Genomic DNA, 51305 nt, shown 5'->3' with positions numbered 1-51305 from the left:
CTATGTTCAAAGCAGCTAGACAATGTAGGCGAGTCCATACATAGGAGCGGCCTTGTGCCGCGAATGGGCTGCAAAGCAGCCCCGAGATCTTGAATTCACTCGAGATGTTCAGGCTTGATCGGGTCTCCCGATTTCACATCGAGCTTTTCGCGAATGTCCGCAAACATATAGTCGTAGAGTTTGTGCGGCGAGCTCAGGGTCTCGAATTTCTTCGGCGGCGCCAGATACGACTGCGCCTTGCGAGTCAGCAGCATGAGAAAGCTTGGCAGCACCTGGTCCTTGGCGAGGAAGAACTTTTCTTCCACAGGCTTGCCTTCGATACTGCCATGCATGCGGAACTGAATGCCTCTGCCTTCCTTGGGGTCCGACACTGCCTCGTACTCGATGTTCAGGTCATAGCTGTGGTCGGCACTGTTCAGCGCAGAGCGCTCGATGTGTACATGACCAGGGTGGTACTGGGCCATGGCTAGCTCCTTTGGAAGATCGAAAACGGCGGGCGCCAGGCACCCGCCAACTGCATTCAACGGTAGCTGATCCCAGGCTTCTCGGTGGAAACCCGTGTGCCGGCAGTACCTTTGACAATGTCTTCAATGTTTTCCAGCGAACTGATCACCGCCACCTTGCCGGTGTTGCGGGCAAAGTCACTGGCTGCTTGCACCTTCGGCCCCATGGAGCCGGCGGCGAAGCCGAGGCGTTCGAGTTCGTCCGGGTGGGCCTGGGCAATGGCTTTTTGCGTCGGCTTGCCCCAGTCAATGTAGGCTGCATCGACGTCAGTGGCGATAATCAGAAGGTCGGCTTCCAATTGCTCGGCCAGCAGTGCCGAGCACAGGTCCTTGTCGATGACCGCTTCGATACCTTTGAGCTTGCGGTTTTCATCGTACATGGTGGGGATGCCGCCACCGCCTGCGCAAATCACGATGCTGTTCTTTTCCAGCAGCCACTTGATCGGGCGGATTTCGAAGATGCGCTTGGGTTTCGGGCTGGCCACCACACGGCGGTACTTGTCGCCATCGGCCTTGACCACCCAGCCTTTCTCTTTGGCCAGGCGCTCGGCCTCGTCCTTGCTGTAGACCGGGCCGATGAACTTGGTCGGGTCCTTGAAGGCGGGGTCGTTGGCGTCCACTTCCACTTGGGTCAGCAGGGTGGCGAACGGCACCTCGAAGGCCAGCAGGTTGCCCAGTTCCTGTTCGATCATGTAGCCGATCATGCCTTCGGTTTCGGCACCCAGCACGTCCAGTGGGTAAGCCTCGTCAGGCTTGTAGGACAGTGCCTGAAGCGACAGCAGCCCGACTTGCGGACCGTTGCCGTGGGCGATGACCAGTTCGTTGCCAGGGTGAATCTTGGCGATCTGTTCGGTGGCGGTGCGGATATTGGCGCGCTGGTTGTCAGCGGTCATGGGCTCGCCGCGACGCAGCAGGGCGTTGCCGCCCAATGCAACAACGATACGCATGGGGAATGTCCTTTACGCAGATGGGGTGAGCACCTCGATCCTTTGTGGGAGCTTGCTTGCCGGCGATCACCGGCGAAGCCGGTGCCATGCACCGGGTTGCCTGCATCGCCGGCAAGCCAGCTCCCACAGGAGCGGGGTGGGTGTCAGAGGTCAGCCAGGGTCGACACCAGGATCGCTTTGATGGTGTGCATGCGGTTTTCCGCCTGCTCGAAGGCGATGCAGGCCGGCGACTCGAACACGTCGTCAGTCACTTCGATGCCGTTGGCCAGGTCCGGGTACTGTTCGGCGATCTGCTTGCCTACCTTGGTGTCGGAGTTATGGAACGCCGGCAGGCAGTGCATGAACTTGGTCCGTGGGTTGCCAGTGGACTTCATCAGCTCGGCATTCACCTGGTAAGGCTTGAGCTGCTTGATGCGCTCACCCCAGGCTTCGATCGGCTCGCCCATCGAAACCCACACGTCGGTATGAACAAAGTCCACACCCTTGACCGCCGCTTTCGGGTCTTCGGTGAGGGTGATGCGGGCGCCGCTTTCCTCAGCGTACTTCTTGCAGCGCTCGACCAGGTCGTCATGCGGCCACAGTGCCTTTGGCGCGGCGATGCGCACATCCATGCCGAGCTTGGCGCCAATCAGCAGCAGCGAGTTGCCCATGTTGTTGCGGGCGTCGCCCAGGTAGGCGTAGCTGATGTCGTGCAGCGGCTTGTCGCTGTTCTCGCGCATGGTCAGCACGTCAGCGATCATCTGGGTGGGGTGGTACTCATCGGTCAGGCCGTTGAACACCGGTACGCCGGCAAACTTGGCCAGCTCTTCGACGATTTCCTGCTTGAAGCCACGGTACTCGATGGCGTCGTACATGCGCCCGAGCACGCGGGCGGTGTCCTTCATGCTCTCTTTGTGGCCGATCTGCGAAGAGTTGGGGTCGATGTAGGTAACGTTCGCGCCCTGGTCGTAAGCCGCCACTTCGAAGGCGCATCGGGTACGGGTGGAGGTTTTTTCGAAGATCAGCGCGATGTTGTTGCCCTTCAGGTGCTGCTGCTCGGTGCCAGTGTACTTGGCACGCTTGAGGTCGCGGGACAGGTCCAGCAGGTAGCGCAGTTCGCGGTTGGTGTGGTGTTCCAGGCTGAGCAGGTTGCGGTTGTGAATGTTGAACGCCATGATTGCTTCTCCTTGAGTCCGGTAGTGTCCCGGCCGGCACTTTGTGGGCGCGGCCGGGTGCAATGGTCGTTAGTAGTCGATCGGGTCACGCACAATCGGGCAGGTCATGCAGTGGCCGCCGCCCCGGCCCCGGCCCAGTTCGCCGGCGCTGATGGTGATGACCTCGATGCCGGCCTTGCGCAGCAGGGTGTTGGTGTAGGTGTTGCGGTCATAGCCGATGACCACGCCCGGCTCGATGGCCACCACGTTGTTGCCGTCATCCCACTGTTCGCGCTCGGCGGCAAAGCTGTTGCCGCCGGTCTCGACCACGCGCAGCTTGTCTTTCTTGCCCAGCAACTGCTCGGATACCACTTCGAGGAACGAGGCATCCTGGGGCGCGATGTTCATGCCATAGGGCTTGCTGGAGTCTGGGGTGATGATGAATGGCTTGATCTCTTTCACCACCTCCGGGAATACCGTCACCAGGTCGCGGTCGCAGAAGCTGAACACGGTGTCCAGGTGCATCGCCGCGCGGGACTTCGGCAGCCCGGCGACGATGATTTTCTCGGCCGCGCCTTTCTCGAACAGGTTCTGAGCGAGTTGGCCGATGGCATGGCGCGAGGTGCGCTCACCCATGCCGATCAGCACGATGCCCTTGCCGACCGGCATCACGTCGCCGCCCTCGAGGGTGGCGTTGCCGTGATCCTTGTCCGGGTCGCCATACCAGACCTGGAAGTCAGCACCGGTGAATTCCTTGTGGAACTTGTAAATGGCTGTGGTCAGCAGGGTTTCCTGGCGTCGCGCAGGCCAGTACATCGGGTTGAGCGTCACGCCACCGTAGATCCAGCAGGTGGTGTCGCGGGTGAACTGGGTGTTAGGCAGTGGTGGCAGAATGAAGCTGGAGTGGCCGAGGTACTTGTTGTACATCTTGATCACTTCGGCGCCTTCGCTGACTGGAAGGTCCTGGCCTGCCACGCCGCCAATCAGGAACTCTGCCAGGTGGCGCGGTTCCAGCCCTTCGAGCCAGCTACGCACCTCGTTGGTCAGGCCGACACCCACGGTGTCAGAGGTAATCTTGCGATCAAGGATCCACTTGAGGGCTTCGGGTTGCTGCACGATGTCGGTCAGCAGGTTGTGCATTTCCAGCACTTCCACGCCGCGCTCGCGCATTTTGGTGACGAAGTCGAAATGGTCACGCTTGGCCTGGTCGACCCAGATCACATCGTCGAACAGCAGCTCGTCACAGTTGCTCGGCGTCAGGCGCTTGTGCGCCAGGCCCGGCGAGCAAACCATCACTTTGCGCAGTTTGCCGGCTTCGGAGTGGACACCGTACTTCTGTTTTTCAGCGGACATGGTTTCATTCCTCCAATTGAACGAAGACGTGGGTCAAAGGGTCAGGAAGCCGTCGTACAGGCCATAAGCTGCCACCAGGGCGCCAATGACCACGGCTGCGAAGATCAGTTTTTCCACGTTGGTGAAGATAGGTTGGCCAACTTCACGCTTGGCTTTGGCGAACAAAATCGCCCCAGGTGCGTAGAGCAGGGCCGAGAGCAGCAGGTATTTCACGCCGCCGGCGTACAGCAGCCAGATGGCGTACAGCAGGGCGATGCCGCCGATGATCAGGTCTTTCTTGCGTTCGGCCAGGGCCTGCTCGTAGGTTTCGCTGCGCAGTGCCAGCAGGAACGCATAGGCTGCCGACCACAGGTAGGGCACCAGGATCATCGAGGTGGCGAGGTAGATCAGCGACAGGTAGGTGCTGTTGGAGAACAGCGTGATCACCAGGAAGATCTGCACCATGGCGTTGGTAAGCCACAGGGCGTTGGCCGGTACCTGGTTGGCATTTTCGCGGCGCAGGAACTCCGGCATGGTGTGGTCTTTGGCGGCAGCGAACATGATCTCGGCGCACAGCAGTACCCACGAAAGCAAGGCCCCCAACAGCGAGATGATCAAGCCGACGCTGATCAGCACCGCGCCCCAGTGGCCGACCACATGCTCCAGTACGGCTGCCATCGACGGGTTCTGCAGCTTGGCCAGTTCCGGTTGGGTCATGATGCCCAGCGACAGCACGTTGACCAGCACCAGGAACAGCAGCACGGTGACAAAACCGATGACCGTGGCCTTGCCCACGTCGGAGCGCTTTTCCGCCCGGGACGAGAAGATGCTCGCGCCCTCGATGCCGATGAACACCCACACGGTGACCAGCATCATGTTGCGCACCTGGTTCATCACGCTGCCCAGCTCCGGTGTACCCAGGGCCCAGATGTCGGCGGTGAAGATGTCGAGCCTGAAGGCAAACAGGCAGATCAGCGCGAACAGCACCAGCGGCACCACTTTGGCCACGGTGGTGACCAGGTTGATGAACGCGGCTTCCTTGATGCCACGCAGCACCAGGAAGTGCACTGCCCACAACAGGATCGACGCGCCAATGATGGCGGCCGGCGTGTTGCCTTCACCGAAGATCGGGAAGAAGTAGCCCAAGGTGCTGAACAACAGCACGAAGTAGCCGACGTTACCCAGCCAGGCGCTGATCCAGTAGCCCCAGGCCGAAGAGAAGCCCATGTAGTCGCCGAAACCGGCCTTGGCGTAGGCATACACCCCGCCATCCAGGTCAGGCTTGCGGTTGGCCAGGGTCTGGAACACGAACGCCAGGGTCAGCATGCCGACCGCGGTGATGCCCCAGCCGATCAGCACAGCGCCAACCCCTGCACTGGCGGCCATGTTTTGCGGCAGCGAGAAGATCCCGCCGCCAATCATCGAACCGACGACAAGTGCAACTAACGCGCCGAGCTTTAGTTTTCCGGATGAATCAGACATTTAACAACTCCTGCCAGGAGAAAGTTGACGTCAGCATAAATCCGACGCCGTTGCCGTTAGCTGACTTGTGTCAGTTTAAGGCGACGTGAAGGTAGGAAATTTCCTTCACGGGTGCTCCTGGAGAGTGCCGACAGCTTAAGCTGCAAGCCTTGCGCGCTGGCACCTCCATGTCTTTCTAGAGCAAACGCTCTGTTCAGCCTGCGATGCTTGAAGCTAGCCGTTTTTGACGCTTTCGCAAATTTTTCACAATAATTTTGAGTTTTATCGGGAACTGTTCTAGTTGCTGTCCAGCTGCTAGCTTTTAAGGAAGGTTGCATAGACAAAGCAGTTATGAGTGCTATAGCTTGAGTGGCGGGTTCTCTTATAAGTAACCACATGTATATGGCCCGCAGGGCTGTTTCAAAGGCATGACAGCGCGTAAAAAAATGGGGGATGCATGAGCGAACCGGGACAGAAGTTGCGCCTGGGCGCGCTGATCGCACTGGTGGTCGGCTCGATGATTGGCGGCGGGATCTTCTCGCTGCCGCAGAACATGGCGGCGCGTGCCGATGTCGGGGCGGTGCTGATCGGCTGGGGCATCACCGCCGTCGGCATGCTGGCCCTGGCCTTCGTGTTCCAGACCCTGGCCAACCGCAAGCCAGAACTGGACTCGGGGGTGTACGCCTACGCCAAGGCGGGTTTCGGCGACTATATGGGCTTCTCTTCAGCCTGGGGCTACTGGATCAGCGCCTGGCTGGGCAACGTCGGTTATTTCGTACTGCTGTTCAGCACCTTGGGCTTCTACTTTCCGGTTTTCGGCGAAGGCAACACGCCGATCGCCATCGGCTGCGCCTCACTGCTGCTGTGGTCGGTGCATTTTCTGGTGCTGCGCGGCATCAAGGAAGCCGCGTTCATCAACCAGGTGACCACCGTGGCCAAGGTGGTGCCGTTGCTGATGTTCGTGGTGATTGCGGCGTTCGCCTTTCGTGCCGATATCTTCACCCGTGACATCTGGGGCTTGAGCAACCCGCAATTCGGCAGCGTGCTGGAGCAGGTGCGCAACATGATGCTGGTGACCGTGTTCGTGTTCATCGGCATCGAGGGCGCCAGCGTGTACTCCGGGCGCGCCGAGCGTCGTTCGGATGTGGGCAAGGCCACCGTCATCGGTTTTCTGGGTGTGCTGGCGCTGCTGGTGCTGGTCAACGTGCTTTCGCTGGGGGTGATGACCCAGCCTGAACTGGCCGGTTTGCAAAACCCGTCGCTGGCCTCGGTGCTGGAGCATATCGTCGGCCCTTGGGGGGCGTTGCTGATCAGCCTCGGCTTGGCGGTTTCGCTGCTGGGTGCGTTGCTGTCGTGGGCGCTGCTGTGTGCCGAGATCCTGTTCGCCACGGCGCGGGACAAGACCATGCCGCGCTTCCTGGCCAAGGAAAACGCCAACCATGTGCCCTCCAACGCCCTGTGGCTGACCAACTGCATGATCCAGGGCTTCCTGCTGATTACGCTGTTCTCGGCCGGTACCTACACCAGCCTCATCTACCTGGCTTCGTCGATGATCCTGGTGCCTTACCTGTGGTCGGCGGCGTATGCCGTGCTGCTGGCTGTGCGTGCAGAAACCTACGCCGGGCAACCGGGGCTGCGCCGCAAGGACTTGCTGGTGGCGCTGGTTGCCTTGCTGTACGCCGTATGGCTGTTGTATGCCGGCGGGCTCAAGTACCTGCTGTTGTCGGCGCTGCTGTATGCCCCCGGCGTGATCCTGTTTGCCAGGGCCAAGCATGAGCAGGGCCAGGCATTGTTCACCACATGGGAAAAGCTGATTTTCGCCGCCGTGCTGGCGGGCGCTGCACTGGCGGCCTACGCCCTGTACTCAGGGCTGTTGAGCTTGTGACGGGGCAGGGCAGGCGTGTTCCGGGCGTGACCAGATCCACAGGTTGCCCAAGGTCATGCCGGCGATTGCCAGGAACACGGGCCAGTGGTGCTCCAGAAACGTCAGCATCAGGCCCGCGCACAGCAGCATGCTGATGGTAGCGCTTACCTTGGCCCGGCGCTGGATCACCTTGCCGTTGCGCCAGTTGTAGAGAATCGGCCCGAACAGCCGGTGGTTCTCCAGCCAGGCAGACAGGCGCGGCGAGCTGCGGGTCGCCGCCCAGGCGGCCAGCAGGATGAATTCGGTGGTCGGCAAACCGGGTATGACGATCGCGACCAAGCCCACCCCAAGGCTCACGTAAGCCAGGATTCCATACAACAGGCGGGCGATCTTCGAGCGGGCAGGTCGGGTCATGGTCTCACTGCAAAAAGCGGTTCGGCCACCGGTAGGGTGGCCGGTTACGGCGTATCAGACCAGCGCGGCATCCGCAGCATAGGCATGTTTGAGCAGTTCGGTGAAACGCTCGAAGGCGGCAACTGCACCGCGTTCGGCAGCGGCTTCCTCTTCAGCCGACAGCTCAAGGCCATCGAGGATGCGGGTGAACTGCTTCCAGCCTTCGGCACGGCCACCGGCTGGCTCGCCCAGGTGGCGGGCACCGAAGGTGTCGGACAGCTCCAGGGCCACGGCACGCTTGATCAGAAACGCAGCGCCCAGTTTGGAGCCTTCAGAGACGAAGATCCAGCCCATTGCCTCGCCCAGGCTCGGCTTGCCCACGGCGCCTGGCACGGCGGCTGGCACTTCGGTGTCGAGGTCGGCGAGGTCCAGGCGGGCCTGGTCGGCACGGCAGCGCTCGGCCAGGTCGGGGACTATGGCGTTCAGCTGCGGATCGTTGTACAGGGCTTGCAGCTCGGACTGGAACAGGTACTGGGCAACGACGAAGCGGGCGAAGCTTTCGCGGCTGTCGAAGGGCGCGTGGGATTTGACCAGGGCATCCAGCTCGGCGTGCGGGGCGTGGGTGATCTGGTTCAGGCGCTGGGAGCGCAGGGCTGGGCGTTCGGTCATGGGGCAGTCCTTGGAAAGAGGGGCGTCTAGATACAAGACGAAACAGCGGCGGCGGGACAGTAAAAAAACTGGGTTGTAGTGTTGTCTGTACCGTCCTCTTCGCGGGCACGCCCGCTCCCACAGGTTCAACGCAGGCCGTGGACCTGTGATGTTTCTGTGGGAGCGGGCGTGCCGCGAAGAGGCCGGTACAGGCGGAAGGGATCAGATATCCCAAACCACATTGATACCGAAGTTGCGCCCCGGCATGGTCAGGCGGTCGATGTTGGCTGGCTGGGTCACAGCGGCTTCACCCTGGCCGTCGTAGCTGCGCACCGAGTCCCACTGCCAGTATTTCTTGTCGGTGAGGTTGTACAGGCCGGCGTTGATGGTCACGTCGTCGGTCACCTTGTAGAAGCCGGTCAGGTCCAGCACGCCGTAGCCCGGGGTGCGGAACTTCGAGCTCGAACCGTCTGGCGAGTAGAAGCTGGAGTCGTCGACACGGGTCTTGCGCTTGACCAGCGTCCAGCTCAGCAGGCCGCCGTAGTTCTGCTGCTCGTAACCGAGGCCGAACACGCCCTTCAGCGGGTTGACGCTGTTCAGCGGCTCACCGGTGTCATCGTTGCGACCATAGGTGTAGGCAATAGAACCCTGGGTATACAGGCCTTGCGGCGCGCCGAAGTGATCCAGGTTCAGGCGGCCCTTGACCTCGGCACCCTTGATGGTGGCGTGCTTGATGTTGTTGGCCTGGAAGGTCTGTTCCAGATTGGCGCTTTGCACCGCATCTTCGTCGATGAAGTCGCGGTACTTGTTGTAGAACACCGCGACGTCGAAGTTACCCACGTCGAAGTTGCCACGCAGGCCGGTTTCATAGCTCTTGCTCTTTTCCGGCTCCAGGCCTGGGTTGCCTTCTACGCGGTAACCTTCCTCAAGGTTCACGAACTTTCCGTACATGGCCTTGGCGGTCGGGGTACGGAACCCTTCGGCATACTGGCCATACCAGGTGTAATTGTCGTTGAAGGCGTAGGTCAGGCCGAACTTGGGCGAGACGCGGTGCCACTTCTTGTCCGAGTCGTCCTGGGAGGTGGGTGCCGTGCCGGTGGACTCCAGGCCACGCAGGAATTCGTCGGTGAACTTGGGTTCCATGCGCGTGTAGTCGTAGCGCGCACCGGGCATGAAGGTCCAGTTGTTCCAGCGGATTTCATCCTGCACGAACAGGCTGTAGGTGTTCACGGTCGGGTCCGGGAAGTCGCTGACCAGAACCTGGCCGTCTGCCGGGCGTTCGGCGCCTGCGGCGGAGCAACCGGAGCCCACGGCCAGGCAGGTGCCCGTGCCGCTGCGCGTACCGGTGATTTTCTCGTGCTTGATCGTGGTGCCATAGGTCAGCAGGTGGTCGGTGGCGCCGATGCTGAATGCCTTGTCCAGCTGGGCATCGAAGACCCACTGGCGGTCCTTGTAGGTCGTGTCACGCGTGCGCAGTACCTGGCGGCCAGGCGGTGCGTAGACTTCTTCGGTGTGCTGGTCGGTCTTGGCGATCTGGTAGTTGAGGCTCCACTTGACGTGGTCAGCGACCAGCGAATCCAGGCCGAACTCATGGTTGATGCCAAAGCGCTCGCGGGTAATGGTGTCGTTGCCACTGCGCGCCTTGTAGTAACCCATGCCGCCAAAGCCCGGAATGAACGGCCCGCCCACCGCGCTAAGGATGTTCTGGTCGCGGTCATCCTTGTAGCGCTCGTAGGTGAAGCCCAGGCGCGCGTCGTCGTCGTAGTTCCAGCCCAGCTTGGCCAGCACGTTGGTGGTGCGCACGTCCATCGGGTTGGCTTCGGTGCGCGACAGGCCGGCACCGCTGTGGCTGCCGTGGGTTTCGGTCTCGTGGCCGTTACGCTGGCTCAGGTGCAGCAGGCCATCGAAATCACCCTCGCGGCCGGCCACGGTGGCGGAGGTCAGCCAGCTTTCGTCGGCCGAGCTGTAGCCGGTCTTCAGCCGCGCACCCACGTCCTTGCCGGGCTTGATGATGTCGTCGGGGTCGAGGGTGAAGTAGCTCACAGCGCCGCCGATGGCATTGCTGCCGTACAGCACCGAGGCCGGGCCGCGGAGGATTTCCACGCGCTTGACGATTTCCGGGTCGACGTAGTTGCGTTGGGTCTGGGCGTAGGGGCCGTAGAAGAAACTGTCCGGGATCGATACCCCGTCGACCTGGGTGAGGATCCGCTCGCCGTCGATACCACGGATGTTGTAGCCGTTCAGGCCGCTGCGCTGGCCGGTGCCGGCCACCGATACGCCCGGCTCGTAGCGCACGAGGTCCTGGATGTTGTTGACGTTCTGCCGGTCCAGCTGCTCTCGGGTCTGCACGCTGACGGTGCTTGGCACCTGGCTGACGTCCTGGGCACTCCGGGTGGCGCTGACGGTCACCTGCTGCAGGGCGATTACGTTGCCGCCAGCCTGGCGCTCAAGCACCACGTTGCCGTTGCTGATCTTGCGAAAACTCAGCCCGGTACCCTGCAGCAGGCGCTTGAGGGCGGCATCTGGCGGCAGCGAGCCTTGTACACCCGGCGAAGCCACGCCGTCGGCCAGCTCGGCGCTGAAGCCGACTTGCCAGCCGGTGACCTGGCTGAAGGCATTGATCGCCGACACCAGCGGCTGCTGGCCGATGCTGAAGCGGTAGTCACCCATGCGCGGGCTGCTGGCCTGGGCCGGTTCGGCGGCCAGCGCTGGCAGGCTGCAAGCGCCGCTGGCGAGCAGGGCCAGGGTCAACAGGGACAGTTGCCCGGTTCGGCGGGGAAGGGTGGACGTGCGGGTAGGACCAGTGGACATCGGAAGCGCTCCCTGATGCGCGGGCTGTTATAGGTGATTGCTGTTCTCGTTTTCAAACAAGAATCAGTTGCATTGGCTATAACGAGACGGGCGGGGCAGGGCGATCGCGTAAAAATAATTTCGGGGTCAGTTAAGAATCACCAGGGCAGGGTACTCATGCAGCTGTGCCGAGGTGATATGGGCCAGTGCGCGCAGGGTTTCCAAGGGCTGGTCGAGGCGGTAGTTGCCGGTGACTGCAACGTCTTCGAGCTGGGCATTGCGGTTGATGATCCAGCCGGGATAGTAGCGCCGCACTTCAGCCAGCACCTGGCTCAGCGGGCAATTCTCGAACACCAGGCGGCCGTCAACCCAGGCCAGGTCTTTTTGCATGTCGGCGCGTTGGCGCTGGCCGAAGCCCTGCGGGCCCACGCTGATGCTGTCGCCGGCACTCAGGCGGATGCGCTGGTCGCGTGCCCCTTGCAGGTCGACATCGCCGCGTTGCACCCGCACCTGAGCCTCGCCATCGAGGTAGCGCACGGCAAAGTCGGTATCGCGCACCTGTGCGCGCAACGGCCCGGCCTCTACCTCAAGCGGCAGCAGTGCGCCCTCGGGTATCTGGAAGTAGGCCTCACCCTGCAGCAGGCGAGCAACCTGGCGGCCGTCCCGGCGGTCGCTGGCAAATGCCGAGTTGGTGTTGAGCAGCACTTTTGCACCGTCTGCCAGTTGCAGGCGCTGGCGCTCGCCCACCACGGTCAGGTGGTCGGCCTGCAGGCGGGTAGGCAGGTTGCCGACGGTGAACAGCCCGACCAGCAACACTGCAGCGGTGGCCAAGGGTTTCCAGTGGCTGCGCAGGCGCCCGCGCCACGAGCGGCGTTGCTGCTGGTGCATCTGCGTGGCCGCCTGGTGCAACGGCATACCGTTCCACAGTGCTTCTGCCTCGACATAGGCCTCGGCGTTTTCTGGCGCGGCACTCAGCCAGGCTTCAAAGGCCTGTGTGTCTGCGGCATCGGCGCATTGCAGGCGCACCAGCCAGTCCAGCGCCTCGTCCATGGCACGAGCACGGGCACTAGGCCCGGCAGGTGACGGGCGAGGGGCAGGGCTGTCGGTCACGGTGAATCCTTGAATGGTTTTTTGCGAATGATCAAGGCTAAGACGGGGTGTGGCAAGGGCTTTGCGTCGCCGTTCGCCTGCGGTCAGCTTACTTGAGGCGTTCGGCAACACCCATGCAGATCGCCATGATCAGTTTCAGTTCCTTTTGCACCGTACTGGGCGAAACACTGAGTTGTTCGGCGATTTCCAGGTAGGTGGCGCCGTGCAGGCGGCTGAGGATGAAAATGCGCTGCTGGCGTTCACTCAGCTGGTTGAGGCTGACGCTCAGGTGCTTGAGCAGCTGCTCGGCGTGGGCGGCATCCTCGCTGCTGGAGGCGGGTGCGGCCACGCTGTGCAGCACTTCGTCGGGCACGTCGTCGACCAGCATGCGTGCCTGCACCCGGCGTGCGCGCAGGTGGTCCAGTGCCAGGTTGCGCGCGGTCTGGAACACGAACGGCTCGATGTGTTCGATGGGCCGCTCGCCCAGGGCGCGGGACACCCGCAGGTAGGTTTCCTGCAGCAGGTCTTCGGCCGTGCTGGGGTTGCCAACCATGCGCTGCAAGGTACGCAACAGGGTGAGGCGCTGGATGAGGAAGACGGAGTTGAACCGGGACTGACTCACGGGGGGACCTGGCCGACGAAAGGTTAATGATAATGCTTATCATCCGTCGCGTTGGTCAAGTGTGGAAATGTTAGGAAAAGGTAAAGATTGTGAGTTCCCGCCCTGTGCGGTCCCTTGTGGGAGCGGCCTTGTGTCGCGATGGGCTGCGTAGCAGCCCCGGAATCTCAGCTACGCAGCAAATATTGCAGGGGGCCGCTGCGCAGCCCATCGCGACACAAGGCCGCTCCCACAAGCAGCGTGCCAGGTCTTAGCGGGCCTGGCACAACGCCAGGCAGTTATCCAGCATGCGGTTGCTGAACGCCCACTCGTTGTCATACCACGCCAGCACCTTGAGCATGCGCCCGTTGGCCCGGGTATGGTTGGCATCGAAAATCGACGACAGCGGGTTGTGGTTGAAATCGCAGGAAACCAATGGCAACGCGTTGTAGCCCAATACCTTGGAATGCTGGCTGGCTTCGAGGAACAGTTGGTTGACCTGCTCAGCCGTGGCCTCGCGCTTGAGGTTGACGGTGAGGTCCACCAGCGACACGTTGATCACCGGCACCCGCACTGCCATGCCGGTCAGTTTGCCGGCCAGCTCCGGCAGCACCAGGCCCACGGCCTCGGCGGCGCCGGTCTTGCTGGGGATCATCGACTGGGTGGCCGAGCGCGCCCGGTACGGGTCGCTGTGGTACATGTCGGTCAACACCTGGTCATTGGTGTAGGCGTGAATGGTGGTCATCAGGCCTTGCTCGATGCCGAACTCGCGGTGCAGCACCTGGGCGATCGGTGCCAGGCAGTTGGTGGTGCAGGAGGCGTTGGAAATGACCTGGTGCGAGGCCCGCAGGATGTCATGGTTGACCCCGTACACCACGGTGGCATCGGCACCTTTGGCCGGCGCCGAGACAATTACCTTGCCCGCCCCTGCCGCAAGGTGTGCAGCGGCCTTGGCGCGGTCGGTGAACAGCCCTGTGCACTCGAACACCACGTCGATCGCCTCGGCCTTCCAGGGCAGTTCGGCCGGGTTGCGGATGGCACTGACCGCGATACGGTCACCATTGACCGTCAGGCTTTCGTGGTCGGCCTCGACCGTGGCGTCGAACGTGCCGTGCACGCTGTCGAACTTGAGCAGGTGAGCATTCATGGCGCTGTCGCCCAGGTCGTTTATGGCGACGACCTGCAGGTCCTGGCGGTAGCCTTGGGTATACAGTGCGCGCAGGACGTTGCGACCGATGCGGCCGAATCCATTGATGGCGATGCGTAGGGTCATGGCAGTACCTCTGGCAGTCCGAGTGAAACCTGTGGCAAAAAGGAGCTTCACTGAAACGGTTTTGTTGTTGGAATTACAAGATTATTCACTAGCTGATAGAAAACAAGCCTTTTTAGTGGCAGTATTTTGTTTAAACATACAACGAGTGGTTGGGCGATGCGCCTCCACCGATGCAGCAGGCTCCTTTGCTTGAGCCTAGGCCGCAATCGTTTGGAGGGGAAATGCCCGGTAAACCGCCCTTACAATTAGCCTGGAGTCCAGTACATGCATCCGCGCATCCTTGAGGTCACCCAGCGGCTGATCGAACGCAGCCGAGCCACCCGCGAACGCTACCTGCAGCTGATTCGCGGCGCGGCCAGTGAAGGCCCCATGCGTGCCAGCCTGCAATGCGCCAACTTCGCCCATGGCGTGGCCGGCTGTGGCAGCGAGGACAAGCAGACTCTGCGCCTGATGAACGCGGCCAACGTGGCTATCGTCTCGGCCTACAACGACATGTTGTCTGCCCACCAGCCGTACCTGCACTTCCCCGAGCAGATCAAGCAGGCACTGCGCGAGGTCGGTTCGGTCGGGCAGTTCGCGGGGGGCGTGCCGGCCATGTGCGACGGCGTGACCCAGGGTGAGCCTGGCATGGAGCTGGCCATCGCCAGCCGCGAAGTCATCGCCATGTCCACGGCGGTAGCGCTGTCGCACAACATGTTCGATGCCGCGCTGATGCTGGGCATCTGCGACAAGATCGTCCCAGGCCTGATGATGGGTGCGCTGCGCTTCGGCCACCTGCCGACCATATTTGTCCCGGGCGGGCCGATGGTGTCCGGCATTTCCAACAAGCAGAAGGCCGATGTGCGCCAGCGTTATGCGGAAGGCAAGGCCAGCCGTGAAGAGCTGCTGGAGTCGGAGATGAACTCCTATCACAGCCCGGGTACCTGCACCTTCTACGGCACCGCCAATACCAACCAGCTGGTGATGGAAGTGATGGGCCTGCACCTGCCGGGCGCCTCGTTCGTCAACCCGTACACGCCGCTGCGCGACGCCCTCACCGCCGAGGCCGCGCAGCAGGTCACGCGCATGACCAAGGCCAGCGGCAGTTTCATGCCATTGGGCGAAATCGTCGACGAGAAGGCACTGGTCAATTCGATTGTCGCCCTGCACGCCACGGGCGGCTCGACCAACCACACCCTGCATATCCCGGCGATCGCCCAGGCGGCAGGTATCCAGCTGACCTGGCAGGACATGGCCGACCTCTCCGAGGTGGTGCCAACCCTGTCCCACGTCTACCCCAACGGCAAGGCCGACATCAACCACTTCCAGGCCGCCGGTGGCATGGCCTTCCTGATTCGCGAGCTGCTGGATGCCGGGCTGCTGCACGAAGACGTCAACACCGTGGCTGGCCACGGCCTGCGCCGCTATACCCAGGAGCCGTTCCTCGACAATGGCAAGCTGGTGTGGCGCGAGGGGCCGCAACAGAGCCTGGACGAAAGCATCCTGCGCCCGGTGGCGCGGCCGTTCTCGGCCGAAGGCGGCCTGCGGGTGATGGAAGGCAACCTGGGCCGTGGCGTGATGAAGGTGTCTGCTGTCGCCCCCGAGCACCAGGTGGTCGAAGCCCCGGCGCGCGTGTTCCAGGACCAGCAGTCGCTGGCCGATGCGTTCAAGGCCGGCGAGCTGGAACGCGACTTTGTCGCCGTGGTGCGCTTCCAGGGCCCGCGTTGCAACGGCATGCCCGAATTACACAAGCTCACACCCTTCCTCGGTGTGCTGCAGGACCGTGGCTACAAAGTGGCGCTGGTCACCGACGGGCGCATGTCCGGTGCCTCGGGCAAGATCCCGGCGGCCATCCACGTTTGCCCCGAGGCGTATGACGGCGGCCCGCTGGCGCGGGTGCGCGATGGTGATATCGTGCGGGTCGATGGCGTCGAAGGCACATTGCGGGTCATGGTGTCGGCCGAAGAACTGGCCAGCCGCGACCTGCCGCCGGCCCCCCAGGGCAATGACCTGGGCTGCGGGCGCGAGCTGTTCGGCTTCATGCGCATGGCGTTCAGCCCGGCAGAACAGGGCGCGAGTGCCTTCACCTCGGCCCTGGAGAACCTCAAATGAAGGACCTGCTGGTTGGTGACATTGGTGGCACCAATGCCCGTTTTGCGTTGTGGCGTGACAACCAGCTGCATGAGGTAAAAGTCTTCGCCACTGCGGACTACACCAGCCCGGAGCAGGCTATCGAGGCTTATCTCGAAGGCCAAGGTATCGCCCGCGGCGGGTTGGCGGCTGTATGCCTGGCGGTAGCAGGGCCGGTCGATGGCGATGAATTTCGCTTTACCAACAACCATTGGCGCCTTAGCCGTACGGCTTTCTGCAAGACCTTGCAGGTTGAACGGCTGTTGCTGATCAACGATTTCACCGCCATGGCGCTGGGCATGACCCGCCTGCGCGAAGGGGAGTTTCGCGAGGTGTGCCCTGGTCAGGCCGACCCGTCGCGGCCAGCGTTGGTGATCGGGCCAGGCACTGGCCTTGGCGTGGGCTCGCTGCTGCGTCTGGGCGATCAGCACTGGCAGGCCTTGCCGGGGGAGGGCGGCCATGTCGACCTGCCGGTGGGCAATGCCCGCGAAGCGGCAATCCACCAACAGATCCACGGGCAGATCGGCCATGTCAGTGCCGAGACCGTGCTCAGTGGCGGTGGCCTGGTGCGGCTGTACCAGGCAATCTGTGCGCTGGATGGCGATACACCCAGGCACAAGACCCCGGCGCAGATTACTGACGCAGCGCTGGGCGGCGAGCCACGGGCGCTGGCGGTGGTTGAGCAGTTCTGCCGGTTCCTTGGGCGTGTGGCGGGTAACAATGTGCTGACCCTGGGCGCGCGAGGCGGGGTCTATATTGTCGGCGGCGTGATTCCGCGTTTTGCCGAACTGTTCCTGCGTAGCGGGTTTGCCGCGAGTTTTGCCGACAAGGGCTGCATGAGAGGTTACTTCGCCGGTGTGCCGGTGTGGCTGGTGACGGCGGAATTTTCCGGTTTGCTGGGGGCCGGTGTGGCCTTGCAGCAGGCCTTGGACCACAGATAAGTGTAAAGGGCCGCTGATAGTTCCGGCACAGCACGGTCCCTGCAGGAGCGGCCTTGTGCCGCGATGGGGCGCGAAGCGGCCCCAATAACAGGCAACCAAGACCTGTAACTAACAAGAGGAAGGACCACCTTGAGCACTGCCGGCAAATCGATCCTCATGGTCGACGACGACCAGGAAATCCGCGAACTGCTGCAAACCTACCTGAGCCGCTCCGGCTTCCAGGTGCATGCCGAAGCCGATGGAAAAGGCTTTCGTCACGCCCTGGAAACCACCCCCTGCGACCTGGTCATCCTCGACGTCATGCTGCCCGACGAAGACGGCTTCAGCCTGTGCCGCTGGGTGCGCCAGCACCCGCGCCAGGCACGGGTGCCGATCATCATGCTCACCGCCAGCTCCGACGAAGCCGACCGGGTCATTGGCCTTGAGTTGGGCGCCGACGACTACCTGGGCAAACCCTTCAGCCCTCGGGAACTGCAAGCAAGGATCAAGGCCCTGCTGCGCCGCGCCGAATTCGGCCAGTCGGCGCCGGGCAGTGCGGTGCTGGCTTTCGACGACTGGCGCCTGGACACGGTCAGCCACCGTCTGTTCCACCACGACGGCGAAGAGGTGATTCTGTCCGGCGCCGACTTCGCCCTGCTCAAACTGTTCCTCGACCATCCGCAGCAGATTCTCGACCGCGACACCATAGGCAACGCCACCCGTGGTCGCGAGCCGATGCCGCTGGACCGCATCGTCGACATGGCGGTCAGCCGCCTGCGCCAGCGCCTGCGCGATACCGACAAGCCCCCGCGGCTGATCCGTACGGTGCGTGGCAGCGGCTACCTGTTGGCGGCGCATGTCTGCAGTGCGCCCTGAGCGGCGCTGGCGCCTGCTGCCGCGCTCGCTGCTGGGGCGCATGCTGCTGCTCACCCTGTTGGTAGTGCTGCTGGCCCAAGGCTTGTCGAGCATCATCTGGGTGGCCCAGTTGCGTGCCAGCCAGCTGCAGGGCCTGCGCGCCAGCGCCAGCAGCCTTGCCCATTCCATGAGCGCCAGCGTCAGTTACTTCCGCTCGCTGCCGGTGGCCTATCGGCCGATGGTGCTCGACCAGTTGCGCAGCATGGGCGGCACGCGGTTTTTCGTCTCGCTCAACGCCAAGCCGCTCGACATGCCGGTGCTGCCCATCACCCCACGCAAGCAGGCTGTGATCGATGTATTCCAGCAGGTACTGCATGAGCGACTGGGCTCGCAGATGGATATTTCCGTTGAGTTCGTCGCGCCCGACGATCTGCGCATTTTCAACAGCGGCCTGAAACTCGACGAGCTGCCACGCTCCTGGGCGCATTACTCACTGACCCTGGAGCCGCTCAACCCGCCGGTGCTGGTGACGCAGATCCGCCTGGGTGAGGGCGAGTGGCTGTACATCGCCTCGTTGCTGCCCGAGCCCTATACCAGCCTTGAGGCCGAACGCCTGCCACGCCAGCAGATCGGTTTCATCGTGCTCACCACCGCCTTGCTGCTGTTGTTCATCGGTTTGCTGGTGCACTGGCAGAGCTGGCCGCTCAAGCGCCTGGCGCGCGCTGCGCGGGAGATGTCGCTGGGCGCCGATGTGGCCCCGGTGGCGGAAGGTGGTGGTAGCGAAGTGGTCGAAGTAAGCCGGGCGTTCAACAGCATGCGTGAGCGCATCAGCCGCTACCTGACCGAACGCAGCCAGCTGTTCAGCGCCATCTCCCACGACTTGCGCACGCCGATCACCCGCCTGCGCCTGCGTGTGGAACTGCTGGAGGACGAGCGCCTGCAGGCCAAGTTCAGCCAGGACCTGGACGAGCTGGAGCTGCTGGTGAAAGGTGCGCTGCAGTGCGTGAAGGACACCGATATCCACGAGAACATAGAGCCTGTCGACCTCAACCAGGTGCTGGAAATTCTGGCAGAGCCTTATCTGCGTGATGGCCGGATCACGGTCGAAGGCCGGGCGCATGCGCCTTACCCAGGCAAGCCGCTGGCGCTGCGGCGTTGCATCGGCAACCTGATCGACAACGCCATCAAGTACGGCGAGCAGGCGCGGCTGCGCATCATCGACAGTGCCGAGGGCTTTGTGCTGCAGGTGGACGACCAGGGGCCGGGCGTCCCGCAGCAGCAGCTGGAGCAAGTGTTCGAGCCGCATTTTCGGCTGGCCGGACAGCAGCAGGGCTATGGGCTGGGGTTGGGTATCGCGCGCAACATTGCCCATAGCCATGGGGGCGAGGTGAGCTTGCTGAACCTGCGCGAAGGCGGGTTGCGGGTGACTCTGTATCTGCCGCGGGGACAGGACTGAGTTGTTTGTGGTGGCAGTTCTGGCCCTATCGCCGGCAAGCCAGCTCCCACAGGTACAGCGTAAACCTTGAATTTTTTATGGTCTTTGTGGGAGCTGGCTTGCCGGCGATAGGGCCATTGCAGGCCACATAGATGTCACTGCCCAGTGACAATCCTGGCCTGCTTCGTGACCTCCCGGCGAACCCGACTGACTAGACTTCGCACACGACTGGCAAGGATCAAGCTGGCCCATGAACACCCTCCACCTGCCTTCCACCAGCTGGCTCAACGCCCCGGCCCACACCGCCTGGCGCATGGCCGAAGCACAGCGCCTGCTGGCCTTCGCCAAGGCCGCGAAACTGCCCGACGGCTTCGGCAACCTGGAGGCCAAGGGGCAGTTAGCCCCCGGCGCCCGTGCCGAAACCATGAACACTGCTCGCATGACCCACTGCTTCGCCCTGGCTCACTTGCAGGGCATCCCGGGCTGCCTGGGCTACGCCGCACACGGTGTAGCCGCTTTGCGCGGTGCTATGCAGGATGCCACCTATGGCGGTTGGTTCGCCCACCCCCGTGGCCACGATGACAGTGGCAAGGCGGCTTACCTGCATGCCTTCGTCGCCCTGGCCGCCAGCTCTGCAGTGGTGGCGGGCGCGGTCGACGCGACCGCGCTGTTGGCCGACGCAATCCATGTGATCGAAGCGCATTTCTGGAGCGAAGAAGAAGGCGCCCTGCGGGAAACCTTCTCCCGCGCATGGCAATTGCCCGAGCCGTACCGTGGCGCCAACAGCAACATGCACGCGACCGAGGCCTTTCTGGCCTTGGCAGACGTCACCGGCAACAGCCTGTGGCTCAAGCGCGCCCTGCGTATCGCCGAACGCATTATCCGTACCCATGCTGCTGCCAACGGCTACCGGGTGATCGAGCATTTCGACGCGCTCTGGCAGCCACTGCCGCACTACAACCTTGGGCATCCGGCCGACCACTTCCGGCCTTATGGCACCACGCCCGGGCATGCCCTGGAATGGGCGCGGCTGCTGCTGCACCTGGAAGCCAGTCTCGAACGGGCCGGCCTGCATGCCCCGCAGTGGCTGCCGGATAGCGCCCGGGCACTGTTCGACGCAGCCTGCCAGCAGGCCTGGAAGGTCGATGGCGCGCCCGGTTTCGTCTACACCCTGGACTGGGCCGGGCAGCCCGTGGTGCATGCACGCCTGCACTGGGTGCACGCTGAGGCCTGCGCTGGCGCAGCGGCCCTGTTGCAGCGCACCGGCGAGGCGCAGTACGAGCAGTGGTACCGCACCTGCTGGGAGTTCATCGCCAGCCACTTCATCGACACCCTCGGCGGCAGCTGGCACCACGAACTCGATGCCCACAACCAGCCGGCCGGGACCCTCTGGCCGGGCAAGCCCGACCTCTATCACGCCTACCAGGCGCTGCTGCTGCCAGGTTTGCCACTGGCCCCCAGCCTGGCCAGCAACCTGGCCAGCAATGTAACCAAACGATGACATTCACGCATCGCTTCGTTACCTGGCGGGGTGGGCACGCTGTTTAGACTCCATGCAACGCAAGCGACCGACTTGCACGGCATAACAACAAGAAAGGTGCTTCGATGAATCCCACGCTCCGTCTCGCTGCCGCAATTTCCCTGGCTTCCTTACTCCCGCTCAGTGCCCAGGCTGCCGAAGCCAAAGGCAGTGTCGAGGTGGTGCACTGGTGGACCTCCGGTGGTGAAAAAGCGGCTGTCGATGTGCTCAAGGCCCAGGTCGAGAAAGACGGCTTTACCTGGAAAGATGGCGCCGTCGCTGGCGGTGGCGGTGCCACGGCCATGACCGTGCTCAAGAGCCGCGCCGTAGCCGGCAACCCGCCGGGTGTCGCACAGATCAAAGGGCCAGACATCCAGGATTGGGCGGCCACCGGCCTGCTCGACGGCGATGTGCTCAAGGATGTGGCCACGGAGGAAAAGTGGGACGCATTGCTCGACAAGAAGGTCGCCGACACCGTGAAGTACGACGGTGACTATGTCGCCGTGCCGGTAAACATCCACCGTACCAATTGGCTGTGGATCAACCCCGAGGTCTTCAAGAAAGCTGGCATCGACAAGGCGCCTGCCACCCTCGACGAATTTTACGCTGCTGCCGACAAGCTCAAGGCCGCCGGTTTCATCCCGCTCGCCCACGGCGGCCAGCCGTGGCAGGACAGCACCGTGTTCGAAAGCGTGGTGCTGTCGGTGATGGGCGCCGAGGGCTACAAGAAGGCCATGGTCGATCTCGACAACGCCGCCCTGACCGGCCCGGACATGGTCAAGGCGCTGACCGAACTGAAAAAGGTCGCCACCTACACGGACCCGGATGGCAAAGGCCAGGACTGGAACCTGGAAGCGGCCAAGGTCATCAACGGCAAGGCCGGCATGCAGATCATGGGCGACTGGGCCAAGAGCGAATGGACCTTGGCCAAGAAAACCGCCGGCAAGGATTACCAGTGCGTGCCGTTCCCTGGTACCGAAAACGCCTTCCTCTACAACATCGACTCGCTGGTGGTGTTCAAGCAGAACAACGCCGGCACGTCTGCCGGCCAGCAGGACATTGCCCGCAAAGTGCTGGGCCAGGACTTCCAGAAGGTCTTCAGCAGCAACAAGGGGTCGATCCCGGTGCGTAACGACATGCTTGCCGACATGGGCAAGTATGGTTTCGATGCCTGCGCGCAGGCGTCGGCCAGGGACTTCCTGGCCGACGCCAAGAATGGCGGCTTGCAGCCGAGCATGGCGCACAACATGGCCACCACGCTGGCCGTGCAGGGCGCGTTCTTCGATGTGGTGACCAACTACATCAACGACCCCAAGGCCGACCCGGCCGATGCGGCGAAGAAGCTGGCGGCGGCGATCAAGGCTGCCCAGTAAAGCTGACAATCATCCTGTAGGAGCAGCCTTGTGCTGCGAAAGAGCCGGGATGGCTTGAGGCATTGCTGTGCCTGCAATGGCCTGTTCGCAGCACAAGGCTGCTCCTACAGAAGTGCGTGCCGTTTCTGAAACGGGGATCTGAACCATGACCACGACTACCGCCCAACTGCGGGCCTCACCCCTGGACGCGCTTCAGCGCTGGCTGCCCAAGCTGGTGCTGGCCCCCAGCATGTTCATCGTCCTGGTGGGCTTCTACGGCTACATCCTCTGGACCTTCGTGCTGTCCTTCACCACCTCGACGTTCCTGCCCACCTACAAATGGGCCGGCCTTGCGCAATACGCGCGGCTGTTCGACAACGACCGCTGGTGGGTGGCAAGCAAGAACCTGCTGCTGTTCGGTGGCCTGTTCATCGCCATCAGCCTGGCCATCGGCGTGTTGCTGGCGGTGCTGCTGGACCAGCGCATCCGCCGTGAGGGCTTCATCCGCACCATTTACCTGTACCCCATGGCGTTGTCGATGATCGTTACCGGCACCGCCTGGAAGTGGCTGCTCAACCCCGGCATGGGCCTGGACAAGTTGTTGCGCGACTGGGGCTGGGAGGGCTTTCGCCTGGACTGGCTGATCGACCCCGACCGGGTAGTGTATTGCCTGGTGATCGCTGCCGTGTGGCAGGCGTCGGGCTTCATCATGGCAATGTTCCTGGCCGGCCTGCGCGGGGTCGACCCGTCGATCATCCGTGCGGCGCAGATGGATGGCGCCAGCCTGCCGCGCATCTACTGGACCGTGGTGCTGCCCAGCTTGCGCCCGGTGTTCTTCAGTGCCCTGATGATCCTTTCGCACATTGCCATCAAGAGCTTCGACCTGGTGGCGGCGATGACCGCTGGCGGCCCGGGCTACTCGTCCGACCTGCCAGCAATGTTCATGTACTCGTTCACCTTCAGCCGCGGCCAGATGGGCATGGGCTCGGCGAGCGCCATCCTCATGCTCGGGGCGATCCTGGCGATCCTCGTGCCGTACCTGTACTCGGAGCTGCGGAGCAAGCGCCATGCATAGCCCTGTCGACAAACCCGCGCTCAGCCTGAGCCGTATCGCCATCCACGCGGTGTTGCTGAGCGCTGTGCTGCTGTACCTGGTGCCGCTGGTGGTGATGCTGCTGACCAGCTTCAAGACCCCTGAAGACATCAGCACCGGCAACCTGCTGAGCTGGCCGGCGGTGATTACCGGCATTGGCTGGGTCAAGGCCTGGGGCACGGTCAGCGGTTACTTCTGGAACTCGATCATGATCACCGTGCCAGCGGTGCTGATCTCCACCACCATTGGCGCGCTGAACGGCTATGTGCTGTCGATGTGGCGCTTCCGTGGTTCGCAGCTGTTCTTCGGCCTGCTGCTGTTCGGCTGCTTCCTGCCATTCCAGACCGTGCTGCTGCCGGCCTCGTTCACCCTCGGCAAGCTGGGCCTGGCCAGCACTACCGGCGGCCTGGTGCTGGTGCACGTGGTCTACGGCCTGGCCTTCACCACGCTGTTCTTCCGCAACTTCTACGTGAGCATCCCTGATGCGCTGGTCAAGGCCGCGCGCCTGGACGGGGCCGGGTTCTTCACCATCTTCCGGCGCATCATCCTGCCGATGTCCACGCCGATCATCATGGTCTGCCTGATCTGGCAGTTCACCCAGATCTGGAACGACTTCCTGTTCGGCGTGGTGTTTTCCAGCGGTGATTCGCAGCCGATCACCGTGGCCTTGAACAACCTGGTCAACACCAGTACCGGGGCCAAGGAATACAACGTCGACATGGCGGCAGCGATGATCGCCGGCCTGCCAACCCTGCTGGTCTATGTGGTTGCAGGCAAATATTTCGTGCGCGGGCTGACGGCCGGCGCGGTAAAGGGGTAAGTCATGGCAACGCTTGAACTTCGCAATGTGAACAAGACCTACGGCATCGGCCTGCCGGACACCCTCAAGGACATCCAGCTGTCGATCAAAGATGGTGAGTTCCTGATCCTGGTCGGCCCCTCTGGCTGTGGCAAATCCACCCTGATGAACTGCATCGCCGGCCTGGAGCAGATCACCGGCGGTGCGATCCTCATCGACGAGCAGGACGTCAGCGGCATGAGCCCCAAGGACCGTGACATCGCCATGGTGTTCCAGTCCTACGCGCTGTACCCGACCATGAGCGTGCGCGAGAACATCGAATTTGGCCTGAAGATCCGCAAGATGCCGCAGGCGGCCATCAATGAAGAAGTGACGCGGGTCGCCAAGCTGCTGCAGATCGAGCACCTGCTGGCGCGCAAGCCGGCACAGCTGTCCGGTGGCCAGCAACAACGGGTAGCCATGGGGCGCGCGCTGGCGCGGCGGCCAAAGATCTACCTGTTCGATGAGCCGCTGTCCAACCTCGATGCCAAGCTGCGGGTCGAGATGCGCACCGAAATGAAGCTGATGCATCAGCGCCTGAAGACCACCACCGTTTACGTCACCCATGACCAGATCGAGGCCATGACCCTGGGTGACAAGGTGGCGGTGATGAAGGACGGCATCATCCAGCAGTTCGGCACCCCGCAGCAGATCTACAACGACCCGGCCAACCAGTTTGTCGCCAGCTTCATCGGTTCGCCGCCGATGAACTTCATTCCGGTGCGCCTGGCCAGGCAGGACGACCGCTTGCTGGCGCTGCTCGACAGCGGCCAGGCGCGCTGTGAGTTGCCCCTGGGGCTGGCAGCTGACGAACTGGATGGCCGCGAGATCATCCTGGGCATCCGCCCTGAGCAGATCGCCCTGGGCGCTGCGCAGGGCAATGGCTTGCCGGGTATTCGCGCCGAGGTGCAGGTTACCGAACCTACCGGGCCCGACTTGCTGGTGTTTGTCACCCTCAACCAGACCAAGGTGTGCTGCCGCCTTGCGCCGGATGTGGCGTGCAGCGTGGGTGACACCCTCAACCTGCAATTCGACCCGGCCCGGGTGCTGCTGTTCGACGCCGACAGTGGCGAGCGCATACGCCTGGCCAGCACTGTGGCAACCGCAAAGGACAACGTGGCTCACTTGAAGGGCCGTTGACTCGTCTACACCATCAATAAGAAAAAAGAGGACGCAAAGGGATGGAACAGCGCAAACGTATCAGGACATTGGGCTCGCTGGCTTTGCTCGCCGTTGTCGGCAGCAGCGGCGCGCAGGCTGCCGAAGCTTTTTCCAGCGAATCGAAATGGATGACCGGGGATTGGGGCGGCACTCGTACCGAGTTGCTGGAGAAGGGCTACGACTTCACCCTCGACTATGTCGGAGAGGTGGCCGGCAACCTGCACGGTGGCTACAACGACGACAAGACTGCACGCTACAGCGACCAGTTTGCCCTTGGCGCACACCTGGATCTGCAGAAGATCTTCGGGTGGCACGATGCCGAGTTCAAGCTGGCGATCACCGAGCGCAGCGGCCGCAACCTGTCCAACGACCGCATCAGCGACCCGCGCGCCGGGCAGTTCAGCTCGGTGCAGGAGGTGTGGGGCCGCGGCCAGACCTGGCGCCTGACCCAGATGTGGATCAAGCAAAAGTACTTCGACGGCGCGCTGGACGTGAAATTCGGCCGCTTTGGCGAGGGCGAGGACTTCAACAGCTTCCCGTGCGACTTCCAGAACCTGGCCTTCTGCGGCTCGCAAGTGGGCAACTGGGTGGGCGGCATCTGGTACAACTGGCCGGTCAGCCAGTGGGCGCTGCGGGTGAAGTACAACATCACCCCGGAATTCTTCGTGCAGGTCGGCGCCTTCGAGCAGAACCCCTCCAACCTGGAAACCGGTAATGGCTTCAAGCTCAGCGGCAGCGGCACCAAGGGGGCAATCCTGCCGGTGGAGGCGGTGTGGTCGCCCAAGGTCAACGGCCTGCCGGGGGAGTACCGCCTGGGTTACTACTACAGCACGGCCAAGGCCGACGATGTGTTCGACGACGTCAACGGCAACCCGCAGGCGCTGACTGGCGGGGCATTCAAGTCGCATTCCAGCAAGCACGGTTGGTGGGTAGTGGCGCAGCAGCAGGTCACCGCCCAAGGTGGCGACGTCAACCGCGGCCTCAGCCTGTTCGCCAACTTCACCGTGCACGACAAGGCCACCAACGTGGTCGACAACTACCAGCAGGTGGGGCTGGTCTACAAAGGCGCCTTCGACGCCCGACCCAAGGATGACATCGGCTTCGGTGTGGCGCGTATTCATGTGAATGACGACGTGAAGAAACGCGCCGAACTGCTCAATGCCCAGAGTGGTATCAACGATTACGACAACCCGGGCTTCGTTCCGCTGCAACGCACCGAGTACAACGCCGAGCTCTACTACGGCTTCCACGTCACCAACTGGCTGACCGTACGGCCCAACCTGCAGTACATCAAGAGCCCGGGCGGGGTGGACGAAGTGGACAACGCGCTGGTCGCGGGCTTGAAGATTCAGTCGTCATTCTGAGGGCATTTGTTGTAAATTTACGCCAATCCCTTTTCGGTTCCCGGCACCCACTGGCCTGCAGTGGTTGTCGGGGATAGGCCGAGACAGCGCTATCTCAAACAACAAGAGCTCTGAACCATGCCCGAACATCCGCTCCATCGCTTCTTTTCCTCGCAGCGGCCAAGGCCGACATTCGAGTGGGAGCGTTACCAGCAGCGCGATGTGCTGATCATCGATCACCCCCGTTGCCAGGCGGTATTCAGCCGCCAGGGCGCGCAGCTGCTGCACTTTCAGCCGGCAGGTGAACGGCCTTGGCTGTGGTGCGCCGAGCAGTGGCCGCAGGTGGGGGCGATCCGTGGCGGTGTGCCGGTGTGCTGGCCGTGGTATGGCCGTCACCCCAGTGAGGACCTGTGGCCGGCCCATGGCTGGGCGCGCCTGCTGGACTGGAAGCTGGTGGACAGCCGCGAAGACGAGGAGGGCGTGACCTTGAAGTGGCGCCTGGACCTGTGCGACTGGCAGGTCGACCTGCACGCAAGGCTGGGCTGCCGTATGGAGCTGAGCCTGAGCACCGAGCACCAGGACAGCGAACCCTGCCAGCTGAGCCATGCGCTGCTGGCGTACTGGCGTATCAGCGACGTGTCTGAGATAGCGCTGTCCGGGTTGGAGGATATCGAAGGTTACGACCGCCTCAACCGCCAGGCCTGCCGTGAAGAGGGCGCGCTGAAGCTCAAGGGCGGCTGTCAGAAGGTTTACCCCGGCACGCCGAGGGTACAGCTGCAGGACCCGGCCTGGCAGCGCGAGCTGTGCATCGATACTGGCGACAGCGACGACACCGTAGTCTGGCACCCGGGTAATCGACCACTGATGGGCGTGACCGGCCGTGAAAGCCAGCGCTTTGTCTGCGTCGAGGCCGCCAGCGGCAGTGGTGAGGGCCTGAGCCTGGCGCCGGGGCAGCGTGCCCACCTGCGCCTGCAGGCGCACCGGCTCAGTTGAGTTCGTCGTCCTCGATCGGGTAGCGGCTGGCGTTCAGGCTTTCCTTGATCTTGCGCAGGTGCGGCTGGAAGTCGACGCCGCGGCGCAGGGTCATGCCAGTGGCCAGCACATCGAGCACGGTCAGCTGGATGATCCGCGAGGTCATCGGCATGTAGATGTCGGTGTCTTCCGGCAACGGGATGTGCAGGCTCAGGCTGCAGGCGTTGGCCAGCGGCGAGCCTGCGGCGGTCAGGCCCAGCACCGAAGCGCCGTTTTCACGGGCCAGGCGGGCCACTTCGACCAGTTCGCGGGTGCGCCCGGTGTAGGAAATGATCACGAACAGGTCGCCGGTGTGGGCTACCGAGGCCAGCATGCGCTGCATCAGTACATCGGCGTGGGCCGACACCGCCAGGTTGAAGCGGAAGAACTTGTGCTGGGCGTCCAGGGCCACCGGGGCCGAGGCGCCCAGGCCGAAGAAGTGGATCTGCCGGGCCTGGATCATCATGTCCACGGCGCGGCTGACCTGCTGCGGGTCCAGTTGCTGGCAGGCGCCGTCGAGCGAGGCGATGGCACTGGCGAAGATCTTCTGGGTGTAGGCTGCCGGGTCATCGTCGGCCTCTACCGCGCGGCTGACGTAGGCGGCGCCGCTGGCCAGGCTCTGTGCCAGTTGCAGCTTGAGTTCGGGGTAGCCGCTGACGCCAAACGAGCGGCAGAAGCGGTTGACGGTCGGTTCGCTGACCTTGGCCGCCTGGGCCAGCGCAGCAATGCTGAAGCGGGTGGCTTGTTGCGGGTTGAGCAGGATGACTTCGGCGACTTTGCGTTCGGCCTTGTTCAGCTCGTCGAGGCGTCCCTGGATCTGCTCCAGGAGGTTTCGCACGCGGTCCATGGGTGTGTCCTTGGGTCGGGAAGACAGCCGGCTGACGAAGCAGCAGGCTTTTTGCACGGTCGTCTATCGTACTGTCGGTGCGGGTGGCGCACCACTTGTCTGTAATACTTGTGTGCAATGTTGTGGTTTTTACTACATTATCCCTTGAAAACCGTATTCGAAAGCGGTATTCCTAGACCAACTTTAGGAAAGAACCTACATCATGGCTGCGATCAGTGTCGATCCTTGCACGTTTGCCCTGTTTGGCGCCCTTGGCGACCTGGCGTTGCGCAAGCTGTTTCCTGCGCTCTACCAGCTCGACCGGGCCAACCTGCTGCACCCGGACACCCGCCTGCTGGCGCTGGCCCGCGAGGCAGGCAGCGCGCAGGAGCACCTGAACAGCATCGAAGCCCACCTGCGCCGGCATGTGCCCGAGGCCGATATCGAGCCTGCCGCACTGGGCCGCTTCCTGGCCCGGTTGAGCTACCAGCACCTGGACTTCCTGCAACCTGAGGGTTACCAGGCCCTGGCGGAGCAGTTGCCGGGAGACCTGCCGCTGATCGCCTACTTCGCCACGGCGGCAGCGGTGTACGGGGCCATCTGCGAAAACCTCGACAACGCCGGGCTGGCCCCGCGTACCCGGGTGGTGCTGGAGAAGCCCATCGGCCACGACCTGGAGTCGTCGCGACGGGTCAACGATGCCGTGGCGCGGTTCTTCCCCGAAAACCGGGTGTACCGTATCGACCACTATCTGGGCAAGGAGACGGTGCAGAACCTGATTGCCCTGCGCTTCGCCAATAGCCTGTTCGAAACCCAGTGGAACCAGAATTCCATCTCCCACGTGGAGATCACCGTTGCCGAGAAAGTCGGTATCGAAGGCCGCTGGGGCTACTTCGACAAGGCCGGCCAACTGCGCGACATGATCCAGAACCATCTGCTGCAGTTGCTGTGCCTGATCGCCATGGACCCGCCCAGCGAGCTGTCCGCCGATGCCATTCGTGACGAGAAGGTGAAGGTGCTAAAGGCCCTGGCGCCGATCACGGGCGAGGGTTTGAGCACCCAAGTGGTGCGTGGTCAGTATATTGCCGGCTACAGCGAGGGCAAGCCGGTACCTGGCTACCTGGAAGAGGACAACGCCAACGCCCGCAGCGACACCGAAACCTTCGTCGCCCTGCGTGCCGATATCCGCAACTGGCGCTGGTCGGGCGTGCCGTTCTACCTGCGTACTGGCAAGCGCATGTCGCAGAAGCTGTCGCAGATCGTCATCCACTTCAAGGAAACGCCGCACTACATCTTCGCCCCGGAACAGCGTTTGCAAATCGGTAACAAGCTGATCATTCGCCTGCAACCGGACGAAGGCATTTCTTTACGGGTGATGACCAAGGAGCAGGGCCTGGACAAAGGCATGCAACTGCGCAGCGGCCCGTTGCAGCTTAATTTTTCCGACACCTGGCGCAGTACGCGGATTCCGGATGCCTACGAGCGCCTGTTGCTCGAAGTGATGCGTGGCAACCAGAACCTGTTCGTGCGCAAGGACGAAATCGAATATGCCTGGAAGTGGTGCGACCAGTTGATCGCCGGCTGGCGTAATGCGGGCGATGCGCCCAAGCCTTACGCGGCGGGCTCCTGGGGGCCGATGAGCTCGATTGCATTGATTACACGCGATGGGAGGGCGTGGTATGGGGATATCTGAACTGAAATTGCCGGCGGCCGTGAAGGTCCACGAGCTGGCCGACGCCAAGACGCTGGCTGCAACCCTGGCCCACGATGTGGCCGAGCGCCTTCGTGCAGCCATTGCTGCCAAGGGCCAGGCCTGCGTGGTGCTGTCTGGTGGCCGCAGCCCGGTGCCATTCCTTGAGAAGCTGGCCAGTGAGCCCCTGGACTGGGCCAAGGTTACCGTCAGCCTGGCCGATGAGCGCTGGGTGCCGGTGGAGCATGCTGACAGCAACGCTGGCCTGTTGGCCCGCCACCTGCTCACGGGTGCGGCGGCCAAGGCCCGCTTTGTTGGCCTGTACCAGCAGGCGGAAAACCTTGATGCCGCTGCGCTCAAGGCTGACCAGGCCTTGACCGGGCTGCCGCCGATCGACGTGCTGGTGCTGGGCATGGGTGACGATGGCCATACCGCCTCGCTGTTCCCCGCCAGCCCCAACCTGGAAGCAGGCCTGGACCTGGCCAGCACGCGTCGCTGCCTGCCGTTGCTGGCGCCGAGCGTGCCGCACCAGCGCCTGTCGATGACCCGCTCGCTGCTGGCCAGCGCCGCCTTCATCGCGCTGTCCGTGCAAGGGCCGGGCAAACTCGCTACCCTGCGCGCCGCGCTGGCTGGCAACGACCTTACTGAAATGCCGATTCGCGCTTTTCTTCACGACCCCCTGGACATCTACTGGTGCCCATGAGCCAAGGATCCACTGTCATGACCACCCTCGAACGCCCACAGCCAAAGCTCTCGATGGCCGACAAGGCCGCCCGGATCGATGCCATCTGCGAAAAGGCGCGCATCCTGCCGGTCATTACCATCGCCCATGAGGAAGACATCCTGCCGCTGGCCGATGCCCTGGCCGCCGGCGGTATCCGTACCCTGGAAGTGACCCTGCGTTCCCAGCATGGGCTCAAGGCCATCCAGGTGCTGCGTGAGCAGCGCCCGGAATTGTGCGTTGGCGCAGGCACTGTACTGGATCGCAGCATGTTCGCCGCCGTCGAGGCTGCCGGCGCGCAGTTCGTCGTCACCCCGGGCATTACCCAGGACATTCTCGAAGCGGGCGTGGACAGCGAAATCCCGCTGCTGCCAGGCATCAGTACGCCCTCTGAAATCATGATGGGCTATGCCCTGGGCTACCGCAGGTTCAAGTTGTTCCCGGCGGAAATCAGCGGCGGCGTTGCGGCGATCAAGGCCTTTGGCGGCCCGTTCGGCGATATTCGCTTTTGCCCAACCGGCGGCGTTAACCCGGCCAATGTACGTAACTACATGGCATTGCCCAACGTGATGTGCGTGGGCGGAACCTGGATGCTCGACAGCAGCTGGATCAAGAACGGCGACTGGGCGCGGATCGAAGCGTGCAGCGCGGAGGCGATGGCGCTGCTGGACGCCAACTGAATTTGTTGTGTGCTTTACAGCTTGAGGGGCACTTGGTCAGCGCCCCTTTTTTTATGGGCGTTTTTTGTGTGATCGGGCCGCCGGTGCATGAAGCCTTTCCCGATTATCGATACCGAATACGACGATTACGATGGCGCTGCAATCTTGAATGCAAAGCGGAGAGTTTGTATGAGCTTCATCGATAAAGAAATGATTAGAACGATTGGCAACTTTCCACATAAGCGCGGAACTTATGAAATAGAAACTTATTTGTATGGCGTAGACGGTAAGGTCAATCCTGGCTGTTGGATATTTGGCGACACCGTTTACGGTGACATGTATGTCGTCAATCAGAACTGGGGTACCTACTCTACCCCGATACTGGCGTATCTGGAGTATGCGGGGATGGCAAGGGTCCCCAGTAGCGTAACGCATACTGAAGAAGTGTCTACGGTGGAGGGGTATAGCCGCTCTTTCTCTTCCTCTGTAGAAGCAGAGGTCAACCTCGGTGCGGGATTTCTGGGGAGCGTTGTGGGTGGGAAGCTGACATCCACGACCACTCAGGGTATTAGCCACTCGACTGCGCGGTCTCGGAAAATTGAATTGGAAGGGCCGGGTATTTTCAACTTTTATCAGATGCACATGGTCTATGCGCATTGTGTTACAGGTGCGGGAAATTTCGCGGATTTATTCAAATACGCAAAGGCTAAAACCTACGCCAAAGCGGGTAGGAAGGACAGGGAGGATCTGTGCATACTGACGTCTATTGCAACCAGTTCAATCATCACGGTAGCTGCTGAAAATTCGGTCAAGCCGCTAGGGTGGAATGAAATTCAAGAGGCAGCGTTGGTGAAGGGCCATCAGTTCCCGGAAAATAGTGGCCGATGGGTATTCAATTATGGTGCTTACTTCACGCCCGGTAATCGCTATTAAATTCTGACAGAAAAAAACCGCATCAAGGATGCGGTTTTTTTGTAGCTGGAACCATCAGGCTGCTTGTGCTTCCTGCTGGCTCAGCGAGCGGTTCAGCGCGCTGAACAGGGCCTTGAAGCTGGCCGTGGTGATGTTCTCATCGATACCCACGCCATGTACCGGGCGGCCACCGGCCACGCGCAGTTCGATGTAGGCAGCTGCCTTGGCGTTGGTGCCAGCGCCAATCGCATGCTCGTTGTAGTCCATGATCTCCACGGCAATCGGCAGGCCGGCCACCAGTGCTTCCAGGGCGCCGTTGCCCTTGCCGCGCCAGTGCAGGGTGGTTTCGCCTTCACCGGCAACCTCCACTTCCACGGCGCTGTGGCCGTTTTCTTCCTGCAGGCGATGGCTGACCAGTGCGTATGGCGCGTTGGCCTGGAGGTATTCCTTGTGCAGCAGGCTGTAGATCTGCTGGGCGGTCATTTCCAGGCCCAGGCGGTCGGTTTCACCCTGTACCACCTGGCTGAATTCGATCTGCATGCGACGCGGCAGGCTGATGCCATATTCCTGCTCGAGCAGGTAGGTGATGCCGCCTTTGCCCGACTGGCTGTTGACGCGGATTACCGCTTCGTAGCTGCGGCCGATGTCGGCCGGGTCGATCGGCAGGTATGGCACTTCCCACAGTTCGCCTTCCTGCTGCTTGGCGAAGCCCTTGCGGATGGCGTCCTGGTGCGAGCCGGAGAACGCGGTGTGGACCAGGTCGCCCACGTACGGGTGGCGTGGGTGCACCGGCAGCTGGTTGCACTCTTCGACCACTTTGCGCACGCCGTCGATGTCGGAGAAGTCCAGCAACGGGTCGATGCCTTGGGTGTAGAGGTTCAGTGCCAGGGTCACCAGGTCGACGTTACCGGTGCGCTCGCCGTTGCCGAACAGGCAGCCTTCGGCACGGTCGGCGCCGGCCATCAGGCCCAGCTCGGTGGCGGCGATGCCGGTGCCACGGTCGTTGTGGCAGTGCAGGCTGATGATCACGCTGTCGCGGCGGCTGACATTGCGGCAGAACCATTCGATCTGGTCGGCGTAGATGTTCGGCGTGGACACTTCCACGGTGGCCGGCAGGTTGAGGATGATCTTGTGCTCAGGCGTCGGGTTCCATACCTCGATGACCGCGTCGCAGACTTCCTTGGCGAAGTCCATCTCGGTGGCACTGAAGGTTTCGGGCGAGTACTGGAAGGTCCACTGGGTTTCCGGCTGCTGGGCAGCGTACTTGACGAACAGCTTGGCCGCGTTCACCGCGATGTCCTTCACGCCTTGCTTGTCCTGGTTGAAGACAATGCGGCGGAACGACGGGCTGGTGGCGTTGTACAGGTGGACGATGGCCTTCTTCGCGCCGCGCAGCGATTCGAAGGTGCGTGCGATCAGGTCTTCACGGGCCTGGGTCAACACCTGGATGGTGGTGTCGTCCGGAATGTGGCCGTCCTCGATCAGGGTGCGCACGAAGTCGAAATCGGTCTGCGAGGCAGACGGGAACGACGCTTCGATTTCCTTCACGCCCACCTGCACCAGGGTCTTCCAGAAGCGCAGTTTCTTCTCCGAATCCATCGGCTCGATCAGCGACTGGTTGCCATCACGCAGGTCGGAGCTGCACCAGATCGGCGCGGCGGTGATGGTCTTCGAGGGCCAGGTACGGTCGGGCAGGTCGATGGTCGGGAAAGCGCGGTACTTCTTCGAAGGGTCTTTGAGCATGGACATGGAAGCAATCCTTTTGTGTGCGGCCGAGATCGGGCCTGCCGAGCAATAACGAGATGAAGAGGCGAGGCGACGCGATTCAGCCTGGTAGTCGGGCGCTGACCAGGCAGAGGCTGCGATGTTGTCGGAGCAGGATGAGGGTGCTGAAGGTTTTCATGCCTTCAACCCTAACCAGAGAGGTGAGGGATGGCAAGTGTCCGCGAAAAATTGAGAGGAATGCTTAAAAAAAGCAATTGGGCGAGATTTTATGGCTGTAATTTGCTGAGTGTTTCTTGATTTTTGCGCGGTATTTTTCGATGGCGCAACCCAGTGGTATGGGTGCTGACAGTGCTGGCCTCTTCGCGGGTAAACCCGCTCCCACAGGTACGGCGCAGTGTCTGTGGGAGCAGGCATGCCCGCGAAGCAGGCGCCGCAGCTTCAGGGTTGGAACGCACCAATGAAAATCGCCGGGTCCACCCGCGCATCATTCAGGCTGACGTTCCAGTGCATGTGCGGCCCGGTTGCCCGCCCGGTCGACCCCACGCGCCCGACCACCTCGCCACGGCGCAGTGATTGCCCCACCTGCACATCGATCTTCGACATATGGCAGAACATGCTGATAAAGCCCTGCCCATGGTCGACGAACACCGTGCGGCCATTGAAGAAGTAATCCCCCACCAGGATCACCTTGCCATTGGCCGGGGCCTTGATCGGCGTGCCCGCAGGTACCGCGAAGTCCAGCCCTGCATGCGGGTTGCGCTCTTCACCGTTGAAGAAGCGGCGCACGCCGAACTTGCTCGACAGTGGCCCATTGACCGGTTTGTCGAGGATCAGGTTGCTCGGCAGGGCGGGGCTGAAGCTGCGGTAGGCCTTGATCTGCTCGGCCAGCTCGCGGTCGATGCGCTTGAGGTCGGCCGGGTTCGGGTTCACCTGGCGCGTGTTCTTCAGGGTGATGCGCTGCTCGGGGTACTTCTTGCTCCCGACGCTGAAGGGCAGGGTGCGGCCGTCCTGCTTCAGCACGGCAGTGCCCGGCTTTTGGGTCAGGGGGATGCCGACGATTGCCAGCCAGTTGTCCTGCTCCTTCACCACCAGCACCGGCTTGCCGTCGAAACGGGCGCTGGGCGCGCTGGTGGCGGGGCCCAGGTCAACCACCGCCACGCCACCCGGCACCGGCTTGTTCAGTGTGCGGGTGATATAGCTGGCCTGGGCACCGCTAGCCAGCAGCAGGAGGGAGAGGGCGAGCAGGGGCGCGAGCAGGCGGGGCATGTGTCAGTCCAGTAGTGAAAGAGTGACCGGGGTCAGGTGGTTGTCTTCGACCCGCACCTGCAGTTCGCCTTCGTTCAGGCGGGCGGTGAGGCGCTGGCCGTTGCGGGTCTGTTCGGCACTGCGAATGGCCTGGCCCTGGTCGTCCAGCAGGATGCTGTAGCCGCGGGCGAGGGTGGCCAGCGGGCTGACCACTTGCAGGGTTTGCAGCTGGGCCTGGAAGCGTTGGCGACGGTCTTTCAACACATCCCGCATTGCCCGGGGCAGGCGCTCGGCCAGGCTGTCGAGGCGCTGGCTCAGCAGTTTCAGGTTGCGCCCCGGGTGCTGCGCGGCCAGGCGGGTGTCCATGCGTGCCAGGCGCTCGCGGCGCTGGTTGAGGCTGAGCATGAAGGCGCGGCGCAGGCGCATGTCCAGATCGTCCAGGCGCTGGGCTTGCTGACGCAGGCGCTCGCCCGGGTGACGCAGGCGCCGGGTCAGTGACTCCAGGCGCAGGCGGTCATGGGTCAGACGGTTCTGCATGCGCAGCAACAGGCGCCGTTGCAGGCCGTCCAGCCGTTGCTGCAAGCCACTGTTGTCGGGGGCCAGCAACTCGGCCGCGGCAGACGGCGTGGGGGCGCGTACGTCGGCGACGAAGTCGCTGATCGACACGTCGGTTTCATGGCCCACGGCGCTGACAATAGGGGTGACGCAAGCGGCCACGGCTCGCGCCACGGCTTCTTCGTTGAAGCACCACAGGTCTTCCAGCGAACCACCACCCCGGGCCAGGATCAGCGCATCGAAACCAAGGCTGTCGGCCAGGCGAATGGCGCGCACGATCTGCGCGATGGCTTCGCGCCCCTGAACCGCCGTAGGGATCAGGTTCAGTTCCACCTGTGGGGCACGGCGGCCAAACACGCTGATGATGTCGCGGATCACAGCGCCGGTAGGCGAGCTGATGATGCCGATCCGTTGAGGATGGGCCGGTAACGGTTTCTTGCGTTCGGTGCTGAACAGCCCCTCGGCACTGAGCTTTTCCTTCAGCGCCTCGAAGGCAAGGCGCAGTGCGCCGTCACCGGCTGGCTCGACGGTGTCGAGAATCAGCTGGTAGTCGCCACGCCCTTCGAACAGCGAAACCTTGCCGCGTACCCGCACCGCCAGGCCGTCGCGCAGGGCCTGGCGCACCCGCGTTGCGTTTTGCCGGAACAGCGCGCAACGCACCTGGGCGCCGCTGTCCTTGAGGGTGAAGTACATGTGGCCGGATGCCGGGCGGGCAAGGTTGGAGATTTCGCCTTCCACCCAGACGCTGCGGAACACGTCTTCCAGCAGCACGCGGGCGCGGCCGTTGAGTTGGCTGACGGTAAGGACCTCACGGTCCAGGCCGAGTCGTTCGAATGGGTCTTTGATCATGGCAGGCATCATAAAGGACATCGGCCCCGGTTGTCTGTCTTGCCCCTACTGCCAGCCTTGACCTAACCCTTGTGGGAGCGGCCTTGCGTCGCGAAAGGGCTGCGAAGCGGCCCTTTCGCGACGCAAGGCCGCTCCCACAAGACCGCAACCGGTGCCTTCAGCCCTGCATCGTCGCCACGAACTGCCGCACCATCTGCCCCGCATCACGACGACAGGCCAGTGCCACTGTGCTCTGGCAATCACCTTCCAGCGCTACGAAGCTGACTGAAGCCGGCGCAATCTCGCGCATGCACTGCGGCAACAGCGCTACCCCGAACCCCGCCTGAATAAGCTGCAACTGCGTGGTCTTGCGCGACAGCACCTGCGCGGCTTGCGGGAAAAAGCCCGCCTCCATGCACAGCGAAGCCGACAGGTAACTCAGCCCGCCACGATCCCGATGCGGGATGGAAATAAATCGTTCGTCCCTCAACTGCTCCAGCTTCACCCGTGGCGCGCTGGCCAAGGGGTGCCCGGTAGCAACCGCCAGCAACAAGGGTTCGCTGAACAGTTCGTGCAGCGCCAGTCCTTCGTGCTGACGCAGCACTGGCAAGCGCAGCAGGCCGATGTCCAGCCGCCCGGCAGCAATATCCTCCAGCTGTGCCTCCGAAGGCTGCTGGGCGATCTCCAGCGAAACCCCCGGGTTGTCTTTCAGGTAGTTGCCCAGGCGAGCCAGCAGCGTGCCGGTCAGCGGCACGGTACTGGAATGGTTCAGGCGCAGGCTGCCTTGCAGCCCCTGGCCAATGTCGCGGGTTACGCGCTCGGCCTGTGCCAGGTCGGCCAGCAAGCGCCGCGACCGTTCAAGCAAGGCCTGGCCGGCCAGTGTCAGGCGTGGCAGGCGCGCGGTGCGCTCGAACAGCGGCGTGTCCAGTTGCTGCTCCAGCTCCTTTATCTGCCTGCTAAGCGCCGACTGGGCGATGTACAGCCGTTCGGCGGCAGCGCTGAAACTGCCGCACTCGGCGATTTCCACGAAGTAACGCAACTGGCGGATCGACGTCATGTCATGCCTTTTCGAGATGGCTTTGGCGATAAAGGCATATTAGTCGGCATGGCTCATCGCTGGCTAACCTTGGCCTGTCTTCCCAGGAATTGCTGCCATGCTTGCCCAACTGTCTTTTTCCGGCCTTGACTGGTTACCCATCCTGCTGGGTGTTGGTGTTGCCTACATCGTCTTTGGTATTGCCGGTTTCGGTACCGCGCTGGTGGCCGGGCCGGTACTGATCCATTTCATGCCGTTGTCACGCATCATCCCGCTGCTGGTGCTGCTGGACTTTGTTGCCGCGTTCGGCAACCTGCTGCCGTCGCGCCGGGATGTGGTGCGCAGCGAGTTGTTACGGCTGTTGCCGTTCATGGCCCTGGGCTGCACATTGGGCGTGGTGTTCCTGCTGCAACTGAAGTCCGACATTTTGCTGCTGTTGATGGGGGTGTTCGTGACCGCCTATGCATTGTACGGGCTGGCAGTGAAAGTGCGGCCGGCCAGCCTGTCGGGGTTGTGGGCGGTGCCGATGGGTACGGCAGGCGGGTTGTTCGGGGCGCTGTTCGGCAGCGGCGGGTTTCTGTATGCCCTTTACCTGAGCGCACGGCTGGAAGTGAAAGAACAGGTACGCGCCACCCAGAGCGCGCTGATCAGTTGCAGCACGGTCGTACGCCTGACGCTGTTCCTGGTTGCCGGTGTGTATGCCGACCAAAGCCTGCTGCTGCTCGCCGCCTGCTTGCTGCCAGTCATGTTCGTCGGCCTCTGGGTGGGGCGCCGGCTGACCAACCGGCTGTCCCGTGAAGCCTTTGTTCGCCTGGTCACCTGGCTGGTGCTGGCCAGCGGCCTGGCGTTGATCGGTCGCTACCTGAGCGCCTGAGCGGTAGAATTGCGTCATTACCGGCGTTTTTCAGGCTTGCCCCGTTCATGAACACCCAGAGCATCATCGTTCCCAAGCTGTCCACCGTACCGGTGCATGAAGCCCGCGCCCGCGCCATCCTGCGCTGGCTGGTGCGCGAGAAGGTCGTTGAAGAACAGCTGACTACCTGTGGCCGCACCGGCAACCGTATGGGCCATGCCCTGGCCGCAGGGGCGCGCAAGGTGGCCCTCCAGCCGGACAAGCTGCCCTTCGACCAGCAGGTCAACGGCATGGAGGTGGTGCTAAAGCGCTGCATCTACACCCCCACCGATGGCTTTCTCGAAGAAGCCGGTTGCCCGGAGTGCCGGCGCGAGGTGGGCGAGCCGCTGTTCGAAAGCCTGGAAGAGTGGACGCCGGCGGTAACCGACAACTTCACCTGCCCGCTGTGCGGCTTTGAAGATGACATCAATGGCTTCATTTACCTGCAGCCATGTGCCTTTTCCAACCTGGGGTTCATCTTCAACAACTGGGGCGAGGCCGGGTTTACCCAGGCCTTTCTCGACAGCTTTGCCGACTGGCTCGACCAGCCGGTAGCCGTGGTGCAGGTAAAAGTGCCACAAGGCTGACCGAAGGCCCTTATTTTGCATTGAGCGGCGCGCCCTGCATGAGTATAATGGCGCGCTTCCATTTTTCCCGCCCGGGAGCCCCCGCGATGCTGCGTATCAGCCAAGAAGCCCTGACCTTCGACGATATCCTCCTTGTACCTGGCTACTCTGAGGTACTGCCTAATGAAGTCAGTCTCAAGACCCGTTTGACCCGTGGCATCGAGCTGAACATTCCGCTGGTTTCCGCCGCCATGGATACCGTGACCGAAGCGCGTCTGGCCATTGCCATGGCCCAGGAAGGCGGCATCGGCATCATCCACAAGAACATGACCATCGAACAGCAGGCCGGCGAAGTACGCAAGGTCAAGAAGTTCGAGGCTGGCGTGGTCAAGGACCCGATCACCATCGAAGCCGACGCCACCGTGCGTGACCTGTTCGACCTGACCCGCCTGAACAACATCTCCGGTGTTCCGGTGCTGGCGAACGGCGACCTGGTCGGTATCGTCACCTCCCGTGACGTGCGCTTTGAAACCCGCCTGGACGCCAAGGTCCGCGACGTGATGACCCCCAAAGAGCGTCTGGTCACGGTCCGCGAAGGCGCCGACAAGAACGAAGTCCGCGAGCTGCTGCACAAGCACCGTCTGGAAAAAGTCCTGATCGTCGACGACAAGTTCAGCCTCAAGGGCATGATGACCGTCAAGGACATCGAAAAAGCCAAGGCCTACCCGCTGGCCAGCAAGGACGACCAGGGTCGTCTGCGCGTCGGCGCTGCGGTCGGCACCGGCAAGGACACCGGCGAGCGCGTTGCCGCCCTGGTTGCCGCTGGCGTTGACGTGGTGGTTGTCGACACTGCCCACGGTCACTCCAAAGGCGTGATCGACCGCGTTCGCTGGGTTAAAGAAACCTACCCGCAAGTGCAGGTGATCGGCGGCAACATCGCCACCGGCGCCGCAGCCAAGGCTTTGGCCGAAGCTGGCGCTGACGCCGTCAAGGTCGGTATCGGCCCAGGCTCGATCTGCACCACCCGTATCGTTGCCGGTGTCGGCGTGCCGCAAATCAGCGCCATCGCCAACGTCGCCGCTGCACTGGAAGGCACTGGCGTGCCACTGATCGCCGACGGCGGTATCCGCTTCTCCGGTGACCTGTCCAAGGCCATCGTTGCCGGTGCGTCCTGCGTGATGATGGGTTCGATGTTCGCCGGTACCGAAGAGGCCCCGGGTGAAGTCGAACTGTTCCAGGGTCGTTCCTACAAGGCCTACCGCGGCATGGGCTCGCTGGGTGCCATGGCACAGGCGCAAGGTTCGTCCGACCGTTACTTCCAGGACTCCTCGGCCGGCGCCGAGAAGCTTGTTCCTGAGGGGATCGAAGGCCGCGTGCCTTACAAGGGCGCCCTGGCCGCGATCATCCACCAGCTGATGGGCGGCCTGCGTTCGTCCATGGGCTACACCGGCAGCGCAACCATCGAAGAGATGCGCACCAAGCCGGAATTTGTACGCATCACCGGTGCCGGCATGGCCGAGTCCCACGTGCATGATGTGCAAATCACCAAAGAAGCCCCTAACTACCGCGTAGGCTGAGGCTTCCAGCAATATAAGGATGCGGGGCTGTCACGACAGCCCCGCGTCGTTTCCGATTTCCACTGACGAGATTGAGTCATGGCCCTCGACATTCACGCTCACCGCATCCTGATCCTCGATTTCGGTTCCCAGTACACCCAGCTGATTGCCCGCCGCGTGCGCGAAATCGGCGTGTACTGCGAACTGCACCCGTTCGACATGGACGATGAAGCGATCCGCGAATTCAACCCGCGCGGCATCATCCTCGCTGGCGGCCCCGAGTCGGTCCACGAAGCCAACAGCCCGCGTGCCCCGCAGGCCGTGTTCGACCTGAACGTACCGGTGCTGGGCATCTGCTACGGCATGCAGACCATGGCCGAACAGATGGGCGGCAAGGTCGAAGGTTCCGAGCTGCGTGAGTTCGGTTATGCCCGCGTTGACGTGGTCGGCAAGAGCCGCCTGCTCGACGGCATCGAAGACCACGTTGACGCCGACGGCGTGCTGGGCCTGGATGTGTGGATGAGCCACGGTGACAAGGTCACCCAGATGCCGGGCAACTTCCATGTACTGGCCAGCACCCCGAGCTGCCCGATCGCCGGCATGTTCGACGATACTCGCGGCTACTATGGCGTGCAGTTCCACCCTGAGGTGACCCACACCAAGCAGGGCGGTCGCATCCTGTCCCGTTTCGTGCAGGACATCTGCGGCTGTGAGGCCCTGTGGACCGCCTCCAACATCGTTGAAGACGCCATCGCCCAGGTGCGTGCGCAAGTCGGTTCGGCCAACGTCCTGCTGGGCCTGTCTGGCGGCGTAGACAGCTCGGTGGTTGCCGCACTGCTGCACCGCGCCATCGGCGACCAGCTGACCTGCGTCTTCGTCGACAACGGCCTGCTGCGCCTGCATGAAGGCGACCAGGTGATGGCCATGTTCAAAGAGAACATGGGCGTCAAGGTGATCCGCGCCGACGCTGAAAAGCAGTTCCTCGACAACCTGGAAGGCGAAGCCGACCCGGAGAAGAAGCGCAAGATCATCGGCCGCACCTTCATCGACATCTTCGACGCCGAAGCCAGCAAGCTGGATAACATCCAGTTCCTCGCCCAGGGCACCATCTACCCGGACGTGATCGAGTCGGCTGGCGCCAAGAGCGGCAAGGCCCACGTGATCAAGTCGCACCACAACGTGGGTGGCCTGCCGGAGGAAATGAACCTCAAGCTGGTCGAGCCGCTGCGTGAACTGTTCAAGGACGAAGTCCGCAAGATCGGCCTGGAACTGGGCCTGCCGTACGACATGGTCTACCGCCACCCGTTCCCGGGCCCGGGCCTGGGCGTGCGCATCCTGGGTGAAGTGAAGAAGGAATACGCCGACATCCTGCGTCGCGCCGACCACATCTTCATCGAAGAACTGCGCAAGGCCGACTGGTACCACAAGACCAGCCAGGCCTTCGTGGTGTTCCAGCCGGTCAAGTCGGTTGGCGTCGTTGGCGACGGCCGTCGCTACGCTTGGGTTGTCGCGCTGCGTGCCGTCGAGACCGTGGACTTCATGACCGCGCGTTGGGCACACCTGCCATACGAGCTGCTGGAAACTGTCAGCGGCCGTATCATCAACGAAATCGAAGGCATCTCGCGCGTTACCTACGATGTGTCGAGCAAGCCGCCGGCCACTATCGAGTGGGAATAAGTTGAGCCACAAGGGCGCCGCAAGGCGCCCTTGTCGTATCTGCGCCTTGCCTGGCTCAAGGAGCAATGTGTTGCATGCCGCGTAATCTCAGCCGGGCATGAAGCTCGGCAAGGTTTTGAAAGCGACGTTCATGAATGGCCGGCCAGTCGGGGCGCTCCACGTAGTAAAACCGCCCTTCGCGTTTGATCAGCGTGCGTCGCAAGGTCGAATCCCGGCTGCGGTTGATCAGGTATTCCTGGCCATTGGTACGTTCGATCGCGTAATCGCCAGGCCTTACCAGCAGGCTTTCAAAATCCGCTGATGGCGGGCGGGTGGTCAACACTCCGGCCCGTAGCCGCAGGTCGCTTTGCACATGCCTTAACGCGCCATCGTCGTCCAGGGCATCCACACCAGGGTCTGTGCTGTAAGCGTCAGGTTCGCCGATCGGGCGGTCTTCGACACGAAGGCCTAGCGCGCCTTCTGTTTCAGCCAGGCCGGTGACGCCATGGAAGGTGTTGGCGTGGGTACTGCCGACCAGCGCAATCCATTTTCCCGAGCCGCGCGCTGCCTGGTCTGCCTCGATAATCAAGTGTGCATGGAAGTTCATCATGCGCTGGCGTGCCGCATCGGAAACGGGTGTCGCCCACGCCTGGCGGTAACTGGCCATGCAGTCGATTGGCTGTATGCGTACGCCGTTTTTCTGTGCGCTGACCAGTACCTGTCGAAAGGTGTAGCGGCCTTCGGCGTCGGTGCGGTGGCCGACATCCTGGCCTTCCACATAGCGATCCAGCTCCTGCGGCATCACGCCTGTGCGGTTGAAGGTATCGATGTCTGCTTGCTGAAAGTCGGTGGTGAAGTGCTCCATGTACAGCGTGTTTACCTTCAGCTTGCGTAGCAGGCGCATGTTGTCGATCAGCAATCGCTTGCTGCCAAGGCCACTGTGCGCTTCGCCAATCACCAAGCCGTTAGTGTTCTGGTACAGGGTTTTGAAAACGGTTTTGGATGAAGCGTTGACGGGGATTTCGGGTATCTGTGGACGTGGCGGTGTTTGCACTGTGGCCATGAACGCATCGGCATCGGCCGCCAACTGATCACGCAGCTGGCGGAAGCGGGCTATGGCGGCCTGTCGATCCGGGGCGTCGAGGAACGCTCGCGCACCTGTAATCTCATCATCGGAAACATCCGTCAGTGAGGCGCGCAAGTCAGCTGGTATTTCGTAAGGGGTGCCGGGCAAGGGCGGCACGCTTGCGCTTGCTGACGGCCGACCCCAGATTTTCAGGCTCGAAAGCATGCCCCCGTTGAGGCCAAGGCGTTCTACCGGCCGCCACTGGCCTGCAGCATCCAGGCGGATCGGCAAGCTTTTGTAAAAAGAGAAAGGGTTATCAGGGGCTACGACGGTCCAGGATTGCAGTTCGGGTACAAAACGCACTTGGTACGGCATGCCGTCGATCAGTGCGTAAAACTGCCCATCCTGCATATGGATACCTTCAAGAAACCCTGTGCCAGGTTTGCTGCCAAGTACTACATTCGTCTCGAATGGGCGCAGTGCGTCCCAACTGCCGGTTGGCCGGAAGGGCTGGGGTACCCAGGTTTCAATTGCGTCTGCCACCTCTGAGGCACTTTCCTCATCGGGCTCCCCGCTGTGTTCTTGCGCTGATTCTTCCGCCGGTGCCGGGGCTAACCCTTCCTCGGTCGCAGCGCCGGCTTGCGCCGCATCTGCGAAATCAGTAAGGGGCTTGCCGGGTGCACTGAGTAGAAAGGTCGCATTGAACAGTGTCTCGATGGCGGCGAAAATCGCGCCGGTGATACCTGCCTTGCGTTCACGCGTCGTGTGCCCGTGAATCGCCTGGTAGATGTTCAAACCCATTTCAGCAATGCCAGCCCCCACCAGCGCCAAAGCTACCGGCCAACTCACTGCTGCCATAGGGCCGAACACCTGCAGGCCCGCCTTCAAGTAGCCGATCCACAATTGTCTGCGCAGGTCTGCGTTGGAGCGCAAAGAGAAATGCGCATCATCGATCATCCGCTGGCGAGCTTTGTTGCGCAGCCAGTCGAAACCGTCCTCTTCAATTGCCAGGTCGAGGGTGTTGAGACCGCTGTAATCATGGTTGCCCCAGCCATGAAAGAGCAGATCGATCAGGTTGTTCAGCCCGACTTTGCCGCCAGCTTCTTCGCGGTCGTCGAGGGAAAAATGTGCCAGGAAACGGGTTCGGTTTTCGACATAGGTGCAGTGAGAGAGTACCCACCAGAACAGTGCCTGGTTATTCGGGAAATAATGCAGACAGTCGACATCACCCGGCATGTAAATCAGCTGGCTGCCGTTGGCCAATTGCAGGCGAAGGATGTCCGTCGCCACATATCCGCCAATGTCGAGCGCGCAGACCCGCGTAGCGCCACCCGGTAATACCCTTTGTTGCAGGGCCTCCAGCGACGGCGGCCAGGTTGTTTTGCCCACCAGGGCGTCAGCGATATCCTGCGCGTGACGCGCTAGCGCTGATGAGGGCTCTTGCGCGCAAACTTCCAGTAATTTGCTCATGAAGTTGGCTTTGGCCAACGTGCGGAAGTTCTCTGAATGCTCGGCCCAGAAAGACGTCATCCGCGTTTTGAATGCCGTGGCAAAATCAATGCTCCAGAAATAATCCAGAACGTCCCTGGCTTCGAGTCGAACTTCATTGCGCTCGTCATACGCGTCTTTGCCTGGCCCATCGCTGTAGAAGCCAGCGAGATAACTGAGCACGTCAGCGTTGTCCTGGGCCTGGGCATCGAAGCGGTGCATCACCAGTTGTGGCAGGGTCAGGGATTCATACGGCTGATCCAGGTGTTGCCAACCGTTGAAGGTTCGAGGGCTGCTGACGGCGGTGTGAAAACGGTGCAGGTAGACATTGTCGGGCTCCAGCGCTTTCAGATCATGGCGCGCGAGGAGTTGTTGCGCGACTTCACGCGCCAGCTCGCGCATGTCAGGGCAGTCTGCAGTGAGGTGTGCGGCGAGGGTCATCAGCATTTGCTGGTCGCCAGGGAGGGTGTCGGTAAGCATCACGGTGGTCCAGTTGAAGTGAAAGGGTGCCAGCTTCGAACGGCCGTGAGCCAGGGCGGTGGTGCTTATTGCTTGTCAGGTTGCTTTGGGATGCCGGCTTTTCACTTAATATTTCCCATTTGCAGGTGTATCGTATTCGCCCTTCATCGCCAGCCACTGCTGGCAGCTTGATTGAGCAGAACACGAGGTACCCGCACCGATGTCCTTCACCCGTCGACAAATGCTCAAGGGCCTGACCGGCCTGGTTGTGGTTGGCCTGGGCGCCGGTGGCGCGGCGCGTTACTGGCTGGGCAAGGTCGAAGATGACAATGCCGGGCATGATTACGAGCTGATTGCCGCGCCGCTGGATGTCGAGTTGGTGCCAGGTTTCAAGACCGAGGCCTGGGCGTTCGGGCCGTCGGCACCGGGCACCGAGCTGCGCGTGCGCCAAGGCACCTGGTTGCGGGTGCGCTTCATCAACCACCTTCCGGTGGAGACCACCATTCACTGGCACGGCATTCGGCTGCCGCTGGAAATGGACGGCGTGCCTTATGTGTCGCAATTGCCGGTCAAGCCGGGCGAGTACTTCGACTACAAGTTCCGCGTGCCGGATGCTGGCAGCTACTGGTATCACCCGCATGTCAGTAGCTCCGAAGAGCTCGGCCGCGGCCTGGTCGGCCCACTGATCGTCGAGGAGCGTGAGCCCACCGGGTTCCAGCATGAGCGCACGTTGAGCCTGAAAAACTGGCATGTGGACGAGCAGGGCGCCTGGCTGCCTTTCAGCATCCCTCGCGAGGCGGCGCGCAATGGCACCGCAGGACGCTTGATCACCATCAATGGTCAGGCCGGCTCGGTCACCGAGCTGCCGGCTGGCCAAGTGGTGCGGGTGCGCCTGCTGAACCTCGACAACACCTGGACGTACCGCCTGAACCTCAAGGGCAACTGCGAGGCGAAAATCTATGCCCTCGACGGCAATCCGGTGACCCCGCGACCGCTGGAGGACGAGTACTGGCTCGGCCCCGGCATGCGCATTTGCCTCGCCATCCGTATTCCTCAGGCCGGCGAGGAGATCTCCCTGCGCGATGGTTTCGTGCGTCTGGGTACCCTGCGTTCGGTGGCCAGCAATGACGCGCCGAGTGACTGGCCGCCAGCGCTACCGGCCAACCCGATCGCCGAGCCGGACCTGGAGAATGCCGAAAAGCTCAACTTCAATTTCGAGTGGGCGGCCGGCGTCTCTGTCACCCCAGACCCGGACAAGCCGTCGAGTATGTGGCAGATCAACGGACAGGCCTGGGATATCACCGACAAGACCTGCGCCGACCGCCCCATCGCCACGTTGAAAAAGGGCAAGAGCTACATCTTCGAGCTGAAGAACATGACCCAGTACCAGCACCCGATCCACCTGCATGGCATGAGCTTCAAGGTGATCGGCTCCAACCGTCACGACATCAAGGAGCCGTGGTTCACCGACACCTACCTGCTGGGCAAGAACGAGCGCGCACAGGTGGCACTGGTGGCGGATAACCCGGGCACCTGGATGTTCCATTGCCACGTCATCGACCACATGGAAACCGGCCTGATGGCCGCGATTGCGGTGGTCTGATGCGCCCGCAGATCATCGATCGCAGCCGCGATCAGGAATTCATGCGCCTGGCCCTGGCCCTGGCCGCCGAAGGTGCGGCGCTGGGCGAGGTGCCCGTGGGTGCGGTGCTGGTGCAGCATGGGCAGGTGATCGGCCAGGGCTTTAACCGGCCGATCATCGACAGCGACCCCAGTGCGCATGCCGAGATGGTGGCCATCCGTGCTGCGGCGAAATCGGCCAGCAATTACCGCCTGCCCGGCAGCACCCTGTACGTGACCCTGGAACCGTGCAGCATGTGCGCGGGGCTGATCGTGCATTCGCGGGTGATGCGCGTGGTATTTGGCGCGCTGGAGCCCAAGGCAGGCATTGTGCAGAGCCAGGGGCAATTCTTCGGCCAAGGGTTCCTCAACCATCGGGTGATGGTGGAGGGCGGGGTGCTGGCGCAGGAGTGTGGGCAGATCCTCAGCGATTTCTTCAAGGCCCGCCGGGCCAAGACTTGACCTGAACCGGCCTCTTCGCGGGCATGCCCGCTCCCACAGAAATATCTACTCCCTTGGGGCTCTGCTGTACCTGTGGGAGCGGGCGCGCCCGCGAAGAGGCCGGTGCAGGCCTACATCGGCGGCGACTGATCCGCTGGCTTGTCCTTGTTCACCCCAGGCACATGCAGGTTGCCCTCGGCCACCTGGCCTTCGAGCTGCGGCTGGGTCACCCAGGTGAGGATGTCGTAGTAACGACGGATGTTGGCCACGAAGTGCACCGGCTCGCCGCCACGGGCATAACCGTATTTGGTCTGGCGATACCACTGCTTCTGCGACAGGCGCGGCAGCATCTTCTTCACGTCCAGCCACTTGTTCGGGTTGAGCTTCTCGCGCTTGGCCAGGGTACGGGCGTCTTCCAGGTGGCCACTGCCGACGTTATAGGCAGCCAGGGCGAACCAGGTGCGGTCCGGCTCCTGGATACTGTCGTCCAGCTCGGCCTTGATCTTCATGAAATACTTGGCACCACCCTGGATGCTCTGTTTCGGGTCCAGCCGGTTGGACACACCCATGGCCTGGGCGGTGCGCTGGGTCAGCATCATCAGGCCGCGAACACCGGTCTTGGAGGTGACCTCCGGCTGCCACATCGATTCCTGATAGCCGATGGCGGCCAGCAGACGCCAGTCTACCTGCTCGACCTTGGCGTAGCTCTTGAAGTGCTTTTCGTACTTGGGCAGGCGCTGTTGCAGGTGCTGGGCGAAGGTGTAGGCACCCACATAACCCAATACGTCGACATGGCCGTAATAGCGGTCTTTCAGGCGTTGCAGGGTGCCGTTCTTCTGCGCCTTGTCGAGAAATTCGTTGATTTCGTTGAGCAGGCTGTTGTCTTCGCCCGCTGCCACTGCCCAGCGCTGGTCGCGGGTGTCGCCCACGTCGAAGGCCACGCGCACGTTGGGGAAGTACACCTGGTTCATCGCCAGCTCGTTGGAGTCGACCAGGGTCAGGTCGATCTGCCCTTCGTCGACCATGCGCAGCAGGTCGACCACCTCCACGGCATCCGACTCTTCATATTCCAGGCCGGGGTTCTGTTTTTTCAGCTCGGCCAGCAGGTCGGCATGGCTGCTGCCTTTGAGCACCATGATTTTCTTGCCGACCAGGCCCTTGGCATTGGTCGGGCGCGGGCGGCCGTTGCGGTAGATGACCTGCGGGGTCACTTCCAGGTACGGGTGCGAGAATTTCGCCTGGGCCGTGCGCCGCTCGCTGCTGACCAGGCCGGCGGCTGCCAGCACCGGGCCGGAGGGTTTGCCGAGGTCGTCGAACAGCTCATCGAGGTTGTCGGCAGTCTCGATCTCCAGCTTCACCCCGAGATCGTCGGCGAAATGCTTGACCAGCTCGTACTCGAAACCGGTTTCGCCGTTGCGATCCTGAAAGTAGGTGGCCGGGCTGTTGCGGGTGATCACGCGCAGCACGCCATCCTCCTTCACGCGCTCGAGGGTGCTGGGTTTTTCAACGCAGGCACCGAGCAGCAGAAAGAGTCCGGTTGCGAGAAGCCATTTGGCGCAACGCTGGCGCAAAGCAGTGTGGGCGAACATAGGTTGCAGTATACGCAAAGGACCGGTTCAACCATATCTCGACAACGGTTAGCTTGTCTGGTAGCGGGTTTTGTGGTTTGAGGAGCTTGCCTGGCGATGTGTGGCGCTCGATCTCCCAAGCGCTGAAGAACCCAAGGCGAACCCCTCGGAAATCTGACCCGAAAGTCCGGTTACGCCGCCCGGCAGCCGTGGCGTAGAGCGGGTGCCGAAAGCCATCGAATTAGGCTAGAATGCACGGCCTCTAAGCACACCCCTTCCTGAGGCTGTCCCGACGATGTTGATCCTGCGCGGCGCTCCTGCCCTTTCTGCCTTTCGCCACGGTAAATTACTCGAGCAACTGAGCCAGAAAGTCCCCGCTGTTACTGGTTTGTATGCCGAATTCGCCCACTTCGCCGATGTCGATGGCGAGCTGACCGCCGACCAGCAGCAGGTGCTGGGCCGTCTGCTCAAGTACGGCCCGAGCGTGCCGGTACAGGAGCCGACCGGCCGCCTGTTCCTGGTCGTGCCGCGGTTGGGCACCATTTCGCCGTGGGCCAGCAAGGCCAGCGACATCGCCCACAACTGCGGCCTGCAGTCGATCCAGCGCCTGGAGCGCGGTATCGCCTACTACGTGGCCGGCACCCTGAGCGACGCTGATGCCGCACTGATTGCCGCCGAATTGCACGACCGCATGACCCAGCGTGTGCTCGCCCAGCTGGAGCAGGCATCCGACCTGTTCAGCCACGCCCAGCCCAAGCCGATGACCTCGGTGGATATCCTGGGCGGTGGCCGTGAGGCCCTGGCCCAGGCCAACATCGACCTGGGCCTGGCCCTGGCCGAAGACGAGATCGATTACCTGGTCGCGGCCTTCCAGAACCTTGCGCGCAACCCGAACGACATCGAACTGATGATGTTCGCCCAGGCCAACTCCGAGCACTGCCGCCACAAGATCTTCAACGCCAGTTGGGACATTGACGGCCAGGCTCAGGAAAAAAGCCTGTTCGGCATGATCAAGAACACCTACCAGATGCACAGCGAAGGCGTGCTGTCTGCGTACAAGGACAACGCCTCGGTGATCGTCGGCAATGTTGCCGGCCGCTTCTTCCCGAACCCTGAAACCCGCCAGTACGGCGCGGTGCAGGAGCCGGTGCACATCCTGATGAAGGTCGAAACGCACAACCACCCGACCGCCATCGCCCCGTTCTCGGGCGCTTCCACCGGCTCTGGCGGCGAAATCCGTGACGAAGGTGCTACCGGCCGTGGCGCCAAGCCCAAGGCTGGCCTGACCGGCTTTACCGTTTCCAACCTGCGTATCCCGGGCTTTGAACAGCCGTGGGAACAGGCTTACGGCAAGCCAGAGCGTATCGTTGACGCCCTCGATATCATGATCGAAGGCCCGCTGGGCGGTGCTGCGTTCAACAACGAATTCGGTCGCCCGGCCCTGACCGGTTACTTCCGTACCTTCGAGCAGTCGATCAACACCCCGCACGGCGAAGAGGTGCGCGGCTACCACAAGCCGATCATGCTGGCCGGTGGCATGGGCAACATCCGTGAAGACCACGTGCAGAAGGGCGAGATCACCGTCGGCGCCAAGCTGATCGTGCTCGGCGGCCCGGCCATGCTGATCGGCCTGGGCGGCGGCGCCGCTTCGTCGGTGGCGACCGGTGCCAGCTCGGCTGACCTGGACTTCGCTTCGGTACAGCGCGAAAACCCTGAAATGGAGCGCCGTTGCCAGGAAGTCATCGACCGCTGCTGGCAGCTGGGCGACAACAACCCGATCGCCTTCATCCACGACGTCGGCGCGGGCGGTATCTCCAATGCCTTCCCGGAACTGGTCAACGACGGTGGCCGTGGTGGCCGCTTCGAGCTGCGTAACGTGCCCAATGACGAGCCGGGCATGGCCCCGCACGAAATCTGGAGCAACGAATCGCAAGAGCGTTACGTGCTGGCTGTCAGCGCGGTCGACTTCGAGCGTTTCCAGGCCATCTGCGAGCGTGAGCGTTGCCCGTTTGCCGTGGTCGGCGAAGCGACTGAAGAGCCGCACCTGACCGTAAGCGACAGCCACTTCGGCAACACGCCTGTGGACATGCCGCTGGACGTGCTGCTGGGCAAACCGCCGCGCATGCACC

Annotated in this window: 41 protein-coding genes (1 of these 41 only partly in view); 23 read left to right on the top strand and 18 right to left on the bottom strand. The window is 62.5% G+C overall.

The annotated features are described in order from the left end of the window. Positions 1-95 precede the first annotated feature (95 nt). The 5 genes from WF331_RS15765 to arcD (WF331_RS15745) all read right to left on the bottom strand — a co-directional run bounded on the left by WF331_RS15765 (position 96) and on the right by arcD (WF331_RS15745) (position 5397). Positions 96-464: a DUF5064 family protein gene (locus WF331_RS15765; protein ID WP_016501298.1), complete on the bottom strand. Its 369-nt coding sequence runs from the start codon at positions 462-464 to the stop codon at positions 96-98. Between the two features lie 56 nt (positions 465-520). Continuing rightward, complete coding sequence (gene arcC, locus WF331_RS15760) at positions 521-1450, bottom strand: carbamate kinase (RefSeq protein WP_016501297.1); 930 nt, start codon at positions 1448-1450, stop codon at positions 521-523. Positions 1451-1593: 143 nt separating this feature from the next. Continuing rightward, on the bottom strand, positions 1594-2604 hold the full coding sequence (locus WF331_RS15755) for an ornithine carbamoyltransferase (protein WP_016501296.1): 1011 nt from the start codon (positions 2602-2604) through the stop codon (positions 1594-1596). Positions 2605-2673: 69 nt separating this feature from the next. After that, positions 2674-3936 carry an arginine deiminase gene (gene arcA, locus WF331_RS15750; RefSeq protein WP_284361838.1) on the bottom strand — a complete coding sequence of 421 codons (1263 nt, stop codon included), beginning with the start codon at positions 3934-3936 and terminating at the stop codon, positions 2674-2676. A gap of 33 nt (positions 3937-3969) precedes the next feature. Beyond that, entirely contained in the window at positions 3970-5397 is a 1428-nt protein-coding gene (gene arcD, locus WF331_RS15745; protein WP_016501294.1) for an arginine-ornithine antiporter, read from the bottom strand. Positions 5398-5833: 436 nt separating this feature from the next. On the opposite strand from arcD (WF331_RS15745), the gene arcD (WF331_RS15740) reads away from it, so the two are divergent. Beyond that, positions 5834-7261, top strand: coding sequence for an arginine-ornithine antiporter (arcD, locus tag WF331_RS15740; protein ID WP_016501293.1), 1428 nt, complete (start codon positions 5834-5836; stop codon positions 7259-7261). Here the strand turns inward: arcD (WF331_RS15740) and WF331_RS15735 are convergent. The 6 genes from WF331_RS15735 to gap all read right to left on the bottom strand — a co-directional run bounded on the left by WF331_RS15735 (position 7241) and on the right by gap (position 14031). After that, on the bottom strand, positions 7241-7654 hold the full coding sequence (locus WF331_RS15735; protein ID WP_016501292.1) for a YbaN family protein: 414 nt from the start codon (positions 7652-7654) through the stop codon (positions 7241-7243). The two genes, arcD (WF331_RS15740) and WF331_RS15735, sit on opposite strands and share 21 nt — an antisense overlap. A 54-nt stretch (positions 7655-7708) precedes the next feature. Further along, positions 7709-8302: a biliverdin-producing heme oxygenase gene (locus WF331_RS15730; RefSeq protein ID WP_016501291.1), complete on the bottom strand. Its 594-nt coding sequence runs from the start codon at positions 8300-8302 to the stop codon at positions 7709-7711. A gap of 201 nt (positions 8303-8503) precedes the next feature. Continuing rightward, positions 8504-11092, bottom strand: coding sequence for a TonB-dependent receptor (locus WF331_RS15725; RefSeq protein ID WP_340623075.1), 2589 nt, complete (start codon positions 11090-11092; stop codon positions 8504-8506). Positions 11093-11218: 126 nt separating this feature from the next. Next, complete coding sequence (locus WF331_RS15720) at positions 11219-12181, bottom strand: FecR family protein (protein WP_340623074.1); 963 nt, start codon at positions 12179-12181, stop codon at positions 11219-11221. 88 nt (positions 12182-12269) lie between these two features. After that, complete coding sequence (locus tag WF331_RS15715) at positions 12270-12782, bottom strand: RNA polymerase sigma factor (RefSeq protein WP_016501288.1); 513 nt, start codon at positions 12780-12782, stop codon at positions 12270-12272. A gap of 247 nt (positions 12783-13029) precedes the next feature. Next, on the bottom strand, positions 13030-14031 hold the full coding sequence (gene gap, locus WF331_RS15710; RefSeq protein ID WP_049277581.1) for a type I glyceraldehyde-3-phosphate dehydrogenase: 1002 nt from the start codon (positions 14029-14031) through the stop codon (positions 13030-13032). A 264-nt stretch (positions 14032-14295) separates the two neighbouring features. On the opposite strand from gap, the gene edd reads away from it, so the two are divergent. The 11 genes from edd (at position 14296) to WF331_RS15655 (ending at position 27649) form a co-directional block, all read left to right on the top strand. Further along, entirely contained in the window at positions 14296-16122 is a 1827-nt protein-coding gene (edd, locus tag WF331_RS15705) for a phosphogluconate dehydratase (protein WP_016501286.1), read from the top strand. Continuing rightward, positions 16119-17081 (top strand): glucokinase, encoded by a 963-nt coding sequence (locus WF331_RS15700; protein ID WP_340623073.1) that lies wholly within the window; start codon positions 16119-16121, stop codon positions 17079-17081. The genes edd and WF331_RS15700 overlap by 4 nt, the downstream gene beginning before the upstream one ends. 129 nt (positions 17082-17210) lie before the next feature. After that, positions 17211-17936 carry a two-component system response regulator GltR gene (gltR, locus tag WF331_RS15695; protein ID WP_043196841.1) on the top strand — a complete coding sequence of 242 codons (726 nt, stop codon included), beginning with the start codon at positions 17211-17213 and terminating at the stop codon, positions 17934-17936. Continuing rightward, positions 17917-19371 carry an ATP-binding protein gene (locus WF331_RS15690; protein WP_229608863.1) on the top strand — a complete coding sequence of 485 codons (1455 nt, stop codon included), beginning with the start codon at positions 17917-17919 and terminating at the stop codon, positions 19369-19371. Before gltR ends, WF331_RS15690 begins: the two co-directional genes overlap by 20 nt. A gap of 229 nt (positions 19372-19600) precedes the next feature. After that, positions 19601-20851, top strand: coding sequence for a D-mannose isomerase (locus WF331_RS15685; RefSeq protein WP_284361803.1), 1251 nt, complete (start codon positions 19601-19603; stop codon positions 20849-20851). Positions 20852-20955: 104 nt separating this feature from the next. After that, entirely contained in the window at positions 20956-22242 is a 1287-nt protein-coding gene (locus WF331_RS15680) for an ABC transporter substrate-binding protein (RefSeq protein ID WP_197864813.1), read from the top strand. Positions 22243-22387: 145 nt separating this feature from the next. After that, complete coding sequence (locus WF331_RS15675) at positions 22388-23296, top strand: carbohydrate ABC transporter permease (protein WP_003255050.1); 909 nt, start codon at positions 22388-22390, stop codon at positions 23294-23296. Further along, positions 23289-24134, top strand: a complete 846-nt coding sequence (locus tag WF331_RS15670) for a carbohydrate ABC transporter permease (protein WP_049275727.1) — start codon at positions 23289-23291, stop codon at positions 24132-24134. Before WF331_RS15675 ends, WF331_RS15670 begins: the two co-directional genes overlap by 8 nt. 3 nt (positions 24135-24137) lie before the next feature. After that, positions 24138-25292: an ABC transporter ATP-binding protein gene (locus tag WF331_RS15665; protein WP_284361792.1), complete on the top strand. Its 1155-nt coding sequence runs from the start codon at positions 24138-24140 to the stop codon at positions 25290-25292. Positions 25293-25333: 41 nt separating this feature from the next. Beyond that, on the top strand, positions 25334-26677 hold the full coding sequence (locus WF331_RS15660; RefSeq protein ID WP_059394649.1) for a carbohydrate porin: 1344 nt from the start codon (positions 25334-25336) through the stop codon (positions 26675-26677). 117 nt (positions 26678-26794) lie between these two features. Continuing rightward, entirely contained in the window at positions 26795-27649 is an 855-nt protein-coding gene (locus tag WF331_RS15655; RefSeq protein ID WP_016501278.1) for a D-hexose-6-phosphate mutarotase, read from the top strand. Here the strand turns inward: WF331_RS15655 and hexR are convergent. Then, positions 27642-28505, bottom strand: coding sequence for a DNA-binding transcriptional regulator HexR (gene hexR / locus WF331_RS15650; RefSeq protein WP_169725179.1), 864 nt, complete (start codon positions 28503-28505; stop codon positions 27642-27644). The genes WF331_RS15655 and hexR overlap by 8 nt on opposite strands. Positions 28506-28716: 211 nt before the next feature. Here hexR and zwf point away from each other — a divergent pair, with 211 nt between their 5' ends. The 4 genes from zwf to WF331_RS15630 all read left to right on the top strand — a co-directional run bounded on the left by zwf (position 28717) and on the right by WF331_RS15630 (position 32496). Continuing rightward, positions 28717-30186, top strand: coding sequence for a glucose-6-phosphate dehydrogenase (gene zwf / locus WF331_RS15645; RefSeq protein ID WP_340623072.1), 1470 nt, complete (start codon positions 28717-28719; stop codon positions 30184-30186). Beyond that, positions 30173-30886 carry a 6-phosphogluconolactonase gene (gene pgl, locus WF331_RS15640; RefSeq protein WP_016501276.1) on the top strand — a complete coding sequence of 238 codons (714 nt, stop codon included), beginning with the start codon at positions 30173-30175 and terminating at the stop codon, positions 30884-30886. Before zwf ends, pgl begins: the two co-directional genes overlap by 14 nt. A gap of 17 nt (positions 30887-30903) precedes the next feature. After that, positions 30904-31584 carry a bifunctional 4-hydroxy-2-oxoglutarate aldolase/2-dehydro-3-deoxy-phosphogluconate aldolase gene (locus WF331_RS15635; RefSeq protein WP_340623071.1) on the top strand — a complete coding sequence of 227 codons (681 nt, stop codon included), beginning with the start codon at positions 30904-30906 and terminating at the stop codon, positions 31582-31584. 168 nt (positions 31585-31752) lie between these two features. After that, positions 31753-32496, top strand: a complete 744-nt coding sequence (locus WF331_RS15630) for a monalysin family beta-barrel pore-forming toxin (RefSeq protein ID WP_340623070.1) — start codon at positions 31753-31755, stop codon at positions 32494-32496. 54 nt (positions 32497-32550) lie between these two features. On the opposite strand, the gene leuA is transcribed toward WF331_RS15630, so the two are convergent. From leuA to WF331_RS15610, 4 genes are all read right to left on the bottom strand, one after another. Then, complete coding sequence (gene leuA / locus WF331_RS15625; protein WP_016501273.1) at positions 32551-34224, bottom strand: 2-isopropylmalate synthase; 1674 nt, start codon at positions 34222-34224, stop codon at positions 32551-32553. A gap of 414 nt (positions 34225-34638) precedes the next feature. Then, the gene (locus WF331_RS15620; protein WP_340623069.1) at positions 34639-35466 is read right to left on the bottom strand and encodes a peptidoglycan DD-metalloendopeptidase family protein; all 828 of its coding nucleotides are present in this window, start codon (positions 35464-35466) and stop codon (positions 34639-34641) included. Positions 35467-35469: 3 nt separating this feature from the next. Next, complete coding sequence (gene xseA / locus WF331_RS15615; protein WP_063426450.1) at positions 35470-36849, bottom strand: exodeoxyribonuclease VII large subunit; 1380 nt, start codon at positions 36847-36849, stop codon at positions 35470-35472. 157 nt (positions 36850-37006) lie between these two features. Continuing rightward, positions 37007-37885 carry a LysR substrate-binding domain-containing protein gene (locus WF331_RS15610; RefSeq protein WP_340623068.1) on the bottom strand — a complete coding sequence of 293 codons (879 nt, stop codon included), beginning with the start codon at positions 37883-37885 and terminating at the stop codon, positions 37007-37009. Positions 37886-37982: 97 nt separating this feature from the next. Here WF331_RS15610 and WF331_RS15605 point away from each other — a divergent pair, with 97 nt between their 5' ends. The 4 genes from WF331_RS15605 to guaA all read left to right on the top strand — a co-directional run bounded on the left by WF331_RS15605 (position 37983) and on the right by guaA (position 42555). Next, a complete protein-coding gene (locus WF331_RS15605) occupies positions 37983-38738 on the top strand; it encodes a sulfite exporter TauE/SafE family protein (RefSeq protein ID WP_049274854.1) in 756 nt (251 codons plus the stop codon). Between the two features lie 47 nt (positions 38739-38785). Next, on the top strand, positions 38786-39343 hold the full coding sequence (locus WF331_RS15600) for a hypothetical protein (protein WP_016501268.1): 558 nt from the start codon (positions 38786-38788) through the stop codon (positions 39341-39343). Positions 39344-39429: 86 nt separating this feature from the next. Next, on the top strand, positions 39430-40899 hold the full coding sequence (guaB, locus tag WF331_RS15595; RefSeq protein ID WP_016501267.1) for an IMP dehydrogenase: 1470 nt from the start codon (positions 39430-39432) through the stop codon (positions 40897-40899). Between the two features lie 78 nt (positions 40900-40977). Next, positions 40978-42555, top strand: a complete 1578-nt coding sequence (gene guaA / locus WF331_RS15590) for a glutamine-hydrolyzing GMP synthase (protein ID WP_016501266.1) — start codon at positions 40978-40980, stop codon at positions 42553-42555. Between the two features lie 55 nt (positions 42556-42610). On the opposite strand, the gene WF331_RS15585 is transcribed toward guaA, so the two are convergent. Further along, positions 42611-45568 (bottom strand): membrane-targeted effector domain-containing toxin, encoded by a 2958-nt coding sequence (locus WF331_RS15585; protein ID WP_340623067.1) that lies wholly within the window; start codon positions 45566-45568, stop codon positions 42611-42613. Positions 45569-45767: 199 nt separating this feature from the next. Between WF331_RS15585 and WF331_RS15580 the strand changes: the two genes are divergently transcribed. Together WF331_RS15580 and tadA are read left to right on the top strand one after the other, a co-directional pair. Continuing rightward, on the top strand, positions 45768-47150 hold the full coding sequence (locus WF331_RS15580; RefSeq protein ID WP_016501264.1) for a multicopper oxidase family protein: 1383 nt from the start codon (positions 45768-45770) through the stop codon (positions 47148-47150). Next, positions 47150-47629: a tRNA adenosine(34) deaminase TadA gene (tadA, locus tag WF331_RS15575; protein ID WP_016501263.1), complete on the top strand. Its 480-nt coding sequence runs from the start codon at positions 47150-47152 to the stop codon at positions 47627-47629. The genes WF331_RS15580 and tadA overlap by 1 nt, the downstream gene beginning before the upstream one ends. A 110-nt stretch (positions 47630-47739) precedes the next feature. Here tadA and mltF read toward each other — a convergent pair whose 3' ends face one another. Continuing rightward, positions 47740-49197 (bottom strand): membrane-bound lytic murein transglycosylase MltF, encoded by a 1458-nt coding sequence (gene mltF, locus WF331_RS15570; RefSeq protein ID WP_041167859.1) that lies wholly within the window; start codon positions 49195-49197, stop codon positions 47740-47742. Between the two features lie 274 nt (positions 49198-49471). Between mltF and purL the strand changes: the two genes are divergently transcribed. After that, positions 49472-51305 carry the start of a phosphoribosylformylglycinamidine synthase gene (gene purL / locus WF331_RS15565; protein WP_340623066.1) on the top strand. 2066 nt of this gene lie beyond the right edge of the window, so the window shows 1834 of its 3900 coding nt (coding positions 1-1834); its start codon is at positions 49472-49474; the stop codon falls past the right edge of the window.

It is taken from the genome of Pseudomonas sp. YNh (assembly GCF_037993085.1).
GTDB classification, from domain to species: Bacteria; Pseudomonadota; Gammaproteobacteria; order Pseudomonadales; family Pseudomonadaceae; genus Aquipseudomonas; species Aquipseudomonas putida.
This window is presented reverse-complemented; position numbering and strand designations above follow the sequence as displayed.

What these genes read in the sequence shown, in the direction of transcription:
- WF331_RS15765 (WP_016501298.1), bottom strand. Translation starts at nt 464, where the DNA reads ATGGCCCAGTACCACCCTGGTCATGTACACATCGAGCGCTCTGCGCTG.
- arcC (WP_016501297.1), bottom strand. Translation starts at nt 1,450, where the DNA reads ATGCGTATCGTTGTTGCATTGGGCGGCAACGCCCTGCTGCGTCGCGGC.
- WF331_RS15755 (WP_016501296.1), bottom strand. Translation starts at nt 2,604, where the DNA reads ATGGCGTTCAACATTCACAACCGCAACCTGCTCAGCCTGGAACACCAC.
- arcA (WP_284361838.1), bottom strand. Translation starts at nt 3,936, where the DNA reads ATGTCCGCTGAAAAACAGAAGTACGGTGTCCACTCCGAAGCCGGCAAA.
- arcD (WP_016501294.1), bottom strand. Translation starts at nt 5,397, where the DNA reads ATGTCTGATTCATCCGGAAAACTAAAGCTCGGCGCGTTAGTTGCACTT.
- arcD (WP_016501293.1), top strand. Translation starts at nt 5,834, where the DNA reads ATGAGCGAACCGGGACAGAAGTTGCGCCTGGGCGCGCTGATCGCACTG.
- WF331_RS15735 (WP_016501292.1), bottom strand. Translation starts at nt 7,654, where the DNA reads ATGACCCGACCTGCCCGCTCGAAGATCGCCCGCCTGTTGTATGGAATC.
- WF331_RS15730 (WP_016501291.1), bottom strand. Translation starts at nt 8,302, where the DNA reads ATGACCGAACGCCCAGCCCTGCGCTCCCAGCGCCTGAACCAGATCACC.
- WF331_RS15725 (WP_340623075.1), bottom strand. Translation starts at nt 11,092, where the DNA reads ATGTCCACTGGTCCTACCCGCACGTCCACCCTTCCCCGCCGAACCGGG.
- gap (WP_049277581.1), bottom strand. Translation starts at nt 14,031, where the DNA reads ATGACCCTACGCATCGCCATCAATGGATTCGGCCGCATCGGTCGCAAC.
- edd (WP_016501286.1), top strand. Translation starts at nt 14,296, where the DNA reads ATGCATCCGCGCATCCTTGAGGTCACCCAGCGGCTGATCGAACGCAGC.
- WF331_RS15700 (WP_340623073.1), top strand. Translation starts at nt 16,119, where the DNA reads ATGAAGGACCTGCTGGTTGGTGACATTGGTGGCACCAATGCCCGTTTT.
- WF331_RS15690 (WP_229608863.1), top strand. Translation starts at nt 17,917, where the DNA reads ATGTCTGCAGTGCGCCCTGAGCGGCGCTGGCGCCTGCTGCCGCGCTCG.
- WF331_RS15685 (WP_284361803.1), top strand. Translation starts at nt 19,601, where the DNA reads ATGAACACCCTCCACCTGCCTTCCACCAGCTGGCTCAACGCCCCGGCC.
- WF331_RS15680 (WP_197864813.1), top strand. Translation starts at nt 20,956, where the DNA reads ATGAATCCCACGCTCCGTCTCGCTGCCGCAATTTCCCTGGCTTCCTTA.
- WF331_RS15675 (WP_003255050.1), top strand. Translation starts at nt 22,388, where the DNA reads ATGACCACGACTACCGCCCAACTGCGGGCCTCACCCCTGGACGCGCTT.
- WF331_RS15670 (WP_049275727.1), top strand. Translation starts at nt 23,289, where the DNA reads ATGCATAGCCCTGTCGACAAACCCGCGCTCAGCCTGAGCCGTATCGCC.
- WF331_RS15665 (WP_284361792.1), top strand. Translation starts at nt 24,138, where the DNA reads ATGGCAACGCTTGAACTTCGCAATGTGAACAAGACCTACGGCATCGGC.
- WF331_RS15660 (WP_059394649.1), top strand. Translation starts at nt 25,334, where the DNA reads ATGGAACAGCGCAAACGTATCAGGACATTGGGCTCGCTGGCTTTGCTC.
- WF331_RS15655 (WP_016501278.1), top strand. Translation starts at nt 26,795, where the DNA reads ATGCCCGAACATCCGCTCCATCGCTTCTTTTCCTCGCAGCGGCCAAGG.
- zwf (WP_340623072.1), top strand. Translation starts at nt 28,717, where the DNA reads ATGGCTGCGATCAGTGTCGATCCTTGCACGTTTGCCCTGTTTGGCGCC.
- pgl (WP_016501276.1), top strand. Translation starts at nt 30,173, where the DNA reads ATGGGGATATCTGAACTGAAATTGCCGGCGGCCGTGAAGGTCCACGAG.
- WF331_RS15635 (WP_340623071.1), top strand. Translation starts at nt 30,904, where the DNA reads ATGACCACCCTCGAACGCCCACAGCCAAAGCTCTCGATGGCCGACAAG.
- WF331_RS15630 (WP_340623070.1), top strand. Translation starts at nt 31,753, where the DNA reads ATGAGCTTCATCGATAAAGAAATGATTAGAACGATTGGCAACTTTCCA.
- leuA (WP_016501273.1), bottom strand. Translation starts at nt 34,224, where the DNA reads ATGTCCATGCTCAAAGACCCTTCGAAGAAGTACCGCGCTTTCCCGACC.
- WF331_RS15620 (WP_340623069.1), bottom strand. Translation starts at nt 35,466, where the DNA reads ATGCCCCGCCTGCTCGCGCCCCTGCTCGCCCTCTCCCTCCTGCTGCTG.
- xseA (WP_063426450.1), bottom strand. Translation starts at nt 36,849, where the DNA reads ATGATCAAAGACCCATTCGAACGACTCGGCCTGGACCGTGAGGTCCTT.
- WF331_RS15610 (WP_340623068.1), bottom strand. Translation starts at nt 37,885, where the DNA reads ATGACGTCGATCCGCCAGTTGCGTTACTTCGTGGAAATCGCCGAGTGC.
- WF331_RS15605 (WP_049274854.1), top strand. Translation starts at nt 37,983, where the DNA reads ATGCTTGCCCAACTGTCTTTTTCCGGCCTTGACTGGTTACCCATCCTG.
- WF331_RS15600 (WP_016501268.1), top strand. Translation starts at nt 38,786, where the DNA reads ATGAACACCCAGAGCATCATCGTTCCCAAGCTGTCCACCGTACCGGTG.
- guaB (WP_016501267.1), top strand. Translation starts at nt 39,430, where the DNA reads ATGCTGCGTATCAGCCAAGAAGCCCTGACCTTCGACGATATCCTCCTT.
- guaA (WP_016501266.1), top strand. Translation starts at nt 40,978, where the DNA reads ATGGCCCTCGACATTCACGCTCACCGCATCCTGATCCTCGATTTCGGT.
- WF331_RS15585 (WP_340623067.1), bottom strand. Translation starts at nt 45,568, where the DNA reads ATGCTTACCGACACCCTCCCTGGCGACCAGCAAATGCTGATGACCCTC.
- WF331_RS15580 (WP_016501264.1), top strand. Translation starts at nt 45,768, where the DNA reads ATGTCCTTCACCCGTCGACAAATGCTCAAGGGCCTGACCGGCCTGGTT.
- tadA (WP_016501263.1), top strand. Translation starts at nt 47,150, where the DNA reads ATGCGCCCGCAGATCATCGATCGCAGCCGCGATCAGGAATTCATGCGC.
- mltF (WP_041167859.1), bottom strand. Translation starts at nt 49,197, where the DNA reads ATGTTCGCCCACACTGCTTTGCGCCAGCGTTGCGCCAAATGGCTTCTC.